This is a genomic window from Halomonas flagellata, from assembly GCF_022487945.1.
Classification (GTDB): Bacteria; Pseudomonadota; Gammaproteobacteria; order Pseudomonadales; family Halomonadaceae; genus Halomonas; species Halomonas flagellata.
Map to the genome: position 1 here is coordinate 1 of NZ_JAKVPY010000021.1, position 55259 is coordinate 55259.

The 55259-nt window shown below is 66.7% G+C and carries 55 protein-coding genes and 1 pseudogene (1 of these 56 running past the window's edge); 26 read left to right on the plus strand and 30 right to left on the minus strand.

The window, feature by feature from the left end:
* From MKP05_RS15960 to MKP05_RS15975, 4 genes are all read left to right on the plus strand, one after another.
* Positions 1-599 (plus strand): bacteriophage T4 gp5 trimerization domain-containing protein (locus tag MKP05_RS15960; RefSeq protein ID WP_439109001.1); only part of this gene is annotated, 599 nt, incomplete at its 5' end.
* 5 nt (positions 600-604) lie between these two features.
* Positions 605-1516, plus strand: coding sequence for a DUF4123 domain-containing protein (locus tag MKP05_RS15965; protein WP_240569232.1), 912 nt, complete (start codon positions 605-607; stop codon positions 1514-1516).
* Between the two features lie 12 nt (positions 1517-1528).
* Positions 1529-5008 carry a toxin VasX gene (locus MKP05_RS15970; RefSeq protein WP_240569233.1) on the plus strand — a complete coding sequence of 1160 codons (3480 nt, stop codon included), beginning with the start codon at positions 1529-1531 and terminating at the stop codon, positions 5006-5008.
* Between the two features lie 34 nt (positions 5009-5042).
* Complete coding sequence (locus tag MKP05_RS15975) at positions 5043-6155, plus strand: hypothetical protein (RefSeq protein WP_240569234.1); 1113 nt, start codon at positions 5043-5045, stop codon at positions 6153-6155.
* Positions 6156-6266: 111 nt separating this feature from the next.
* On the opposite strand, the gene MKP05_RS15980 is transcribed toward MKP05_RS15975, so the two are convergent.
* On the minus strand, positions 6267-7646 hold the full coding sequence (locus MKP05_RS15980) for an acyltransferase family protein (RefSeq protein WP_240569235.1): 1380 nt from the start codon (positions 7644-7646) through the stop codon (positions 6267-6269).
* Between the two features lie 131 nt (positions 7647-7777).
* Here MKP05_RS15980 and MKP05_RS15985 point away from each other — a divergent pair, with 131 nt between their 5' ends.
* From MKP05_RS15985 to MKP05_RS16005, 5 genes are all read left to right on the plus strand, one after another.
* A complete protein-coding gene (locus tag MKP05_RS15985) occupies positions 7778-8347 on the plus strand; it encodes a diguanylate cyclase (protein WP_240569236.1) in 570 nt (189 codons plus the stop codon).
* Positions 8344-9450: a 3-oxoacyl-[acyl-carrier-protein] synthase III C-terminal domain-containing protein gene (locus MKP05_RS15990; RefSeq protein WP_240569237.1), complete on the plus strand. Its 1107-nt coding sequence runs from the start codon at positions 8344-8346 to the stop codon at positions 9448-9450. Before MKP05_RS15985 ends, MKP05_RS15990 begins: the two co-directional genes overlap by 4 nt.
* 2 nt (positions 9451-9452) lie before the next feature.
* A complete protein-coding gene (locus MKP05_RS15995; RefSeq protein WP_240569238.1) occupies positions 9453-10136 on the plus strand; it encodes an iron-containing redox enzyme family protein in 684 nt (227 codons plus the stop codon).
* Positions 10129-10980, plus strand: a complete 852-nt coding sequence (locus tag MKP05_RS16000; protein WP_240569239.1) for a DUF6999 family protein — start codon at positions 10129-10131, stop codon at positions 10978-10980. The genes MKP05_RS15995 and MKP05_RS16000 overlap by 8 nt, the downstream gene beginning before the upstream one ends.
* A 107-nt stretch (positions 10981-11087) precedes the next feature.
* Entirely contained in the window at positions 11088-11717 is a 630-nt protein-coding gene (locus MKP05_RS16005; protein ID WP_240569240.1) for a glutathione S-transferase family protein, read from the plus strand.
* Positions 11718-11723: 6 nt separating this feature from the next.
* Here the strand turns inward: MKP05_RS16005 and trhA are convergent, their stop codons facing one another.
* Entirely contained in the window at positions 11724-12395 is a 672-nt protein-coding gene (gene trhA, locus MKP05_RS16010; RefSeq protein ID WP_240569241.1) for a PAQR family membrane homeostasis protein TrhA, read from the minus strand.
* A 47-nt stretch (positions 12396-12442) separates the two neighbouring features.
* Positions 12443-13078: a GTP cyclohydrolase II gene (ribA, locus tag MKP05_RS16015; RefSeq protein ID WP_110284508.1), complete on the minus strand. Its 636-nt coding sequence runs from the start codon at positions 13076-13078 to the stop codon at positions 12443-12445.
* A 156-nt stretch (positions 13079-13234) separates the two neighbouring features.
* Here ribA and hemE point away from each other — a divergent pair, with 156 nt between their 5' ends.
* Both hemE and MKP05_RS16025 read left to right on the plus strand, forming a co-directional pair.
* Positions 13235-14311, plus strand: coding sequence for a uroporphyrinogen decarboxylase (gene hemE, locus MKP05_RS16020; RefSeq protein WP_240569242.1), 1077 nt, complete (start codon positions 13235-13237; stop codon positions 14309-14311).
* Positions 14304-14684, plus strand: a complete 381-nt coding sequence (locus MKP05_RS16025) for a VanZ family protein (protein WP_240569243.1) — start codon at positions 14304-14306, stop codon at positions 14682-14684. Before hemE ends, MKP05_RS16025 begins: the two co-directional genes overlap by 8 nt.
* A gap of 63 nt (positions 14685-14747) precedes the next feature.
* Here the strand turns inward: MKP05_RS16025 and MKP05_RS16030 are convergent, their stop codons facing one another.
* On the minus strand, positions 14748-15248 hold the full coding sequence (locus MKP05_RS16030) for a hypothetical protein (RefSeq protein ID WP_240569244.1): 501 nt from the start codon (positions 15246-15248) through the stop codon (positions 14748-14750).
* Between the two features lie 222 nt (positions 15249-15470).
* On the opposite strand from MKP05_RS16030, the gene MKP05_RS16035 reads away from it, so the two are divergent.
* Both MKP05_RS16035 and MKP05_RS16040 read left to right on the plus strand, forming a co-directional pair.
* A complete protein-coding gene (locus MKP05_RS16035; RefSeq protein ID WP_240569245.1) occupies positions 15471-15899 on the plus strand; it encodes a host attachment protein in 429 nt (142 codons plus the stop codon).
* Between the two features lie 244 nt (positions 15900-16143).
* The gene (locus MKP05_RS16040) at positions 16144-18261 is read left to right on the plus strand and encodes a methyl-accepting chemotaxis protein (protein ID WP_240569246.1); all 2118 of its coding nucleotides are present in this window, start codon (positions 16144-16146) and stop codon (positions 18259-18261) included.
* A gap of 9 nt (positions 18262-18270) precedes the next feature.
* Here the strand turns inward: MKP05_RS16040 and MKP05_RS16045 are convergent, their stop codons facing one another.
* The gene (locus tag MKP05_RS16045) at positions 18271-19197 is read right to left on the minus strand and encodes a LysR family transcriptional regulator (RefSeq protein ID WP_110284514.1); all 927 of its coding nucleotides are present in this window, start codon (positions 19195-19197) and stop codon (positions 18271-18273) included.
* Between the two features lie 145 nt (positions 19198-19342).
* Here MKP05_RS16045 and MKP05_RS16050 point away from each other — a divergent pair, with 145 nt between their 5' ends.
* Entirely contained in the window at positions 19343-20119 is a 777-nt protein-coding gene (locus tag MKP05_RS16050; RefSeq protein WP_240569247.1) for a ferredoxin--NADP reductase, read from the plus strand.
* Positions 20120-20362: 243 nt separating this feature from the next.
* On the opposite strand, the gene glnK is transcribed toward MKP05_RS16050, so the two are convergent.
* The 3 genes from glnK to MKP05_RS16065 all read right to left on the minus strand — a co-directional run bounded on the left by glnK (position 20363) and on the right by MKP05_RS16065 (position 22546).
* Entirely contained in the window at positions 20363-20701 is a 339-nt protein-coding gene (gene glnK, locus MKP05_RS16055; RefSeq protein ID WP_102628999.1) for a P-II family nitrogen regulator, read from the minus strand.
* Positions 20702-20846: 145 nt separating this feature from the next.
* Entirely contained in the window at positions 20847-22166 is a 1320-nt protein-coding gene (locus tag MKP05_RS16060) for an ammonium transporter (RefSeq protein WP_240569286.1), read from the minus strand.
* Positions 22167-22207: 41 nt separating this feature from the next.
* The gene (locus tag MKP05_RS16065; RefSeq protein WP_110284516.1) at positions 22208-22546 is read right to left on the minus strand and encodes a P-II family nitrogen regulator; all 339 of its coding nucleotides are present in this window, start codon (positions 22544-22546) and stop codon (positions 22208-22210) included.
* Positions 22547-22835: 289 nt separating this feature from the next.
* On the opposite strand from MKP05_RS16065, the gene MKP05_RS16070 reads away from it, so the two are divergent.
* Positions 22836-23177 (plus strand): accessory factor UbiK family protein, encoded by a 342-nt coding sequence (locus MKP05_RS16070; RefSeq protein ID WP_240569248.1) that lies wholly within the window; start codon positions 22836-22838, stop codon positions 23175-23177.
* Positions 23178-23237: 60 nt separating this feature from the next.
* Positions 23238-24743 carry a YifB family Mg chelatase-like AAA ATPase gene (locus tag MKP05_RS16075; protein WP_240569249.1) on the plus strand — a complete coding sequence of 502 codons (1506 nt, stop codon included), beginning with the start codon at positions 23238-23240 and terminating at the stop codon, positions 24741-24743.
* A gap of 41 nt (positions 24744-24784) precedes the next feature.
* On the opposite strand, the gene MKP05_RS16080 is transcribed toward MKP05_RS16075, so the two are convergent.
* Together MKP05_RS16080 and MKP05_RS16085 are read right to left on the minus strand one after the other, a co-directional pair.
* Complete coding sequence (locus MKP05_RS16080; protein ID WP_240569250.1) at positions 24785-25273, minus strand: hypothetical protein; 489 nt, start codon at positions 25271-25273, stop codon at positions 24785-24787.
* Positions 25270-26253: an alpha/beta hydrolase gene (locus MKP05_RS16085; protein ID WP_240569251.1), complete on the minus strand. Its 984-nt coding sequence runs from the start codon at positions 26251-26253 to the stop codon at positions 25270-25272. The genes MKP05_RS16080 and MKP05_RS16085 overlap by 4 nt, the downstream gene beginning before the upstream one ends.
* A 408-nt stretch (positions 26254-26661) precedes the next feature.
* Here MKP05_RS16085 and MKP05_RS16090 point away from each other — a divergent pair, with 408 nt between their 5' ends.
* Positions 26662-28836, plus strand: a complete 2175-nt coding sequence (locus MKP05_RS16090) for a malate synthase G (protein ID WP_240569252.1) — start codon at positions 26662-26664, stop codon at positions 28834-28836.
* Positions 28837-28926: 90 nt separating this feature from the next.
* Here MKP05_RS16090 and MKP05_RS16095 read toward each other — a convergent pair whose 3' ends face one another.
* The 6 genes from MKP05_RS16095 to MKP05_RS16120 form a co-directional block, all read right to left on the minus strand.
* Positions 28927-29904 carry a substrate-binding domain-containing protein gene (locus tag MKP05_RS16095; protein ID WP_240569253.1) on the minus strand — a complete coding sequence of 326 codons (978 nt, stop codon included), beginning with the start codon at positions 29902-29904 and terminating at the stop codon, positions 28927-28929.
* Between the two features lie 15 nt (positions 29905-29919).
* Positions 29920-30699, minus strand: coding sequence for an ATP-binding cassette domain-containing protein (locus MKP05_RS16100; RefSeq protein WP_240569254.1), 780 nt, complete (start codon positions 30697-30699; stop codon positions 29920-29922).
* Complete coding sequence (locus MKP05_RS16105; RefSeq protein ID WP_240569255.1) at positions 30696-31781, minus strand: ABC transporter permease; 1086 nt, start codon at positions 31779-31781, stop codon at positions 30696-30698. Before MKP05_RS16105 ends, MKP05_RS16100 begins: the two co-directional genes overlap by 4 nt.
* A gap of 58 nt (positions 31782-31839) precedes the next feature.
* A complete protein-coding gene (locus MKP05_RS16110) occupies positions 31840-32859 on the minus strand; it encodes a sugar ABC transporter substrate-binding protein (RefSeq protein ID WP_240569256.1) in 1020 nt (339 codons plus the stop codon).
* Positions 32860-32982: 123 nt separating this feature from the next.
* Complete coding sequence (locus tag MKP05_RS16115; protein WP_240569257.1) at positions 32983-35508, minus strand: PAS-domain containing protein; 2526 nt, start codon at positions 35506-35508, stop codon at positions 32983-32985.
* A gap of 1 nt (position 35509) precedes the next feature.
* Positions 35510-36262, minus strand: a complete 753-nt coding sequence (locus MKP05_RS16120; protein ID WP_240569258.1) for a response regulator — start codon at positions 36260-36262, stop codon at positions 35510-35512.
* A gap of 189 nt (positions 36263-36451) precedes the next feature.
* Here MKP05_RS16120 and MKP05_RS16125 point away from each other — a divergent pair, with 189 nt between their 5' ends.
* Positions 36452-36865, plus strand: a complete 414-nt coding sequence (locus MKP05_RS16125; RefSeq protein ID WP_110284528.1) for a PaaI family thioesterase — start codon at positions 36452-36454, stop codon at positions 36863-36865.
* On the opposite strand, the gene MKP05_RS16130 is transcribed toward MKP05_RS16125, so the two are convergent.
* A complete protein-coding gene (locus MKP05_RS16130; protein WP_110284529.1) occupies positions 36862-37245 on the minus strand; it encodes a DUF423 domain-containing protein in 384 nt (127 codons plus the stop codon). The genes MKP05_RS16125 and MKP05_RS16130 overlap by 4 nt on opposite strands.
* 118 nt (positions 37246-37363) lie before the next feature.
* Between MKP05_RS16130 and thiS the strand changes: the two genes are divergently transcribed.
* The 3 genes from thiS to trmB are packed head-to-tail and all read left to right on the plus strand — an operon-like array spanning position 37364 to position 39200.
* A complete protein-coding gene (thiS, locus tag MKP05_RS16135) occupies positions 37364-37564 on the plus strand; it encodes a sulfur carrier protein ThiS (RefSeq protein ID WP_110284530.1) in 201 nt (66 codons plus the stop codon).
* A 50-nt stretch (positions 37565-37614) separates the two neighbouring features.
* Complete coding sequence (locus tag MKP05_RS16140; protein WP_110284531.1) at positions 37615-38412, plus strand: thiazole synthase; 798 nt, start codon at positions 37615-37617, stop codon at positions 38410-38412.
* 41 nt (positions 38413-38453) lie between these two features.
* Positions 38454-39200 carry a tRNA (guanosine(46)-N7)-methyltransferase TrmB gene (gene trmB, locus MKP05_RS16145; protein ID WP_240569259.1) on the plus strand — a complete coding sequence of 249 codons (747 nt, stop codon included), beginning with the start codon at positions 38454-38456 and terminating at the stop codon, positions 39198-39200.
* Positions 39201-39255: 55 nt separating this feature from the next.
* On the opposite strand, the pseudogene MKP05_RS16150 reads toward trmB, so the two are convergent.
* Positions 39256-40065 (minus strand): annotated as a pseudogene (locus tag MKP05_RS16150) (DMT family transporter); the annotation flags it as partial.
* Positions 40066-40157: 92 nt separating this feature from the next.
* Here MKP05_RS16150 and MKP05_RS16155 point away from each other — a divergent pair.
* Entirely contained in the window at positions 40158-41069 is a 912-nt protein-coding gene (locus MKP05_RS16155; RefSeq protein WP_240569260.1) for a LysR family transcriptional regulator, read from the plus strand.
* Between the two features lie 185 nt (positions 41070-41254).
* On the opposite strand, the gene MKP05_RS16160 is transcribed toward MKP05_RS16155, so the two are convergent.
* On the minus strand, positions 41255-42172 hold the full coding sequence (locus MKP05_RS16160; RefSeq protein ID WP_240569261.1) for an AEC family transporter: 918 nt from the start codon (positions 42170-42172) through the stop codon (positions 41255-41257).
* Positions 42173-42302: 130 nt separating this feature from the next.
* Between MKP05_RS16160 and MKP05_RS16165 the strand changes: the two genes are divergently transcribed.
* Both MKP05_RS16165 and MKP05_RS16170 read left to right on the plus strand, forming a co-directional pair.
* Entirely contained in the window at positions 42303-42797 is a 495-nt protein-coding gene (locus MKP05_RS16165; RefSeq protein WP_240569262.1) for a hypothetical protein, read from the plus strand.
* A complete protein-coding gene (locus tag MKP05_RS16170; protein WP_110284536.1) occupies positions 42794-43390 on the plus strand; it encodes an SCO family protein in 597 nt (198 codons plus the stop codon). Before MKP05_RS16165 ends, MKP05_RS16170 begins: the two co-directional genes overlap by 4 nt.
* Before the next feature lie 9 nt (positions 43391-43399).
* On the opposite strand, the gene MKP05_RS16175 is transcribed toward MKP05_RS16170, so the two are convergent.
* The 7 genes from MKP05_RS16175 to MKP05_RS16205 all read right to left on the minus strand — a co-directional run bounded on the left by MKP05_RS16175 (position 43400) and on the right by MKP05_RS16205 (position 49470).
* Entirely contained in the window at positions 43400-44446 is a 1047-nt protein-coding gene (locus MKP05_RS16175) for an alpha/beta hydrolase family protein (RefSeq protein WP_240569263.1), read from the minus strand.
* A gap of 9 nt (positions 44447-44455) precedes the next feature.
* Positions 44456-45145: a BamJ family beta-barrel-assembly machinery protein gene (gene bamJ / locus MKP05_RS16180; protein ID WP_240569264.1), complete on the minus strand. Its 690-nt coding sequence runs from the start codon at positions 45143-45145 to the stop codon at positions 44456-44458.
* Between the two features lie 130 nt (positions 45146-45275).
* Entirely contained in the window at positions 45276-45719 is a 444-nt protein-coding gene (locus tag MKP05_RS16185) for a universal stress protein (protein ID WP_240569265.1), read from the minus strand.
* A gap of 32 nt (positions 45720-45751) precedes the next feature.
* Positions 45752-47035 carry a TRAP transporter large permease gene (locus tag MKP05_RS16190; protein WP_240569266.1) on the minus strand — a complete coding sequence of 428 codons (1284 nt, stop codon included), beginning with the start codon at positions 47033-47035 and terminating at the stop codon, positions 45752-45754.
* 30 nt (positions 47036-47065) lie between these two features.
* Complete coding sequence (locus tag MKP05_RS16195) at positions 47066-47644, minus strand: TRAP transporter small permease (protein ID WP_240569267.1); 579 nt, start codon at positions 47642-47644, stop codon at positions 47066-47068.
* Positions 47645-47828: 184 nt separating this feature from the next.
* Positions 47829-48845 carry a TRAP transporter substrate-binding protein gene (locus MKP05_RS16200; RefSeq protein WP_240569268.1) on the minus strand — a complete coding sequence of 339 codons (1017 nt, stop codon included), beginning with the start codon at positions 48843-48845 and terminating at the stop codon, positions 47829-47831.
* A 91-nt stretch (positions 48846-48936) separates the two neighbouring features.
* Entirely contained in the window at positions 48937-49470 is a 534-nt protein-coding gene (locus MKP05_RS16205) for a TIGR02444 family protein (protein WP_240569269.1), read from the minus strand.
* Between the two features lie 56 nt (positions 49471-49526).
* Between MKP05_RS16205 and MKP05_RS16210 the strand changes: the two genes are divergently transcribed.
* Positions 49527-51479: an ATP-binding cassette domain-containing protein gene (locus tag MKP05_RS16210; RefSeq protein ID WP_240569270.1), complete on the plus strand. Its 1953-nt coding sequence runs from the start codon at positions 49527-49529 to the stop codon at positions 51477-51479.
* A gap of 265 nt (positions 51480-51744) precedes the next feature.
* Here the strand turns inward: MKP05_RS16210 and dtd are convergent, their stop codons facing one another.
* The 3 genes from dtd to thiD all read right to left on the minus strand — a co-directional run bounded on the left by dtd (position 51745) and on the right by thiD (position 54011).
* Positions 51745-52182: a D-aminoacyl-tRNA deacylase gene (gene dtd, locus MKP05_RS16215; protein ID WP_110284544.1), complete on the minus strand. Its 438-nt coding sequence runs from the start codon at positions 52180-52182 to the stop codon at positions 51745-51747.
* A gap of 62 nt (positions 52183-52244) precedes the next feature.
* Positions 52245-53090 (minus strand): universal stress protein, encoded by an 846-nt coding sequence (locus MKP05_RS16220; protein WP_110284545.1) that lies wholly within the window; start codon positions 53088-53090, stop codon positions 52245-52247.
* A gap of 108 nt (positions 53091-53198) precedes the next feature.
* Positions 53199-54011, minus strand: a complete 813-nt coding sequence (thiD, locus tag MKP05_RS16225; RefSeq protein ID WP_240569271.1) for a bifunctional hydroxymethylpyrimidine kinase/phosphomethylpyrimidine kinase — start codon at positions 54009-54011, stop codon at positions 53199-53201.
* Positions 54012-54056: 45 nt separating this feature from the next.
* On the opposite strand from thiD, the gene MKP05_RS16230 reads away from it, so the two are divergent.
* Entirely contained in the window at positions 54057-54488 is a 432-nt protein-coding gene (locus MKP05_RS16230; protein ID WP_110284547.1) for a YqaA family protein, read from the plus strand.
* 24 nt (positions 54489-54512) lie between these two features.
* On the opposite strand, the gene MKP05_RS16235 is transcribed toward MKP05_RS16230, so the two are convergent.
* Positions 54513-55259, minus strand: the 3' portion of a protein-coding gene (locus tag MKP05_RS16235; RefSeq protein ID WP_240569272.1) for a TRAP transporter large permease. The gene runs 669 nt beyond the window's last position; the window shows 747 of its 1416 coding nt (coding positions 670-1416); its start codon lies beyond the right edge, outside the window — the gene reads right to left on this strand; the stop codon is at positions 54513-54515.

Sequence of the window (55259 nt, forward strand, 5' to 3'; positions counted from 1 at the left end):
AGAGCCACCAGGGCGACGGCTTCAACGAATTGCGCTTCGAGGACCAGGCCGAGCGCGAGCAGATCTGGCTGCACGCCCAGAAGGACCTGGAGCTGTTGACCAACCACGACCGCACCGAGGAGATCGGTAACGACAGCCACCTCACCGTACACCACGACCGAGTGAGCGAGATCCACGGCGACGACCACCTGGCCGTGCACGGGCAGCGCCACACCCGGATCGACGGCGACGACCACCTGATCGTCGGCGCTAGCCGTCACGAGAAGACCGGCCGCGCCCAACTGGTGGAGGCCGGCCAGGAGATTCACCACCAGGCGGGCATGAAGGTCGTGATCGAAGCCGGTGCCGAGATCACCCTCCAGGCCGGCGGCAGCTTCGTCAAGCTCGACCCCTCTGGGGTGACCATCGTCGGCGCCAGCGTCAAGATCAACTCCGGCGGCAGCCCCGGCTCCGGCTCCGGCCAGGCGGCCCAGGCGCCGGTGTTGCCGAGGGAGGTGGAGGCGGCGCCCCAGTTCACTCCGGTGCAGGCGCCACAGCACGCGGCACTGTTGCAGCAGCAGGCCTTGTGTCCAGTGTGTGAATCGGGCAATAGCGGTTGAAGACCATGATGGAACTCTGGCCGTTGACGTCGGGACTATCGGGGGGTGGATGGGCCTGGCCCGTCGAGAAGCAGGTTTATCTGCTCCTCGATGGCGTACGAGTGCAGGAACTGCCACGCCGGCTCTATGAATGGTCCGAAGGCAGGCTGGAGGCAGACCTGCTCTACGCCGGCACCCCTTGGGCCGAGGTGAAAGACGTATCCCCCTGGTTGGTGCAGCTGAATGGATTGGATGATCCGGTGCTCCAGGCTTTCCTCGCCGACGGCCTGGAGCCGGAGTGGGGCTATCTGGTCGAGAGCGGAGCCAGCCTCACCGAGGTCGCAGACCATTTGCGAAGCCTGATCCTGGTGCGCCATCCGCTCGACGTGCCCATGCTGCTTCGGCTTGCCGACCCGGCGGTCATCGCTGCTCTGTTGCAGGAGGGTAGTACGCCGGCCTTGGTGCCGTGGGGCCCCATCGAGCGCCTGGTGCTGCCGGATGCCGTGGCCGAGGCGTGGCAGAGCTGGGCACCGGCAGCAGACGAAGCGCCCCCACTGGTGCCTGCCCCGGCAGGCTATTGTCTATCCGAGGCTCAGCTTCAACGGCTGCAGGCCTGCGACCTGCGCCGGCATGCCCGGCAGTTAATGGGTTTTGTCGACCAGCACTGCGCTGGCTGGCTGATGGAGACGAGCCGGCCGCAGCGCCATGTCCAGCTCCTCGAGATCGTGCGTGAAGCCCGAGACATGGGCTTCACCTCGCCGCGAGAATGGGCGCTGCTATGCACCCTGATGGCCCGTCTCGGCATCACCACCTGGAGCGATCGCGCCACCGATATCCCCGCCTACCGCTGGCTCACGGCGAAGCATCTCAGCAGCCTCGAGCGTCTCGAGGCCGCCCTGAAAGCGGCCAACACTCATCAATCCCCCGTCATGACATAGGGAGCATGTCATATGTCCGCATTCGAGCGACCCAATAATGACCGCGGTGATGGCGCACTGGCGGCGTATGAACTGCCGTGCCGCGACAGCGACGAGGGCGCCACCTGCCCGTTGATCAACGGCAAGGTTCAACTGCTGCCTCTACGCTATGGCCTGGTCGAGGAGCTGGTGCCCGGGTGCTCGACTCCCTGCACCTTGAGTGCGCGGCCTCTTGGCATTCGCCTGCTGCGTAACGGCTTCCTCTATGTGCTCGATGGTGACACCAACGACCTCGCCGAATACGAGTTTCGTGATCAAGGCGATAAGATCACCGGCGGCAAGCTCGAGTACGAGACGGATCGGACCCTCTACGTCTGCTTCTCCGAAGTGCAGTGGACCGACGCCAAGCGTGCCCAGGTGCAGCAGAGCGAAGCGGATCGCGACGCCTTCATGCAGGCCGTCGATCTCTCGGGAGCCAATCCCGTTTCCGGTGGCGGGGAACACCTGATCACCACTGTCCAGGCAGAAGAGTGGGTCGCCGAATTCGCCGAAGATGCCGAGCTGGAACAACCCGAAGGCGGCCACGAGCAGGAAGGCGAGGCCTACCACTGGGAAAACGATCACTACTACCACAAGTCCCGTCTTGGGAAACTGCTCAAGCAGCACAAGGTCAAGGATCGCGACGAATGCCTCTGCCTGGTCGTACGCGACGATATTGGCGTAATGCGCGACCTGGCCATGTACCAGGACAACGTGGTGGGGTGGATCGAGGAGTGGACGGAGGAGAAGGAAAAACGCACGCAGCGCAACTATGTGATGGGCTGTTATATCGAATCCATCACGCAGTTGACGGCAGAAACCATGGATTCCTTGGCTCCTGGCGAGGAAGGCTCTCCAGAGAGTGCTCTTTGGAGTGATTTGGACAGGCTGGATGAGCCGCATAGGGAGCGTACTCGGCAAGCCGTGCTGAATTATCTAAACGAAGAGGAGCAGCTTCCTCGCTCCTACGATCCTGACTTGCCGGGTGATCTTAGAGAGAGGTTGCTCGAGGTAAGCCCAAAACCCAGTAGAACCAATGCCTCTGCGATCGGGCAAATCCAACAGCAGGAGATACGCCGCTACTATGCCAACAATGCCTTGGCAGAAGCCGAAAGTGAGTTTGTCGATCGGCATCTAGACACCTTGCTCGACCTCAAGAAAACCAATAACCGGCGCGTCCGCGATATTTTGGAAGGGGCCTCCTTTGGTCAACGCGGGGTTAATGACCATATTCGCCTCGGCGACATGGCTCAATTTCTGGAGCAGCAGCGTCCAAAGCTAGCGCGCTGGAATGCCCTCCTGAACCATATCAGCCAAGACCGGGCTGATATACTGTGCTCCAACTATTTTCATTTGGCAGCCTGGTATTTTGACGCCGATAACGAAGCGCAGGTAGAGAAAGCCTTCTCGGCGGAATACGCCTGTACGCGGGATATCTGTCGAGACGATGAGGTCATCGAAAGGATAAAACAGTGGTTGACGGAGCATCCTGAGTACGATCGCCCCCTATTTCATACCCGCAGCTTGCAGGAGCAAGCTGCGCTGATCAAGGACTATACATCTCTCATCGCCGCGGGATACGGCATTCTGAATCATCTGGACAGCTGGGTAGATAGGCTGAAAGGGGCCGAAAATGGAAAGCTGCCCGACCTGACGGAACTGCCTGAAAATATCCAATCCTTGGCGAATGGTGCCAGAACCAACCTGACGCCCGCCGTGGGCGCGGGGTTGGCCAGGATCATGGAACAGCTGCAACAGACGACGGGGCAGGGCAATTTCGTCATGCCCGATCTCGAGGACCTGTTTCGCCAGCTTGATCCGCCCGCTCTCTGGGCGCGCATAGTCGATGCCGCCAAGGAGAACGGCGCCCGCTTCGTTTTCTCGACGCAGAGTCTAGAAGAGCTGATGGATCTGGTGGAAGAGACCCTGGCCCTACGCCAGCGCCTCACCAGCTTGAACAACAGAAAGCGTCAGGCGACCGGAGCAGAGCGAGACCGGTTGAGTGCCGAGCGCCGTGGGGTACAGGCACAACTGGACGCCAACGAGCATCGCTTGGCGGCGGGCTTGAGTCCGGTTGGCGACGTGGGTGCCGACGACCTTACCTTGTCGGAAGGCGACAGTGGCCGAGCCGGCCTGGTGCTGGAGTTCGATGATGCCGGCAAGGCCGTGGCAGTCGGGCGGCTGACCAGCAACCTCCGTCAGGGAATCTACCGAGCTCCGCCGGCAGGGCTATTGGGCGATGGTGTCGGGTTGCTGGTATTTATCGGCCAAGCAGTGGGGCTGTGGGCAGCTGTAAAGGTCTTTCAAGAAGCACGGAATAGTGAAGATAACAGTGAAAAAATGCAGGCCTATATCAGGCTGTCAGGTTCAGTTTTAGCAACTGCGACAGCAGGTTTCCTTGCAGCACAAAGTATTGGTGATACCGCACTTCAGGCACAGGCACGTGCATTAGCAAACGCTGCCAACGCCAGTCGTTCAAGTGGTGTAAGTGCTCAGCTGGGACGAATGCACTTTGGTCTAGGGGTTGCTGGGTATTTTACTGGATTCGGGGCTTCTATATTTGGATTATATAATAATAGGAGTAACTGGCAGGATGCTGTGCGTAGTGGCAACGGCAATGCTCAGGGGGCCGCTGCGCTGGCCATGGTGGGCGATGCTGGGTTAATGGGGGCACACGGTTATGGGCTAATTTCCAATGCGAGGGCTGGTATTGCTGTTGCGCGAGGTGCCACGACATGGGCAATGGCAGGCCCTCAACTCGCATCGGTGTTTTGGCGTTTCAATGCCATAGGCCTGGCGTTTTCGGTTCTACAGCTCGGGGGTACCTGGCTCTATAACCGTCACAATATCAGTCAGCACGATCAGTGGTTGTTGCACTCTCCCTGGGGAACAGAGCAGGGCGATGAAACCTTAGAGCATTACCTGAGCGAGCTACAGCGCATCAGTCAAGCTGCTCATATAACACTGGAAGAGGTCTACACAGAGAGTTGGCGGCCCAACTGGACGCGTCGTCCTGATCACTCTCTTATTCAACTGAATCTGCCCGGGCTAACCCCCCAGGCTTTGCAGCCCCCACTCGTGGGCAAAGCGCCGGTGCGACTGGCTCTCAAGGCATGGCAGATACAGCCTATACAGATATGGCAGCGTGAAGGCACGATACGGGCACCCGAACACTGGCTGGAAGCGACATCAGAGCTGGCGGAAGCGCTGGTGATAGGTGCCGATGCCGATGATAGCCATGTGGTGTTATCGGGGCGCGCACCAGCACACCGGCCCACCCCCCATGGGTATGAGACCGAACATTGGGTGGTCGGGGTGCGACTGGAGCACCTCGATGACGAAGGCAACTATCAGGCAAGTGACGTCTATATCTATATCGACCCGCGCGGTGGGGTTGGTCGCGGCAAGCGCTATACCCCCTCGGCGTTTCCCCGTCGAGGCGACCCCGGGAGCTGGTATGCTGTCGATCTTTGATCGCAGGTGATAAGAGGCGAAAAGGAATTTGACCATGCAGAAGAAGATACCGGACCTGCCGCAGCCTGAGCTATCTCAGCCTCATCGTGCGGGCGATACCCAGGCGATTCCCGGCGGGAGCATTACCTATCTGGCGCCCCTTCCCTTATCAACGGGCCAGCCGCCGCTGGATATGAGCAAGGCCGTAAGTGAGATTAGCGACACTTGGCTGGACTTAGGAGGGGGCTGGCCGAATGTATTTGGTTGGCAGATGATTACCGCCGGATGGTGTGGTTTTGTATTATTATGCCTCATTGTTTTCCCCTTTGTCATTTGGCTAATTATACCAGATGTAACTGCAGGCGAATTTTTTCTATTTTATAAGATATTTTTCTGGTCAGGCGTAGTGGGCGGAACGGCTGGCTTGTTACTCATGTATATAGGCCACTATATGGGTATTCAGGACTTGAAGCGAAGCATCCCCGTTCGCTTTAATCGGCAGCGCCGCGAAGTGTGCTTTACCCTGACCGATACGCAGGAAGTCGTTTTCGTTCCCTGGGAGTCCTTGATGGCCTGGGTGGTGGAAGCTCGCGGGGCCACCCAGTACGGCGTTCAACAGCAGTACGGCATGGGCGTCGGGTATGCCCACCCGGAGACGGGCAAGTGGCTGAAGCTCGAATACGTGTCGGCGGGCTTGCCCCTGGCGATCAGCAACTGGGAAGCATTGCGCGCCTATATGGAGTATGAAGTCCACTCCCTGCATGAGATTCAGGACCCTCACCTGCCGCGCGGCAAGGACGATCCGCCCTGGGAAGGGGTGCATACGCTGCGCAATGCGCGTCGCCGAATGCGCGAGCGCCGGGCCAAGGGTGAAGTCGGGCCGGTCTTCGCTTTCTTCTGGTATGCCTATCACGTCATCGAGTTATGGAACCTGCCCGGCTACCTGACCGAGTGGGAAGCCAAGCGCCTGATGAAGACGCGCCCCAAGCTGCGCCCGGCGGAGGTAGAAGAGTGGTCCAAACCACTGCCCAAGGAACAGTGGGCCAAGCCCAGCGAGGAGCTGGTGCGACTGTCCGCCGAGGTGAACCGACTCCGGCAGCGCGACCCGCATCGCCCTATCGAAGAGATCTTCGCCGACGCCTATCGTCGCCAGGGAGTCGAGGCATAGCGCTCCCGGGTGTGGATAACCCAAGTGTCACGTTATCCACACCCATTAGCCTCGTCCCGTTTCGGTGGAGCCAACCCTTGGAGGGGAGTCGACCATGCCCGAGGTCCCCTGTCAGGGCTCCTGCCGGCTCGGTGGGGGCCATGACCCCCGCGCCGGTTGCGGATGGGCCCGCAGCAGCCAGGAGGCGGCGGCCACGCCGGCCAGGCCGACGATGGCGCCGGGCAGGGCGCCGAGCGCCAGGCTGACGATGATGCCGCCCAGTAGCGCCGCGCCCCCGGCCAGAATCGCCGGGGTGCCGGTGGCCGAGACCACGTCGCGCTTGCGGCTCATCTCGAAGGTCACCACCGCGACCATCACCGGGGCGACGGCCACGATGCACAGCAGGATCCACCACAGGCGGCCGAGCCAGAAGCCCACTTCGCCCGGTATGCCGGCGTCGATGGGCAGGCCGAGGCGCTCGCCCAGCCAGGCCGCCGGCAGCTCGGCGAGCTTGTGCCAGAGGTAGAGCGGCATGCCCAGGGCGCCGAGGATCGTCACCACCCTGTCGACCCGGCGGCGCTCCAGCAGGCGCCGTACCGGACCTTCGCAGGCGAGCACCGCGCCCACCTGCACCCACATCACGCCCACCAGGGCCAGGGTCGGCGGCAGCAGGTTGCTGGGGGCGCCGAACGCGCCATCGACCATGGCGACGGGGTAGCCGGAGGCCACCGCGGCGGCCAGCCACAGCAGCCCCAGCAGCAGCAGGGCGAGGCCGGTGCCCAGGCCGGAGAAGCGGCCGCGTTTCCAGGCGATGCCGAGCTGCTGCGGCAGCAGCCAGACGACGGCGGTGTTGAGCCAGCCGATGCCGCCGCCGTTGCCGGTGACCCGCGTGCCCAGATCCAGCAGGTCGCCGGGCGCTGCGAGGCCGGCGCGCAGGACGTCGACCGTGGCGGCGATCAGCAGCAGGCCCGCCACGGCCTTGAGCCCCCAGCGGCGATCGGCCCAGACGCTGAGCGGCAGCAGTGCCTGTACCCCCAGCAGCATCATCAGGAACCAGAGATGAACGGTCAGCGAGTGGTTGAGCGGGCCGAGCAGGCGCCCTCCGGTATAGGCGGCGAGGATGACGAAGGCGACCAGCACCGCCAGGTAGGTGACGGTGGGGCGAGCGAGCCCCAGCGCCCTGCCCGCCCACCAGTGCAGCTGCCGATCGCCCTGCTCCAGCCGGCGCTGGGCGCCGTCCGCGCTCACCGCGGCCGAGACGAACACGAACAGCGGAACCACCTGCAGTACCCAGGTGAGCACGCCGGCGCCCGTCCAGACCAGCAGCAGGTGGTCGGTCGAGGTCATCAGCCCGTTTTCGAGCCGGGGCAGGGTGGCGATCCAGTGGCCGAACACCACGACCAGCAGCGCCCCGGCGCGCAGCGCATCGGGGTAGCGGTCCCTGGCGCGCGTGTCGCTGCCGGCCCTGTCCTGGCGTGTCTGGCCGCTGGCGTTCCGGGGTGCACTGTTCATCTTCGATCGGCCCTTGCAAAAGCCCGGTGCTTGGCTAAGATGGTTTTCGAACACCGTTTCCTAACATCTTCCATGAAACCCCGCCGCCATGCAAGACCACCCTCCATCGTGCCGAACCCGAGGGACGTCCCATGGATACCCAGGTACTGCTGATCCATGTGCTGTTGTACGTCTTCCTGCCCCTGTGGGGGCTCGCCGGCTTTGCCGACTGGTGCTGCCACCGGGCCACCCGCATCGAGGAGACGTCGGGCCTGAAGGAGTCGCTGATGCATTCGTTGATGGGCCTTCAGGTCGGTATCCCCATCATTGTCTGCCTGCTCTTCCGCATCAATGTCCTGGTCCTGCTGATCTGCCTGCTGGCCTGGGTGCTGCATGAGGCGGTGGCCCACTGGGACGTTCACTATGCGGCGCCGCGCCGGCGTATCAGCATCTGGGAAATGCACGCCCACAGCTACCTGGCCAGCCTGCCGCTCTACATGCTGGCGATGATCATGGTCATCAACTGGCCGGTGGTGGTGGACCTGGTGACCTTCGCCTGGCAGGGCCAGATGCAGCTGGTGCCCCTGGACGTACCCCATGGCGGGGAGCGCTACCTGCCCTACTACCTGACGTTCATGGCGCTGCTGTGCGTCTTTCCCTACCTGGAAGAGAACCTGCGCTGTCTTCGCCACGCCCTGAAGCACGGGAGCCAACCCTCGTGACCGTCTATATCACCAGCACCGGGCACTACCTGCCGGGCGACCCCGTGGACAACGAACGGATCGAGGCGGTGCTCGGCCTGGTCAACGGCAAGCCGAGCCGCCTGAAGCGCCGGATCCTGCAGTCCAACGGCATCCGGCAGCGCCACTACGCCATCGATGCCGACCACAACACCACCATCAGCAATAGCGAGATGGCGGCGCGGGCGGGGCAGGCGTGTCTCGACCAGGGTTACCTGGGCAAGTCGCGGCTCGGCATGCTGAGCGTGGCCACCAGCCAGGGCGACCTGGTGCTGCCCGGTTTCGGCAGCATGGTGCAGGCGGAGCTGGGCGTGTCCGGCGTAGAGCTGCACAGCAGCCACGGCATCTGCTCGAGCAGCATGATGGCGCTGAAGGCCGCCTACACCGGCCTCAAGGCCGGCGAGCATGCCAGCGCCCTGGTGGTCGCCAGCGAGCTGGCGTCGCGCCTGTTCAAGGCCAGCCGCTACGAGGCGGTGGCGGAGGAGGTCGATTTCAATGCCGAGTTCCTGCGCTGGATGCTGTCGGACGGCGCGGGTGCCCTGCTGCTGGAAAACGTCCCGCGGCAGCGCTGCTTTCGCATCGACTGGATTCGCGGCATCTCCCACGCCGATGCCTATCCGGTGTGCATGAGCGTCGGCCAGGCGGCCTCCGCCGGCGAGGCCAGGAGCTGGCAGGACTTCCCCACCTACGCCGAGGCGGAGGCCGCCGGGGCCCTGCTGATCCGCCAGGATGTCCGCCTGCTCGACAACATCGTCAAGCTCGGCGTCGACGGGCTGCTGCGGCTGATCGACGAGGGGCGGGTCGAGGTGGACAAGGTCGACCATGTGCTCTGCCATTATTCGTCGCACTACTTTCGCGGCAGGATCTTCGACATGTTGACCCAGGCCGGGGCGGCCATTCCCGAAGCGAAGTGGTACACCAACCTCTATACCCGGGGAAATACCGGCTGCGCCTCGCTGTTCATCATGCTCGACGAGTTCCGCCGCACCCAGCACTACCGGGCCGGCGACACCCTCCTGTGCATGGTGCCGGAGAGCGGCCGGTTCAATAACGTCTACATGCAACTGACGGTCGTGGAGGAGTAGCCATGGAAAGCAAGGTCACCACCCGGGTGGGTCAGGAGTGTCTTCAGGGCCTGATGCGCGTCTGGTTCGATTTCGAGCGCCAGCTGGGCCGGGTGCCGGTGATCCAGCGTCTGGAGCGCGGCAGGTTCACCCGGGCGGACTACCGTACGCTGTTGCTGCATCTGCGCCAGCAGGTGATCGAAGGGGCACGCTGGATCACCCGCGGGGCCTCGAGTTTCGACCGCGACTTCGCCGATGTGCGCTCGGAGGTGATCGGCCACGCCCGGGAGGAGCACCGCGACTACGAGATGCTGGAAGCCGACTTCGTCGCCGCGGGCGGTGAGCCGGACGAGATCCGGGAAGCGCAGCGCAATGCCGGCAGCGAGGCGCTGCACGCCTTCATGATGTACCGTGCCAGCCAGCCCAACCCCGTCGACCTGATCGGCGCCATGTGGATCATCGAGGGGCTGGGCCAGAAGATGGCCGGTGACTGGGCCCGGCGGATCGACGAGGCCACCGACGGCGACGGCCGTTACACCCGCTTCATGCGCTACCACGGCGAGAACGACGACGCCCACCTGGACAAGCTCTACGCGTTGATCGACCGGGTGTGCCGCACGCAGCGCGACCTGCGGTCGATCCTGCGCACCGCACGGGTGGTGGCGCGGCTCTATGCCCTGCAGCTGGAGGAGATCGACCATGGCTGATACCGGGAACAGGCCTCGCAGCCCCTTCCTGCGGGCCCTGGCAGTCGACGACTCCCTGCCCATCGAGCCCGAGGCGGTGCGGCTGTGGCTGAACGATATCGAGACCCCGACGCGCTGGTCGCTGCGCCCGCTGCTGCAGTTCCTGCTGGCGATGCTGCTGCACCTGATCTGGTTCGTAAAGCGCCTGCCGCTGCCCCAGTTCCGCGCCCATGGGCTGCTGCAGCGACTGATCTGCGCCTTCTGCACCCACTTTGTCAGCCCGCACGCCAACCGGCTGATCCTTCGTCACTTCGCTACCGAATCCAATGTCCTCAACTTCCTCATCGACAACAGCGAGGAACTCGGGGTCGAGCCCTTGACGCTCTACCCCACCGATATCGACGACATGCTCGACGCCAGCTTCGTCAAGCACGACCACGAGCTGTTCCGGGTCATCGAGGAACTGGGCCACTGGCGGCCTCCCGCGGCGGCGTTGTCGCCGCACGCCATCAGCTGGCGGCACTGGCGCCCGCTGGAGGGGGTGGCTGGCGAGGCGCCGCGCAAGCGCACCCAGGTGCTGGACTTCGAGAGCGCCCACGCGCTGTTCATGTGCCTGTTCTGCCTGCTGCTGACCCGCGAGGAGTACCGTGACGCCATCAACGGCTTCAACCTCGACCAGTCGATCGCGATCCGCATCGGCCAGTTGATCGGCGACCCGAGCCTGGCCGAGATGGCCTACAACAAGTACCCGCACTATCTGGTCGGCCCCTGGAACCTGAGCCAGCGCTTCCTGATGCACGGTTTCTTCACCGAGTACCTCTACGCGCGGCTGGAGCGGTTGCGGTGTCGAGGGGCGTTGGTCTGATTGTCGCTCTACAGTCTGATAGCGCATGGTTCCCGAGCGTCCGGTACGCTGCTAGCGTAACGACACCGGCTTGTTGCCTCGTTTGTCACGTCGAAGGAGTGACCAGGATGATCACGCTGTACGGCTTTCCCTCGTCCCGCTCGCTGCGGGTGGCCTGGACCCTCGAGGAGCTGGGGCTCGAGTATGACTACCATCATGTCGACATGATGGCCGGCGAGGGGCAGGGCGAGGCCCACCTGGCTCGCCATCCCGACGGCAAGGTGCCGGTGCTTCAGGATGGCGAGCTGACGCTGTTCGAGTCCTCGGCGATCTGTCGCTACCTGGCCGAACGCCATGGCGAGCCGGGCGGCTTGCTGCCGGCCTCGGTCGAGGACCGGGCCCGGGTCGATCAGTGGCTGAGCTTCGTGATCGGCGAGCTCGAACAACCGCTCTGGACCCAGGCCAAGCACACGTTCGCCCTGCCGAGCGAGCAGCGGGTGCCGGCGGTGCTGCCCACCGCGGCCTGGGAGTTCCAGCGGGCCCTGGCGGCGCTGGAGCGGCGCTTCGACGGCGAGGGCTGGCTGGTGGGGGAGCGCTTTACCGTGGCGGACCTGCTGATGGGCCATACCCTGAGCTGGGGCGTGAAGTTCAAGCACCGCCTGCCGGAGTCGCTGGTGGCCTATCGCCAACGCTGCGTGTCGCGGCCTGCGCTGGCCAGGGCCGTCGAGCGTGAGCAGCAGGCGGCCGGGGTGGCGTGAGGCGCCTCAGGCCTCGAAGGGCAGCACGGCGGCATAGACCGCGAAGTAGTGGCAGGTGCTGCCGCCGAGGACGAACAGGTGCCAGATGGCGTGGTTGAAGGGGATCGCCTGGATCGCATAGAAGATCACGCCGAGGGAGTAGGTGATGCCGCCGGCGACCAGCAGGGCGATGCCGGTCGACGGGAGGCTCGCCACCAGCTCGTCGCCGGCGAAGACGACCAGCCAGCCCATCACCAGATAGATCGTCACGCGCAGCACGGCGAAGCGGTGGGGCCAGAGCAGCTTGCAGGCGATGCCGCCCAGCGCCAGGGACCAGACGATGGCGAACAGGGTCCAGCCGGTGGTGCCGCGCATGTTGACCAGCAGGAAGGGGGTGTAGGTGCCGGCGATCAACAGGTAGATGGCACAGTGGTCGAGCAGCTGGAACAGGCGCTTCAGCCGCGGGTGGCGGACGCCGTGGTAGAGGGTCGAGGCGGTATAGAGCAGCACCAGGGTGGCGCCATAGAGGCTGATGCCGACGATCTTCCAGGGGTCGGTCTGGGCGCCCAGGCTGGCCAGGACGATCAGCACCGTGCCCCCGCCCAGGCTGAGGACGGCGCCGATGCCGTGGCTGATGCTGTGCAGCAACTCCTCGAGGACGCTGTAGTGGTGCTCGCCTCGCGACGTTGGGGGAGTCATGGGGGTCTCCTCCATGATCCGGAGTGGCCCCGACACCGGTCATCGGTTCAGGGCTTGCGTTCGATATCCACGTCACTGGCCTGGGTGAAGTCGCCCAACGCCATCATGTGGCCGAGCTTGCCGGCCTTGGTGGACAGATACTGTTCGTTATGAGGGTTGAGACCCGTGGTCAGCGGTACTCGTTCCGCCACGGTGACCCCGGCCTTGGTCAGGGCATCGACCTTGCGCGGGTTGTTGGTCATCAGCCGGAGGCCGCTGACGCCCAGGTGGTCGAGCATCGGGACGCAGAGGTCGTAGCGGCGCAGGTCGGCGCCGAAGCCCAGCTGCTCGTTGGCCTCGACGGTATCGGCGCCCTGGTCCTGCAGGTGGTAGGCGCGGATCTTGTTGAGCAGGCCGATGCCGCGACCCTCCTGACGCAGGTAGAGCAGCACGCCGCGCCCTTCGTCGGCGATGCGCTTGAGCGCCTCCTGCAACTGGTAGCCGCAGTCGCAGCGCATCGAGAACAGGGCGTCTCCCGTCAGGCACTCGGAGTGCACCCGTCCCAGTACCGGCTCGCCATCGGCCACGTCACCCAGCGTCAGGGCGATATGATCCTTGCCGGTGGCCTCGTCTTCGAAGCCATGCATGGTGAAGGTGGCCCAGGGGGTGGGCAGCCGGGAGGCGGCGATGAATCGGATCGTCACGGGTAACCTCGGTGTCAGACCACGGCAGTGCCGGCAGGTGGAGCGCCATTCTAGCAGGAAGGTGCGACGGGCTCACGGTTGTCGCCCGGGTCGCGATGTCCGGGGGCCGATGTTCGGGTACAATGAGGCCCACATTTTCCGTGGATGACCGCCCGCATGGAACTCAAGAACGATCGCTTTCTGCGCGCCCTGGCGCGTCAGCCGGTGGACCGCACGCCGGTGTGGATGATGCGCCAGGCCGGCCGCTACCTGCCGGAGTACCGCGCCACCCGCGCCGCGGCCGGCGACTTCATGGACCTCTGCCGCAACCACGAGCTCGCCTGCGAGGTCACCCTGCAGCCGCTGGAGCGCTACCCGCTGGATGCGGCCATCCTGTTCTCGGACATCCTGACCATCCCCGATGCCATGGGGCTGGGGCTCTACTTCGAGACCGGCGAGGGCCCGAAATTTCGCAAGCCGGTGCGCACCACCGCGGACGTCGAGGCGCTGGCCGTTCCCGATGCCGAGCGTGACCTGGACTACGTGATGCGGGCGGTCGCCACCATCCGCCGCGAGCTGAACGGCCGGGTGCCGCTGATCGGCTTCTCCGGCAGCCCCTGGACGCTGGCCACATACATGGTCGAGGGCAGCTCCAGCAAGGACTTCCGCCACGTCAAGGCGATGCTCTACGACACGCCGGACACCATGCACCGGCTGCTCGATACGCTGGCCCATGCGGTCACCGACTACCTGAATGCCCAGATCCGTGCCGGCGCCCAGGCCGTGCAGATCTTCGACACCTGGGGTGGGGCGCTCTCCACGCCGGCCTACCTGGAGTTCTCGCTGCGCTACATGGAGCAGATCGTCGCCGGCCTGATCCGCGAGCACGAGGGCAGGCGCGTGCCGGTGATCCTGTTCACCAAGAACGGCGGCCAGTGGCTCGAGGACATGGCCACGGCCGGTGCCGACGCCCTGGGGCTGGACTGGACCACGGAGCTCTCCGAGGCGCGGGCCCGGGTCGGGCACCGCGTCGCCCTGCAGGGCAACCTGGACCCCAACGTGCTGTTCGCCCGCCCCACGGCCATCCGTGCCGAGGTGGCGCGCACCCTCGACAGCTTCGGGGCGGGGCCGGGGCACGTCTTCAACCTGGGCCATGGCATCAGCCAGTTCACCGACCCGGACCGTGTCACGGCCTTCATGGAGGCCCTGCACGAGCTGAGCCCGGCCTACCATCGCCAGATCCAGCATGGCTGAGTGTTGGCGACGGCTGGCCTGGGGTGAGGATAGAAAGTGGCGCCGCCTGTGGGCGGCGCTGGCCGTTCTGGGGGCGGTCGCCATCGCGCTGGGCAGCCTGACCCCGGGCAGCGAGATGCCCGAGCGTCTGCCCTGGGACAAGGCCAATCACTTCGTCGGCTACGCCGGCCTGGCGGGGCTCATGGGGCTGGCCGGGGTGCGCCTGCCAGTCGCTCTGGGTGTTGCCGTGCTCTACGGCATCGCCATCGAGTACGCCCAGATCCCGGTGCCCGGCCGCAGCGGCGGCGACTGGCACGACATCCTCGCCAACAGCCTGGGGGCGGCCTTCGCGGTGCTGATGCTGTGGGCCGGTCGTCGCTTGCGGAAGCCCTGACTCCCCCGCTGTCATCGTCGCCCAACGCCCCGCCGCCAAGGTTCCGGTATGGGGCGCATCGGTCTAGAGTCGAGGCTCCCTGGACGAGGGGGCTTCGGCGACGCCGCCGGCGGCCAGGTCGAGGGTCGGCTCGTTGCTGGCGCCGCGGGGGCGCAGACGCTCGGCGGGGCGCGTCACCCGGGCGTTGCCGAGGATGCTGTCCCCGGTCTCGAGCGGGCGCGCCTCGCTGGTCCAGGCGGCCTCCTCGGCGTGAACCGCCGGGCGGCGCTCGAAGGAACGGGTGACCACGGCCCCCGGGGCGAAGCCGGGACGCGGGCCGGCCAGGTGGTGGGGCAGCAACCACAGCTCGGCGAGCAGGCGCAGGCCCACGGCGGCCAGCAGCCAGGCACCGCCGCCCAGCGCGAGCGCCGGCCAGGCACTGGCCCAGTCGACCGGGGCGAGCCAGGGGGTGCGGGGTGCCAGCCACAGGGCGGCGCCGGCGAGCACGCCGAGCTGCAGCAGCAGGTGGCAGCTCAGCAGGGTGGAGCGGGCCAGGGGGCGGCGGGGAAACAGCAACTGTCGCATCGGGGGTCCTCCCGGAGGATGCACATCGTCGTGATGAGTCGGGTCGGTATCCTTACCGACAAGGCGGAATCCTACCCCAGTTCCGGGCAGGCTGCAGTCACCTCTTGTGACGGCCGCTGCCGGGTTGACCAGCGGGGGTGGGCTTGCCAATGTTGAATGAGAGGCGAAAGCGTGGTGTCCGGGGTTTGGCTTCGCCCATTCAACCAGCATCAAGGAGTTGCTATGACAACCTATATCGTGGTGGCCGATGCAGCGCGGGCGCGGATCTTCACCCGCGATGCGCTCAAGCTGGTAGAGCATGACAGCCTGTTGCATGCCGCAGGGCGGTTGCACGAGGGCGACCTGGTGACCGATAGCGGTGCCGATGTCCACGAGTCGATGTCGACGATGTCGCGCTCCTCCGGTGAGGAGAACTCAGCCTCGCAGCATGAAGAGACCATCTTCGCCAAGGAAGTCGCCGATCGCCTCTACCGGGCCCGGGTCGACAATAGCATGAAGAAGTTGATCATGGTGGCCCCGCCGCGTTTCCTGGGGTTGTTGCGTGACAAGCTCGATGGCCCGACCACCAAGCTGGTCATTCACACCCTGTCCAAGGACCTCTCCAAGGCCAGCCTCGGCGATATCCAGGAGGCGGTGAGCGACCTGCGCTGATCGCCCGACGACACCGGGGACGGTAGCCGGGGGTCAAGTCATCAAGGCATTGTGCCGATAGGGGCATGACGCGGCTTCGCCGCGTCACCAAAACGAGAACTCTGCCCCGATTCGTGAGAGCCTTCCATGACGATCTTTCCCCTGACCCTTGCGGTGGCTTGCCCGCCCCGTCTCGACGTCCTTCTCCTTCCCTGGGCGGGCCTTGCCCGAGTCGGCTTCCTCATCCTGAACGAGGAGGCCGGCCATGCGCTTTAAGTCGTTGCGTACCCATGTCGCCCTGCTGGTGGGGCTGTGCATCCTGGCCGTGGTGGCGGTGCTGGTCGGCTATGCCACCCTGGCCGCTTCCCGCTCCCAGGCGCTGGTGGCGGAGCGCACCGGCGAGCTGCTCGAAGCCAACGCCGAGCAGCGGCTCAGGGCCCTGGCCGATGCCCGCACCCAGGAGATCCGTCGCCAGCTCGAGCAGGCGCTGGCGGTGGCCCAGGGCCTGGCTGACACCAACGCCCTGATGGAGAAAAGCGACGACCGGGGCCGCCCCCGGCTGACCCTGGGCCGCCGCGAACTCTCCAGCCTGGTGCGCGACAAGGTGGTCGAGACCCCCGCGCTGCTGGACGCCTTCATCGGCTGGGAGCCCGACGCCTTCGGGCCCGATGCCCTCCATGCCGGCAAGACCGACGGCGGCTACGACGGCAGTGGCCGCTTCATGCCCTGGTGGTACCGCACCGGCGAGGGCGACCTCGAGGTCCTGCCGCTGGGCGACAGCATGGAGAACGAGGCACGAAATGCCCAAGGCATCCGCAAGGGCGAATACTACCTCTGCCCGCGGGAGACCCGCCGCACCTGCATCATCGATCCCCACTACTATGACTACGGCGGCGAGCGGCTGCTGGTCACCTCCTTCAACGTTCCCATCCTGGTCGACGGCGAGTTCCGCGGCATCGCCGGGGTGGACCTGGACGTGGACTTCCTCCAGGGCATGCTCGACGAGGCCAACCAGGGCCTGTACGGCGGCGTCGGCGAGATGGACCTGATCGCCTCGAGGGGCGTGGTGGCGGCATCCACCGCCCGCCTGTCCGCGCTGGGCGAGTTGGCCACCGAGACCCTCGACGAATCGACGCAGGCGCCGCTGGCGGCGGCCCGGGATGGCGAGACGGTGTACCGTTTCAATGAAACGGCCGACCGCTTCGAGCTCTACCGGCCTTTCACCCTGGGCGACACCGACACCTCCTGGGTGCTGAGTGTCCGTCTGCCCGAGGCCGCGGTGCTGGCCGGCCTCCACGACCTCGAGGCCCAGCTCGCCGACCAGCGCCGCGCCGACCTCTGGGGCATGACCCTGGTGGGGCTGCTTGTGGCCGGTTTGGGCCTGCTGGCGAGCTGGCTGGTGGGCGGCAGCATCGCTCGGCCGCTGCGCCGCCTGGCCGAGCGGATGCGCGACATCGCTTCCGGCGACGGTGACCTCACCCGCCGCCTGCCGGTGCGCGGCCGCGACGAGACGGCGCAGCTGGCCACCCAGTTCAACGCCTTCGCCGACAAGGTCAACGGCGTCCTGCTCGACGTCCGCAACAGCAGCGAGTCGGTGCGCGTGGCCGCTACCGAGATCACCCGGGGCGGCCAGGACCTGTCGCGGCGCACCGAGACCGCCGCCTCCAGCCTGCAGCAGACCTCCGCCTCCATGGAGGAGATCACCAGCACCGTGGAGCACACCGCCGAGTCCTCCCGCCAGGCCAACGGCCTGGCCGAGTCCGCCACCCAGGTGGCGCGCCGCGGTGGCGAGGCGGTCGGCCAGGTGGTGGCGACCATGCAGGGCATCACCGACTCCTCCCGACAGATCGGCGAGATCGTCACCGTGATGGACGGCATCGCCTTCCAGACCAACCTGCTGGCGCTCAACGCCTCGGTGGAGGCGGCCCGGGCCGGCGAGCAGGGTCGCGGCTTCGCGGTGGTGGCCGGCGAGGTCCGCCAGCTGGCCAGCCGCTCGGCCGAGGCGGCCAAGCAGATCAAGGGGTTGATCGACACCTCGGTGGAACGCACCGAGGCGGGCGCGGCTCAGGTGAAGGAGGCCGGCCAGACCATGGACGAGATGGTGGAGAGCGTGACCCGGGTGGCCGATGTCCTGGCAGAGATCACTGCCGCCACCGGCGAGCAGAGCGATGGCATCGGCCAGGTCAACGTGGCGGTCTCCGAGCTGGACCGCATGACCCAGCAGAACGCCGCCCTGGTGGAGGAGTCCACCACCGCCGCCGAGCAACTCCAGGACCAGGCCGACCGCCTTGCAGAACTGGTGGGCGGCTTCACCCTGAAGGCTCGCGAGACGTCGGCGCCGGCCCTGCCCTCCGGCCGTCCCCGGGTCGCTGAGCCCGCCTGAGGCGGGGCGTCAGGAGTAGTGAGGCAGGTCGATCTGGTCGCTGCGCCGGATGCCTTCGGTCATCTGTCGGCACAGCCGCAGGAACTCGCGCATGCCGGTGGCCAGGTACTTGTGGCGGTGCCAGATGAAGCTGAACTGACGGCTCAGGTCGAGCTCCGGGGTGGGGATCGCCACCAGGCTGCCACGCCCAAAGGCATCGCGCAGCGCCAGTTTCGACACGCAGCCAATGCCGAGCCCCGACTCCACCGCCCGCTTGATGCCCTCGGTATGTTCCAGTTCGAGCAGGATATTGAAGCGCCCGCGTCGGTGGCGGGCGGCCTGCTCCAGGGTCAGGCGAGTACCGGAACCCTGCTCGCGCATGATCCAGGCCTCGCGCAGCAGCCGGTCCAGCTCCACCCTGCCGGCCCCGGCCAGGGGATGGCGGGGCGAACAGAACACCGCCAGTTCGTCCTCCACCCAGGGCTGGGTGATCACGTCATCGTCCTCGCACTGCCCCTCGATCAGCCCCAGGTCGAGCTCATGGTGGCGCACGCTGTCGATGATGGCGCGGGTGTTGCGTACCGAGAGACGCACCCGGCTCCCCGGGTGACGCTGCATGAAGTCGCTGATCAGCAGGGTCGCCAGGTAGTTGCCGATGGTCAGGGTGGCGCCCACATCCAGCGAGCCCACCCCCTGCTGGCCGCGCAGGAGCTCCTCGACCTCCTCGGCGCGATCGAGCAGGGCCACCGCCTTGGGCAGTAGCTGGAAGCCCAGGGCATTGAGCTTCAGCCGCCTGCCGATGCGATCCAGCAGCTGGCAGTCGAACTGCCGCTCCAGCTCGGCCAGGGCAGTGCTCGCCGCCGACTGGGAGAGGGCCAGGGCACGGGCGGCGTGGGAGACGCTCTCGTGCTGGGCGACGGCGACGAAGACTTCCAGCTGACGCAGGGTGTAGCGCATGGCGGGGCTCCCGGTGCTTTGTATCTGTAGTATAGATATGGGTTATCCACATAATCCATTTAACAGATATCAAGCGACCTCTTAGAATTGCTTACACAGATTACGCGGCGCATTTATTCGCCAATGGAATATCAAAGGAGCCGGCATGAGCAAATTCGCCCTTGAAGAGGTACTCAGTGTTCACCACTGGAACGACACCCTGTTCAGCTTCCGTACCACCCGCGAGCGTAGCCTGCGCTTCAAGAACGGCCAGTTCGTGATGATCGGCCTCGAGGTGGACGGCAAGCCGCTGATGCGCGCCTACTCCATCGCCAGCCCCAACTACGAGGACCATCTGGAGTTCTTCAGCATCAAGGTGCCGGACGGCCCCCTGACCTCGCGGCTCCAGCACCTCAAGGTGGGTGACCATGTCATGGTCAGCCGCAAGCCCACCGGCACCCTGGTCACCGATGACCTGCTGCCGGGGCGCAATCTCTACCTGCTCTCTACCGGTACCGGCCTGGCGCCCTTCATGAGCCTGATCCAGGATCCGGAAGCATACGAGCGCTTCGAGAAGATCGTGCTGATCCACGGCGTGCGCACCGTCAGCGAGCTCGCCTATGCCGACTTCATCTCCAGGGAGCTGCCGGCACACGAGTACCTGGGCGAGGAGATCGCCGAGAAGCTGGTCTACTACCCGACGGTGACTCGCGAGGAGTTCCATACCACAGGGCGCCTCACCGACCATATCCGCAGCGGCAAGCTCGCCGAGGATACCGGCCTGCCGCCGCTCGATCCCAAGCAGGACCGGGCGATGATCTGCGGCAGCCCGGCGATGCTCGACGAGACCAGCGGCCTGCTCGACGAACTAGGCTTCAACATCTCGCCGCGCATGGGCGAGCCCGGCGACTACGTGATCGAGCGCGCCTTCGTCGAAAAGTAAGCGCCACCCGGCTTCGCCGGGAGCTTGAAGAGCGGCGCTTCGCGCCTGGAAGCTTGAAGCTATAAGAAAACCGCCTCCGTGGCCTTGCCACGGAGGCGGTTCTATTTAGGCTGCCTTCCAGCTTCCAGCTTCCAGCTTCCAGCTTCCAGCTTCCAGCTTCCAGCTTCCAGCTTCCAGCTTCCAGCTTCCAGCTTCCAGCTTCCAGCTTCCAGCTTCCAGCTTCCAGCTTCCAGCTTCCAGCTGTCAGACCGCATCCTTGCCGGTTTCGCCGGTACGGATACGGATCACCTGCTCCAGCGGGGTGACGAAGATCTTGCCGTCGCCGATCTTGCCGGTATTGGCCACCTGGGTGATGGCATCGATCACCTTCTCGGCCATCTCCTCGTCCACGGCGACCTCGAGCTTGACCTTGGGCAGGAAGTCGACCACATACTCGGCACCGCGATAGAGCTCGGTGTGCCCCTTCTGGCGACCGAAGCCCTTGACCTCGGTGACGGTGATGCCCTGGACGCCGATCTCGGAAAGGGATTCCCGCACGTCGTCGAGCTTGAAGGGTTTGATGATGGCGGTCACCAGTTTCATGGTTGCTGTCCTCGTCCTGTCCGGGTGTCGATGGCCGGGGCCATCATGCTAGTAGCGCTCATGGTGTCCAAGCATACACCGCGGAGGGGGGGAATAAAAAAGGCCCCCATAGGGGGCCTTGGCAAGTGCGTGAAGACACGTGAGGTTATTCGGCATGCGGCTGGGGTCTGGGGTGCGCCACATGACCGCTGGCGCCGCGGCCGAACCCCCCGCCGTTGACGTTGGCCACGCGGAACTCGGGGTAGGCTTCCAGGCCGCACTCGGCCAGATCGACCCCTTCGTACTCTTCCTCTTCGCTGACCCGCACGCCCATCACGGCCTTGAGGATCAGCCACACGATCAGGCTGGCCACGAACACCCAGACGAAGATGCCGAGGATGCCGATGATCTGGGCGCCGAAGCTCGTGTCTCCGTTGGAGAGCGGCACCGCCAGCACGCCCCAGATGCCCACCACGCCGTGCACCGAGATGGCGCCGACCGGATCGTCGAGCTTCAGCTTGTCGAGGCTGACGATGGAGGCCACCACGAGGGCGCCACCCACGGCACCGATCAGCATGGCGCCGAACGCCGAGGGCGCCAGCGGCTCGGCGGTGATGGCCACCAGGCCGGCCAGGGCGCCGTTCAGGGCCATGGTCAGGTCGGCCTTGCGGAACCACAGCTTGGCCAGTATCAGGGCGGCGATGACGCCACCGGCGGCTGCGGCATTGGTGTTGACGAACACCTGGGCCACGTTGTTGGCGGAGAGGGCGTCGGACATCTTCAGCTCGGAGCCGCCATTGAAGCCGAACCAGCCCATCCACAGGATGAAGGTGCCCAGGGTGGCCAGGGGCAGGTTGGCGCCGGGAATGGCGTAGATGGTGCCATCCTTGCCGTACTTGCCCTTGCGCGGGCCGAGGATCAGCACGCCGGCCAGGGCCGCGGTGGCACCCGCCAGGTGCACGATGCCGGAACCGGCATAGTCGGAGTAGCCGACCGCGTCGAGCCAGCCACCGCCCCAGGTCCAGTAGCCGGAGATCGGGTAGATGACCGCGGTCATCACCACGGCGAAGGCGAGGAAGGCCCACAGCTTCATCCGTTCGGCCACGGCACCGGAGACGATGGACATGGCGGTGGCCACGAACACCACCTGGAAGAAGAAGTCGGAGCGCATGGAATAGTAGGGGGCGTCCGCGTCACCGGAGAGCACCGCATCGACGCTGTTCTCGGCGCCGATCAGGAAGCCCAGGCTCGGCAGGAAGCCGCCCGCGCTGCTGGAGTACATCAGGTAGTAGCCCACCAGCAGGTACATGGTGCAGGCGATGGCGAACAGGGCGATGTTCTTGGTGAGGATCTCGGCGGTGTTCTTGGAGCGCACCAGGCCGGCCTCGAGCATCGAGAAGCCGGCGGCCATCCACATCACCAGCACGCCGCAGATCAGGAAGTAGAAGGTATCGACCGCATACATCAGCTCGGTCAGCTCGGTCAGCTCTGTCATGGGATTACTCCGTGCAGGGGATCATGGCGTCATCAGACGGCGTCGGCACCGCGCTCACCGGTGCGGATGCGGATGACGTCCTCGAGCGGGGTCACGAACACCTTGCCGTCGCCGATCTTGCCGCTATTGGCGGCATTGCAGATGGCCTCGAGCACTCCTTCGAGGCGTGCGGCGTCGACGGCGACCTCGACCTTGACCTTGGGCAGGAAGTCGACGACGTACTCGGCACCGCGATAGAGCTCGGTGTGGCCCTTCTGCCGGCCGAAGCCCTTGACCTCGGTGACGGTGATGCCCTGGACGCCGTTGTCGGCCAGTGCCTCGCGGACATCGTCGAGTTTGAATGGCTTGATGATGGCGGTGATGAGCTTCATCCCGTGTCTCCACTACTGGGTTGGCAGCGGCTAGTCAGCCGCCGATGCATGACTGCCCTGTCTTTGCGCAAACCGTGCCAGTAACAGGAAATCTTTTTGTTATCAGACTGATGGCTTGAGGATGGGGGGGCGAAAGGAAGCCGTATCGCCTGTCCCGGGGCAGCAAATGCACCGTTGTGGTGCTGAGTGCTGGTGCGCTTGCGCCATAACGGGGCGAGATGGGCGAATGCGCGGGAGGGGCGGCTTGCGTATCCTGTAGGCAGCCACCCCAAGACGCAGGAGAAACTCCATGGTGAGTCATGACCGCATCAGTCGCCTGGCCCAGCAGATCGGCGACCGGTTGCAGGGGGCCTCGCAGGCTCCGGAAGAGGTGCAGAAGGGGATCCAGCAGGTGGTGCGCGGCGCCTTCGACCGCCTCGAGCTGGTGTCACGGGAGGACTTCGACATCCTGATGGATGTGCTGCAGCGCACCCGGGCCCGGGTGGAGGCACTGGAGAAGCAGGTCGCCGCCCTGGAGGAGGCCCTGGAGGCCCGTCAGGCCAACGAGCCTGTCGCTGGGGCCGAACCCGGTGCCGGGGATGAGGCCCTGGCACCCGAGGAGGATGCCGGTGGTGGCGAGACCAACCGCTGAGGTCGCCCGGGCGAGGGGGGGCTGCTAGCCTGAAGTCAGACGACACGCGAGGGACCGCGCATGACGCTGGCGATCATTCACACCCGGGCCGGCCTCGGCCTCGAGGCCCCCGAGGTGCAGGTCGAGGTGCATCTGGCCAATGGACTGCCCGGCATGACCCTGGTGGGATTGCCCGAGGCCGCGGTGAAGGAGAGCCGCGAGCGGGTGCGTAGCGCCCTGGTCAACGCCGGCTTCGACTTCCCCAACACCCGCCGTATCACCCTCAACCTGGCGCCCGCCGACCTGCCCAAGGAGGGCGGGCGCTTCGACCTGCCCATTGCCCTGGGGCTGCTGGTGGCGTCGGAGCAGGTGCCGCCGGAGGCGCTGGCGCATGTCGAGAGTGCCGGTGAGCTGGCCCTCGATGGCCGCTTGCGCCCGGTGACCGGCGTGCTGCCGCTGGCACTGGCCGCCCGTGCCGCCGGCCGGAGGCTGATCGTGCCGCGGGCCAACGCCGACGAGGCGGCCCTGGCCGGTGACCTCGAGGTGCTGCCCGCCGACCACCTGCTCGAGGTGGTGGCCCACCTGCTCGGCCAGGCGCCCATCGCCCCCCACCGTCTCTCGCGGCCGGCCGCTCGCGCGGACCACGGCGCCGACCTGATCGACGTGCGCGGCCAGCATCAGGCGCGCCGTGCCCTGGAGGTGGCCGCGGCCGGCGGCCACAACCTGCTGTTGGCCGGCCCGCCCGGCACCGGCAAGACCATGCTGGCGAGCCGCCTGCCCGGTATCCTGCCGCCGCTCTCCGAGGACGAGGCGCTGGAGGTGGCGGCGATCCGCTCGGTCAGTGGCCTGCCGCTGCGCGAGCAGTGGGGGCGGCGCCCCTTTCGTGCACCGCACCACACGGCCAGTGCCGTGGCGCTGGTCGGGGGCGGCGCGAAGCCGCGTCCCGGGGAGATCTCCCTGGCCCACCACGGCGTACTCTTTCTCGACGAGTTTCCCGAATTTTCACGCCACGTGCTGGAAGTGATGCGCGAGCCCATGGAATCGGGGCAGATCCATATCGCCCGGGCCAGCCATGAGCGCCGCTACCCGGCCCGTTTCCAACTGGTGGCGGCCATGAACCCTTGCCCCTGCGGCCATCTGGGGGACCCGCGCAACCGCTGCCAGTGCACCGCCGCCCAGATCCAGCGCTACCAGGCGCGGCTCTCGGGGCCCTTGCTCGACCGTATCGACCTGCAGGTGGAAGTGCCGGCGCTGCCGCCGGAGCAGCTCACCTCACGGGCGGTGGGGGAGCCGTCGGCCGTGGTGCGCGAGCGGGTGATAGCCGCCCGGCAGCGTCAGTGGACAAGGGGGGCGCTGAATGCCCATCTGGCCGGGCGCGAGCTGGAGGCGGCCTGTGGTCTCGAGGCCGGTGATCGGGCCTGGCTGGCCGGGGTGCTGGAGCGGCTGCGCCTCTCGGCCCGGGCCTACCATCGGGTACTGCGGGTGGCCCTGACCCTGGCCGACCTGGCCGGTGCGCAGCGCCCGCGGCGAGAGCAGCTGATCGAGGCCATCGGCTACCGCCAGCTCGACCGCATGCTGAAGGGGTAGGGGGCTGCACCGCCAGCGCGCCAGGTGGTAAGGCGACCAGGCTACAGCGCCGTGGCGTCGAAGGCGCCATGGATCGTGCCTTCCCACAGCATGTCGTCGCTACCCGGGTGGCGTAGCGACAGGCTCAACCGATAGGGCAGCAATTCCCGGTCGGAGAGCTGCAGCCGCGGGCCGTCGGCCTCCAGCCGGCTGTCCAGCCGCCACTGGTTGTCACCGCCTCCCTCGGCCATGGCGTCGTTCCAGTTGAGCACCTGCGGGCCATCGGAGGCACCGAGCAGCGCCCGGGTAAGGCTCTCGAGGAAGCGCTCACGGCCGATGCTGAGGCTGTCATCCACCTCGGGAGGGGCCAGCAGCAGGACCAGGTCGCCCGGCGGACGCGGCAGGGACGGCGCCTCGATGACCCGTTTGGCGGCCCGTTCGCCGAGGCCGAACAGCGCCTGACGCAGGGTCTCGGGGCGGTCGGGCTGTGCGGCGCAACTGGCCAGTAGCAGCAGGAGGGGGAGCAGCAGGGCTGGCAGGCGCGTGTTCATCGCTTCTCGGTCTCTCGCGGGGGGATGGGCTCCAGGGCAGCGACGAAGCGGTCGAGGGCGCCGAACAGCGTCTGTCGGATCGGCTCGGCCTCGTTGACCAGATGGTGGCGTGCCTCCGGGTGGCGATGGATCTCGGCATTGGGAAACTTGCGCTCCAGTACCGCCAGGTTCCACTCCCAGTCCACGGTCAGGTCCTGTTCACCCTGCAGGATCAGGGTCGGTACCGGACTGGGCGGGAGGGCCAGCAAGCGTGGCATCCAGCGGCGCATGGCGCTGACCCACTCCATGGTCAGGCGGTCGGGCTGAAGCGGGTCCTGGTCGCGCAGGAAGGCGGCGAAGTCGGCGTCGGTGGAGTTGGCGCGGAACTTGCGCGGGATCGAGTTCACGAAGGGGCCGACAAGGAGGTGCAGCCAGCTCGACTGGTTCCAGCCCCAGGGGCGCACCAGGGGGGCCAGCAGCGCCAGCCCCGCCCAGTGGCCATCGTCGCCGCGGGCGAGGGCATCGGTGGCCAGTATCGCCGCGCCGGTGCTCTGGCCGACTCCCAGCCAGGGGCGTGGGGCCAGATTCTCCTCCTCGAGGTGCAGCTGCAGGCTCTGCAGGCAGCGGCCATAGTCATCGAAGTCATTGATGGAGGCGCGCGGGCCGCTGGAGAGGCCGTGGCCCGGCAGGTCCCAGAGCACGACCCGCCAGCCGCGATCCAGCAGGCGTTCCAGCAGATGGCGGTAGAGGCCGAGATGATCGAAGTAGCCATGCACCACGAAGGCGGTGCCGATTGGCTCCGCCGGGCTCCAGACCTGGGTCCAGAGGCGGAAGTCACGGGCATCCACGTAGCCCACGTAGAGGCCCACCTGCTCGACGAGCAGCGGTGCCAGGCCATAGTGGCCGAGGTAGCGCTCCAGGTCGTCGCTACCGGGTACCAGGCTGGTCAGGTCGACCAGACTGACGGGGCCCAGGGCCTGCAGTGGGGTAAAGTCGCTCATCGAATCCTCCGCAACGCCTGGACATGCTAGCGTCAAGGCGGTGAGCGGGCCACTGATTCCACTCGGGCGGGTCGCCCGGCAGCCCATGATGTCTTATCTTTTGGTCTAGCAGCCTGTCGGACTTGACGCTGATCTACTGCGAAACCCGGTCTTTCGGCCAATTTCATTCGATCTGATTCGTTAAATAGCTCGCTATTCGCCTCATCAGATCGATAAACTTGACTCGAAATCCGACTTTCTCGCGACGATCGGTCAAGTTCGACAGGCTGCTGGCTCGGCATGGCTTCCGAGGCTTTAGGGTTTACATATGGAATTATTTTCCACAAAATCCCGCACGCAGTCACCCAACCCGACCCAGGCCGACCGGTGCGACCCAAGACCGGCTGCCAAAGCACGAGGAGATCCACCATGACCGAACGCGTCACTCGCCACCGCCTGCAGGTGGCCACCGAGCTGGACCGTTTCATCAACGAGCAGGCGCTCCCGGGTACCGGCATCGACGCCGAGGCCTTCTGGTCCGGCGTCGACGCGCTGTTTCATGATTTGACACCGAAGAACCGTGAACTGCTCGCCGAGCGCGACCGCCTGCAGGAGAAACTGGACGCCTGGCATCGCGAGCACCCCGGCCCGGTGCGCGACCTGGCGGCCTATCGCGCCTTCCTGAAGGAGATCGGCTATCTGGTCGAGGCACCGGCCAAGGTCGGCGTCACCACCACCAACGTCGATCGCGAGATCGCCGTCCAGGCCGGCCCCCAGCTGGTCGTGCCGGTGAGCAATGCCCGCTACGCGCTGAATGCCGCCAATGCCCGCTGGGGCAGCCTGTATGACGCCCTCTATGGCACCGACGCCATCTCCGAGGAGAACGGCGCCGAGAAGGGCGAGAGCTTCAACCCCAAGCGCGGCGAGAAGGTCATCGCCTACGCCCGTGGTGTGCTCGACCGTGCCGCGCCGCTGGCCACCGGCTCCCACCGCGATGCCGTCAAGTACGCCCTGCGTGATGGCCATCTGGTGGTAACCCTCGACGGTGGCCGCGAGACCGGCCTCAAGGATCCGGGCAAGCTGGTCGGCATCAACGGTGATGCGGCCAAGCCCGACGCCATCCTGCTGGTCAACCATGGCCTGCACCTGGAGATCCAGATCGACCCCAGTCACCCGATCGGCAAGACCGACCCGGCCGGCGTCAAGGACGTGGTCGTCGAGGCCGCGCTGACCACCATCATGGACTGCGAGGACTCCGTGGCCGCGGTGGACGCTGAGGACAAGGTCGGCGTCTACGCCAACTGGCTGGGGCTGATGAAGGGCGACCTGGAAGAGCAGGTCGAGAAGGGTGGCAAGACCATCACCCGCCGCCTGCATGGCGACCGTAGCTGGACCAACAGCGATGGCGAGACCGTCACCCTGCCGGGCCGCTCGCTGATGTTCGTGCGCAACGTCGGCCATCTTATGACCACTCCGGCGGTGCTCGACGCCGAGGGTAACGAACTGCCGGAAGGCATCCTCGATGGCGTGGTCACCGGCCTGATCGCCCTGCACGACCTGAAGAAGGGCGAGGGCGAGCCGCGCAACTCGCGCACCGGCTCCATGTACATCGTCAAGCCGAAGATGCACGGCCCCAAGGAAGTCGCCTTCGCCAACGCGCTGTTCGGTCGCGTCGAGGACATCCTGGGCATGGCCCGCGACACCCTCAAGATGGGCATCATGGACGAGGAGCGGCGTACCTCGGTCAACCTCAAGGCGTGCATCGCCGAGGCCGCCTCGCGCGTGGTGTTCATCAACACCGGCTTCCTCGACCGTACCGGCGACGAGATGCACACCGCCATGGAAGCCGGCCCGATGATCCGCAAGGGCGACATGAAGAACGCCGCCTGGATCGGCGCCTACGAGCGCAACAATGTCCAGGTCGGCCTGGCTTGCGGCCTGCGCGGCCGCGCCCAGATCGGCAAGGGCATGTGGGCCATGCCGGACCTGATGGCGGCCATGCTGGAGCAGAAGATCGGGCATCCCAAGGCCGGTGCCAACACCGCCTGGGTGCCGTCGCCCACCGCCGCCACCCTGCACGCCCTGCACTACCACCAGGTGAACGTCACCGCCATCCAGCGCGAGCTCGAGGGCCAGGGGGAACCCGATCTCCTCGATGATCTGCTCAGCGTGCCGGTGGAGGAGGCGCCCGATTGGTCCGACGAGGAGATCCAGCAGGAGCTCGACAACAACTGCCAGGGCATCCTCGGTTACGTGGTGCGCTGGGTCGAGCACGGCGTGGGCTGCTCCAAGGTGCCGGATATCCACAACGTCGGCCTGATGGAGGACCGTGCCACCCTGCGCATCTCCAGCCAGCACATCGCCAACTGGCTGCACCACGGCGTGGTCGACGCCGAGCGCGTCCAGGCGACGCTGGAGCGCATGGCCAAGGTGGTCGACGCGCAGAACGCCGGTGACCCGGCCTACACGCCGATGAGTGCCGACTTCGCTGCCTCCACCGCCTTCCAGGCCGCCAGCGACCTGATCTTCAAGGGGCGTGTGCAGCCCGCCGGCTATACCGAGCCGCTGCTGCACCACTGGCGTGCCGTGCACAAGGCCAGGTAAGCCCCGCTGCGGGCTGCGGGCTGCGGCCATGAAAAACGCCCCTGCCGGGAAGACCGGTGGGGGTGTTCTTGTTGGTGGTGAGGCGGTGTTTCACTGCTCTGGCAAGGCGTCATTCCAGCCACTGAAGTGCTCGGCGTTTTCCCGGGTGACCAGGCGGGTAGGGAGGCGGATCACCTGGCTTTCCTGCCGTCCGGCCTTGGTCAAGCGCTGCAGGCTCTCGCGAATGGCCGTCCGGGCCATGCTGCGAGGGAACTGCGCAGCGGTGGCCGCCAGTAGGGGCGGGGTTTCCTGCAAGGCCGCCACGCCTTCGGGGGAACCGTCGACCGAGACGATGAACAGGTTCGTCCGCCCGGCCAGGTGCGCGGCATTGACCGCGCCCATGGCCGACGGGTCATTGATGGCAAAGACGGCGTCGAGATCCGGATAGGCATTGACGAGATAGGTCATGGCTTCCAATCCACCGCTGTAGGTGCCGCCACCGTTGTAATCGTCGCTGAGTAGCTGGATCCGGTCATGGTTGTCCAGGACCCCACGACAGCCGGCCACCCGGTCGGTCACCGATGACACCGGTGCCCCGTTGATGATCGCCACGCGCCCGGCGTACCCCAGTCGCTCGGCCATGTAGTCGCAAGCGATTTCCCCCGCCTGGACGTTATCGGTGGTCACGGTCACATCCGCCCCGCGGGCATTGATATCGACCGCCGCCACGATGATACCGGCCTGCTGTGCACGGCGGACGGCCGGGGCGATGGCCTCGCTATCCGCGGCGGCCAGGATGATGATGTCCATTCGCGCGTCCACGAAGTCGTCGATCTGGCTCACCTGACGGTCGAGGTCATAGGCACTGGAGCGCACCAGCAGCGTTACCTCCCCGGGATGGGCCGACCGGGCCGAAGTGCCGACGGCATCCGCCAGGATGGCAAAGAACGGGTTGCCGAGGTCCGCCACGCTGACACCGATTTTCAGCGGCTCGGCGTGGAGCTGGGCGGTGTACACCGACAACAGGACGAGAAGAAGCTTGCGCATGCTGGTTTCCTGACCGGGAAGCCGAGCCACAGCGGTGTTCACTGTAGCACCAGGCGGTCACGCGACGGTAGGATTTGCCTCCATGGCGCCGGTCATGATGGCGACGGCATCGGACATGGTATGCGTGTCCGGCCGGATCACCGCGATGCGACGCCCCAGGCGGTGCACGTGAATGCGGTCGGCGACCTCGAAGACATGCGGCATATTATGGCTGATCAGGACGATAGGCATGCCCTTGTCGCGCAATTGCCGGATCAGGCTCAGCACCCGCCGCGACTCCTTGACGCCCAGTGCCGCCGTTGGCTCGTCCAGAATTACCACCTGGCTGCCGAAGGCCGCCGAACGGGCTACCGACACCCCTTGGCGCTGCCCTCCGGAGAGCGTCTCCACGGCCTGGTTGATGTTCTGAATGGTCAGCAGGCCCAGATCCGACAGCTTCTCCCGTGCCTGGCGCTGCATGGCCGCCTTGTCGAGCATGCGAAAGACGGACCCCAGGATGCCTGGCTTGCGCAGTTCCCGGCCCAGGAAGAGGTTGTCGGCGATGCCCAGCGCCGGCGCCACGGCCAACGTCTGGTAGACCGTCTCGATTCCCGCTGCCCGGGCTTCCATCGGGTTGTGGAACCGCACGGGCTTGCCGTGCATGCGGATCTCCCCGGCATCGGGCACCACCGCACCGGACAGGGCCTTGATCAGCGACGACTTGCCCGCGCCATTGTCGCCGATCACCGCCAGTACCTCGCCGGGATAGAGGTCGAAGTCCGCCCGGTCGAGTGCGGTCACCCGGCCATAACGCTTGACCAGCCCGGTTGCCTGCAGAACAGGGGATGGTGCACTCATGCCGATACCCTCCGAATCCACTGGTCGGTGGTCACTGCCACGATGATGAGCATGCCGACGGTGAACTCCTGCCACAGCACGTCGACCCCGGCCAGTGCCAGTCCATTGCGGAATACCCCGACGATCAGGGCGCCGATCAGCGTACCGAAGATCGACCCTCGCCCGCCGAACAGGGACGTGCCTCCGATCACCACGGCGGTGATGCTGTCCAGGTTGGCGGTATAGCCTGCCTGTGGACTCACCGATCCGGTGCGCCCGATCAGCAGCCAGGCGCCGATCGCGCAGATGATGCCGGCAACGATGTAGACCGACAGCAAGACCCGGCGCGTGCGGATGCCGGCCAGTTCGGCGGCGTCCTTGTCATCGCCGGTGGCATAGACATGACGGCCCCAGGCGGTCCAGTTCAGCGCATACCAGACGGCGCAGAACAGTACGATCATGAGGATCGAGCCGTAGGTGAAGCGAGCTCCGAACAGCTCGAAGGCGGTGCCTCCCCATTGCAGTAACGGTGCCGTTGCCTCGATGTCCTGGGAGCGAATGGCTTCACTCTTCGAATACCACAGGTTCAACGCAAAGAAGATATTCCAGGTACCCAGGGTGGCGATGAAGGGTGGCAGCTTCAGCCGCGTCACCAAGGTACCGTTGAGCAGCCCACAAACGGCGCCCGTCAGCAGGCCGATGGCCAGTGCCAGAGACGGCGGCAGGCCGAAGTCGATGGCCATGCGCCCCATGACCACCGATGAGAGCACCATGATAGCGCCGACAGAGAGGTCGATGCCCATGGTCAGAATGATCAGCGTCTGCGCGATGCCCAGGGTGCCGATGATGGTGACCTGTTGCAGCACCAGTGAAAGGTTGAACGGAGCCAGGAAGCGTTCGCCCACCAGCAACATGAAGGCCAGCACGGATACGACCAGCACCAGCGCCGGTGCCGCCGTCGGGTTGGCATGGAAGAAGCGATGTATGCGCCGGCCCAGGGAGAGTGTCTCTTCCTCGAACCGGGCCACCTGACCGGCCGAGGTTTCCGCGATCTGTTCATGCGCGTCAGCGGTACGAGGGCCTGCTTGCTTGGGGTGTGTCATAACTCACCTGTTTGTGGGTCGGGCGCCCCTGCCCGGGGCGCCGACAGACAGTGGCTGCTTAGCCCCAACACTGTTCCAGGCCTTCGCTGGAGGAGAGCGAGGGTAGCGACTCCACCGGCGCATCGGTGATCAGCTCCACGCCGGTGTCCACGAAATCGAGCCCCTGCGACATGCGTGGCATTTCCCCGCTATTGGCATACTCGACGATCGCCTCGACCCCCATGGACGCCATCCGCAAGGGAAACTGCATGGAGGTGGCGCCGATGACGCCGTCCTCGACGTTGCGCACGCCAGGGCACCCTCCGTCGACCGAGATGATGGTGACCGCGTCTTCGCGGCCCGCCGCTTTCAGGGCCTCGTAGGCACCGGCGGCGGCCGGCTCATTGATGGTGTACACCAGGTTCACGCCGGGATCCTTCTGCAACAGGTTCTCCATGGCCCGTCGACCGCCTTCCTCGGAGCCCTGGGTCACGTCGTTGCCGACGATACGCGGGTCGTCTTCGTCGCCGATATCGTTGGGATCGCCCAGTTCGATGCCGAAGCCCTGCAGGAAGCCCTGGTTCCGGGCGACGTCGACGGTGATCTCGCTGGCGCTCAGGTCCAGCAGGGCGATCCTGGCGCTGTCGGCGTCCTCGCCCATCCGCGCCCGCGCCCACTGGCCGATCAGTTCGCCGGCCTTGAAGTTGTCGGTGGCCAGGGTGGCATCGGCGGCACTGGCCGGACTCAAGGGGGTATCCAGGGCGATGACCAGGACACCGGCCTCGCGGGCTCGCTCGATGGTGGGAACGATCGCCACCGGATCGTTGGGGGTAATCAGGATGCCCCTGGCCCCGGAGGACACCAGGTTTTCGATGGCCTGTACCTGGGAGTCGTTATCGCCGTCGAAGCGGCCGGCAAAGGTGCGCAGTTCAGCACCCAACTTCTCGGCTTGCACCTGAGCGCCTTCCCGCATTTTCACGAAGAAGGGATTGGTGTTGGTCTTGGTGATGAGACCCACCAACACATCGTCGGCTACCGCCGACGGGGTGATAAGCGTTGCCGTCAAGCCGAGTGCCAGAGCGGAGAGGGATTTCTTCATGGTGTGCTCCTGAATGTTGTTGTTGTACCAGTGACACGAGACACCCTGGCACCGCCGTGCTAATGAACGATTTCATCATCGCGGGTCGGCTTGAAACATTTGTAATATTTGCTGCGGGCGACCTTAGCGGTCGGTGGAAGGGCCGGCAAAGAACGCTTGCCACTGCTCGGGGCGGATCGGCTTCTGCAGGAAGGTGTCCCCCATCGACAGGCCATACTCACGCTCCAGCGCCTCGCGCGGCATGCCCGATGCCAGCACCACCGGGATCGCGGGCCAGCGGTGACGCACCTGCTCGCGCAGGTCGACGCCGCTGAGGGGGCCGTTGAGATTGACATCGGTGATGACCAGGCCGGTTGCCTGGGCGTTGTGCTGCAACCAGTCAAGCGCCTGCTGCGCATGGCGGAAGGCCTCGACGGGCCGCTGGTAGGTGGCGATGAGTTCAACCGTCACCCGCCTGACCTCGGTGTCGTCCTCCACCACCACCACGGTCTTGCCGTTCGGTACCGCCAAGGGCAGGACGGGCGGGGTGGCACGTTCGGGGCGCTCCGTGGCGGTACTGGTCGGCCAGCGCAGGCGTACCGTCGTGCCCTGGCCGGGTTCGGATTCCATGCTGAACTCGCCCCCGCTCTGGGTGACGAAACCGTAGACGGAGCTCAACCCCAGCCCGCTGCCCTGGCCCATGGGCTTGGTGGTGAAGAAGGGTTCCAGGACCCGGGCTTTCAGTTCGGCCGGTATCCCCTGGCCGGTATCGCTTACGGTGATCGTCACTGCGGGTGCCGTCCCCGCGCTTTGGCCGGTGGTGATGGTCAACTGGCCACCCTCCGGCATGGCCGCGCTGCTGTTCAATGCCAGGTTCAGCACGGCGTTTTCCAGTTGCGACGGGTCGATGTATAGCCTCGCGCCCGGCGCTTGCCGCCGGATCAGCAACCGGGTGTGCGCCGATACGCTGTATTCCAGCAGTTCCTCGAGCCCGCCGATCAGGGCATCGATCTCGATCAATTCCGGCTGCAAGTGCTGCTTGCGGCTGAACGCCAGCAAGCGCTGTACCAGTTGCGTGCCGCGCTCGCTGACATCCCGGGCACGCTCGGTGTACTTGCGCGCCTTGTCGGACAGGCTCGCCTGCTGTTCGAGCAGTTGTAGGTTGCCGAGAATGGCGGCCAGCAGGTTGTTGAAATCGTGCGCCACACCGCCGGTCAGTTGGCCCAGTACCTCCATCTTCTGGGCCTGTTGCAGTTGCTGCTCGACCGTGCGGCGGTCGGTGAGATCGCTGTAGAGCGTCACGAAACCGCCGCCAGGCATGGGTTGGCTGCGAAACTCGATCACGCGGCCATCGTCGTAATGGCGCTCGAAGCTCTGGTAGACCTGGTGGCGACGCACGTTGATCGCGCTCATGTCGACCGAGTGATTGGCCAGCGTCAGGTTACGGTGAGGATGGCGGGCCATCTGGCGCTGCACCTCGGCCAGGGGCATGCCGGGCTCGATCGTCCCCGGAGCCAGGCCGAACATGTCCAGGTAGCGGCGATTCCAGGCGATCAGCCGGTCGTCGGCGGAGAATACGCTGAGACCGTCCTGGATTTCGTTGAAGACCGTTTCCAGCAGGTGTTTCTGAGCTCTCAGGTCATGCCCGGCCTGTTCGATGCGCCCGGCGTGATCGCGGAACACCTCGTAGGCCCTGGCCAGCGTCCCGATCTCATCGTGACGGGTCACGGCGATGTGCTTGGGTGCCTCGCCGCCCTGCGCCAGTTGCATCATGTCCTGGGTGACGATCCCCAGGTCACGTACCGTCTTCAGGTTGCTCATGTAGTGCAGGATCACCCCCACGATCAGCAGGCCGGTCATCAGCATCATGCCGAACAGCACGCGATTCACCTGTGCATGGACGGTCTGCTGCTGGGCCACCACCTGGCGTTGCAAGTCGCCGGCAAAGCCGTTGACCTCCCGGGTCAGGCGCTCGGATTTGGCGCGCAGGCTGGCCAGCAGGAAGGCCTTTTGCTGACCGACTTGCGTCAGTTGGGCGGCGCTGCTCCCTGCCAGTTGTCGTAGCTGCCGGTAGGCCAGCGCGTGCGGCATCGACGGGGGTGGGGGCGCCGTCAGTGTGGTCCATTGCTCGACCCACTGGTCGGGGTCGCTGAGGCCCTGGTATAGCGCCTGCAGTATCTGCCAGTCAGTAACGGTGCGAGCGTCTTCCGACTCTGCGATCCGACGGACGATCTGGTTGACTTCGAACTGGGCGGTCAGCAGGTCCTCGCGAATGAAGAGCTCGGTTTCCACCAGGTCTGTCAGGCGGTCGATGTCGGTTCGCAACGCCTGAAGCAGGGATTGCAGCGTCAAGCGAAAGGGGCGGTCGCGGATGGAGGCGGCCACCACTACCAGCGACTGGAATCGCTGCGACAGCCGGTCGCGCTCGGTTTGCAAGAGAAAGGGCTTGGCGGCCGAGGCAACGTAAGGGGCCAGGGCGGCCACTTGCGCCACTTCTTCGGACAGGGTCAGGGCGGTCCGAATCTCCGGCAGCGTGCGAGCCTCGAACTCGCTGACGGCATTGCGGGTCTGGGTCAGGCCAAACCAGGCAACCAGTACCAGGCCGATCGCCAACAGCGTGGCCAGGACCAGCGCCACCAGGGCACGTCGCTGCAGGGTCCAGCGTCCCATCTCAGCGCTTGCGCACCTGGGCATGAAACACGTAGCCCTGGCCGCGTTCGGTCAGAATGTAACGGGGGTGCTTGGGGTTGGCTTCGAGCTTGCGGCGCAGCCGCAGGATCAGCACATCGATGCTGCGGTCGAAGGAGTCGCTGTCGGTACCGCGGGTCCGCTCCAGCAGGCTGTCGCGGCTCAGTACATGGTTGGCCGACGAGACCAGGCTTTCCAACAGGTTGAACTCGCCGAAGGTGAGGTTGACCGGCTGGTTGGCCGGGTTGTAGAGCATGCGCCGGGTCAAATCGAGTCGCCAGTCGTCGAACCAGAGGCAGGCATGGTCCTGATCTTCGACGCTCTGCAGGGGCACGCTGAGTTGCTTGGAGCGGCGCAGCAGGGCATGCACCCGCGCCATCAGCTCACGCAGATTGAAAGGTTTCATCAGGAAGTCGTCTGCCGCGACCTCCAGGCCCAGGATGCGGTCGGTTTCATCGCCCTTGCCGGTCAGCATCATGATCGGTACCGGGCTGGTGGCCCGTATATCGCGAGCCACCTGCAAGCCATTCTCTCCGGCCAGTTTCAGGTCGAGCACAATCAGGTCCACCGGGTCCCGGGCGATCAGTTCGTGTAGCGCCTGGCCACTTCGCAGGGCACTGACCCGGTAGCCTTCGTCCTGCAGCGCATCCTGCAGGACATCCAGCATGTCGACTTCATCGTCCACTACGGCAATGTGGTATCTGGTCTGGTGGGTCACGGGGATTGGATTTGTCATTGTCTCTCCCGCCATGGCAGAGGCGTACCCGCCCCATTTCGAAGAAAGCCCTCACATCGACATATTAATGTAAAGCTTCAATCATTTCGGAGTGCTCGACTATAGAAGGAGCCGAGTGACTGTGTGCACGCCATGCCTTGCGCTATCTTGGGGTGCAGTGTCCATCGTCTCGTGCCGCAGGAGAACCCCATGACCGTGATGACCGCCGCCGCCATCGAGGACTTCCTCGACGAGGTCTTTCCCCAGCGGACGGGGACCATCGAGGGCGTCGATCACATGCGGGCCACCATGAGCCTGGCGATCGAGGACGAGCACCTGCGGCCCGGGGCCAGCGTCTCCGGCCCCACCCTGATGGGGTTGGCCGATGTCTGCCTGTACGTGGCGATACTGGCCCAGGTCGGCCCGGAGCCCATGGCCGTGACCAGCGACCTGCATTGCCGCTTCCTGCGCCGGCCCCGGGGCGATCGCGATGTCATCGCCAATGCCCGTCTCGTCAAGCTGGGGAATCGCCTGGCGGTGGGCGAGGTGCAGCTCTATTCCGCCGGTGACGAGCGGCCGGTGGCCCTGGTCACCGCCACCTATGTGTTGCCCGACCGTGACTAGCTCGCGGCTCTGGCTCGCAGCACGCACCCGGCCAGCGCCAGCCAGCCGGCGAGCATCAGCACGCCGCCGAGCGGCGTGATCATGCCCAGGCCGCGCACGCCGGTCAGGGCCAGGGCATAGAGCGAGCCCGAGAACAGCAGCACCCCCGCCACCCAGAGCCCCAGGACGAGCCGCTGGCCCGCCAGGCGGTGCGAGGCGCGCCAGGCCAGCACGGCGAGCAGCGCCAGGGTATGCCAGGCCTGGTAGCGCACGCCGGTCTCGAAGGCGGCCGCCAGGCGCGGGGCCAGCTGCCCTTCCAGGGCATGGGCGCCGAAGGCGCCGGCCATCACCACCAGGGCGCCCGAGAGCGCGCCTGCGAACCACCACCCCCTGTCCTGCATGGGCCGGCCTCCCTCGTCACTCGAGAATGGTTGCGAATCGAAGCCTACCGTACCCCGGCCGGCTCGACTCCGCTACAATGGTGGCCCCGCGAATCCCCGAGCACGAAGAGAGGACGCCATGCAGATTCAGCTCAATGGCGAAGCGCGCACCCTGACGCCCGACCTCACGGTCGCCGAGCTGGTCGAGTCCCTGGGGCTCGCCGGCCGGCGCATCGCCGTGGAGGTCAACGAGGAGATCGTGCCGAAGAGCGCGCACGGCGAGATCCGGCTGGCCGAGGGCGACCGGGTCGAGGTCGTTCACGCCATCGGCGGCGGCTAGTCGCCGGGCCCCCGGCTGTCGGGCATTCCACGGGTATACAGGAGCAGAGCATGAGTGAGTTTTTCCAGGACCAGCCGCTGAACATCGCCGGGCGCGAGTTTGCCTCCCGCCTGCTGGTCGGTACCGGCAAGTACAAGGACTTCGACGAGACGGCCGAGGCGATCGCCGCCAGCGGTGCCGAGGTGGTGACCTTCGCGGTGCGTCGCACCAATCTGGGGCAGGAAGCCGGTGAGCCGAACCTGCTCGACGCCGTTCCTCCGGAGCGTTTCACCCTGCTGCCCAATACCGCCGGCTGCTATACGGCCAAGGACGCGGTGCGCACCTGCAGGCTGGCTCGGGAGCTGCTCGACGGTCATCACCTGGTCAAGCTCGAGGTGCTGGGCGACGACTCGACCCTCTACCCCAATGTGGTCGAGACCCTGTCGGCCGCCGAGACGCTGATCGCCGATGGCTTCGACGTCATGGTCTACACCAGCGACGATCCCATCGTGGCCCGGGAGCTCGAGCGCCTCGGCTGCTGTGCCATCATGCCGCTGGGCTCGCTGATCGGCTCCGGTCACGGCATCCAGAACCCGCACAACATCCGCCTGATCATCGAGCAGGCCGGCGTCCCGGTGCTGGTGGATGCCGGCATCGGCACCGCCTCCGACGCGGCCATGGCCATGGAGCTCGGCTGCGACGGCGTGCTGATGAATTCCGCCATCGCCCACGCCCGCCAGCCGGTGTTGATGGCCAGCGCCATGAGGAAAGCGGTGGAGGCCGGCCGCGAGGCCTTCCTGGCGGGGCGCATGCCGCGCCGTCAGAGCGCCGACCCCTCCTCGCCCTTCGCTGGCCGCATCAACGGCTGAGCCACCCGCAACCCGAGCCCCAGAGAGCCCCATTCGATTCCATGAACGATCCGCAACACGACGCGCCTGCCTCGACCACCGGCCCGGAAGGCCCCGACGCCCCGCTGCACCGCCGTGGCATCAAGAGCTATGTGCTGCGCGCCGGCCGGATGACCCAGGCCCAGACCCGTGGCCTGGAAGAGGTCTGGCCGCGGCTGGGCCTGACGCTGGCGGACGGCCGGCAGGACCTCGATGCCCTGTTCGGCCGCCGGGCGGCACGGGTGCTGGAGATCGGCTTCGGCATGGGCGCCTCGCTGGTCGAGCAGGCCGAGACCCATCCGGATACCGACTTCATCGGCATCGAGGTGCATGCCCCCGGGGTCGGCAAGCTGCTCGACGAGGCCGACAAGCGCGGCCTGACCAACCTCCGGGTCTACCGCGAGGATGCGTTGGCGGTGCTCGAGCAGTGCCTGCCGGAGGCGAGCCTCGACACCCTGCAGCTGTTCTTCCCCGACCCCTGGCCGAAGAAGAAGCACCACAAGCGACGCATCGTCCAGCCCGCCTTCGTCGAGCTGGTGCGCACCCGGCTCAAGCCCGGCGGCATCTTCCACCTGGCCACCGACTGGGAGGCCTACGCCGAGTGGATGGCCGAGGTCATGGCCGCGGCGCCGGGCTATCGCAATGTGGCGGCTCCGGACACGGCGCCCTATGTGCCGCGACCGGCGTTTCGCCCGCTGACCAAGTTCGAGGCCCGGGGCGAGCGCCTCGGTCATGGCGTCTGGGACCTGATGTATCGACGCTGCGAATAGTCAGGCCGACACCGGCGATGGCAATGCCCATGCCGATGATGCCCTGCCCCCCCGGGCGCTCGCCGAACATGGCCGCCGCCCAGAGCAGGGTCACGGCGGGGGTCAGGTAGACCAGCGTCGAGGTCAGGGTCACCCCGAGCCGGCGCAGGCTCGCGACGAAGAACCCGTACCCTCCCAGGCTCGATAGCACGATCAGCCAGCCGATTGCGGTGACGCTGGGCAGGTCGGCGGCGGGAAACGCGAGGACTCCACCGCCGGCGATCAAGGCGGCCAGCGTGAAGATTGCCGTGGCGGCAAGGAGCTGGAACAGCAAGGTTGCCGATATCGGCATCGCCGTCGTCCAGCGCACGGCCAGCAGGCTACCCAGCGTCACCGCCACCACCGAGCCGAGCGGCAGCAGGTAGGCCCACAGCGGGGCGCCGCTGCCGCGCTCGATGTCGTCGGCCACGTACAGCAGCATCCCCAGCGTGGCGATCGCCATGCCCGCCCAGCCCCGGGGGGCCAGGCGCTCGCCGAGCCAGGGGCCGGCCAGCGCCGCCGCCAGCAACGGCTGCAGGGCGGTGATCAGCGCGGTCACCCCGGCGCTGACGCCGAGCTGGATCGCCAGTATCACCCCCAGCAGGTACCCCCCCATGGTCAGGCTGCCGATGGCCATTTCGCGCAGGACATCCCGGCATGCCAGCCGGCCGGGCCGGCACAGCCGCCAATACAGGCCAACCAGCAGGCCGGCCAGCAGGAAGCGCCAGGCAAACAGCGCCAGCACCGGGGTGTCGGCCTCGATCGCCAGCCGTCCGCCGACGAACCCCGAGCTCCAGCACACCACGAAGCCCATGGCGATCAGCGGCGTCAGCAGGATAGGTGGCATGGCGATCTCTCTCCGTCAGGCGATGTTCGTCCTTGAGCCTGGGGCAGGAATCGATTTCAATAAATCGAAATTATCTGCAAGGAGGGTTCAGCATGTCTGAAGTCATGGCGTCGGCCCTGGATCTCGAGTCGCTGCGCAGCTTCCAGGTGGCGGCGCAACTGGGATCCCTCGGTGCCGCAGCGCAGCAGCGGCATCGCACCACCAGTGCCATCAGCATGCAGATCAAGCGGCTGGAGGAGGTGCTGGGCACGCGGCTGCTGGAGCGCGGCCCGCGCGGAGTGACGCCAACCGCCGCCGGGGAAGCCCTGTTGCAGGAGTCACGGGAGCTCCTGCGGTTGCACGACGGCATGCTGTCGCGCTTCACCGGTCGCGGGCTGGGCGGCAAGGTGCGCCTCGGTCTCCCGGAAGACTATGCCCGTGAGCTGCTCGTCGACGTGTTGCCGGATTTCATCGCGCGCCACCCCGATGTGTTGCTGGAGGCGGTGACCGCCACCAGTGGCGAGCTGGCGCGCCAGTTGACCCGTTCTCAACTGGCGCTGGCGGTGGTGCTGGATCGCCCGCACCCCCTCCCCGGCGGCGTGTCGCTGTGGCGGACCACGCCGGTATGGGCCGGCCCCCGCGTGGGACGGCTGACCGAACGCGCCAGCATCCCCCTGGCCCTTCACGAGGTCGACTGTCCGTATCGGGAGCTGGCGGTCGAGGCGTTGGAAGCCTCGGGCACGCCCTGGCATGCGGTCTTTACCAGTACCAGCATCCATGCCGTGGAGAAGGCGGTCGAGGCGGGCCTGGCGATCAGCGTGATCGACCGCGAGCGACTGACGTCGGCGATGCGCGAGCTGGGGCGTGACGAGGGCCTGCCGCTGCTGCCCCCCTGTGAGGCACGGCTGCACGTCGGGAAGCGTATCGAGGAGGCATCACGCCCGGCGGTGGAAGCCCTGGCCGCGTTGCTGCGCGAGCGCCTGCATGAACGTGGCCCCTGGCGTGCGGCGCCGCGCTCGACCTGATCGAGCAAAAAAAACGCCACCGGGAGGGTGGCGGCAAGACCGTGACTAGCAATGAGAGGGAGAAACCATGGCAGGAGCCTGGCGGCCCTGCCCTGGCCGTGGCGCCTCATCAACGCCACGCATGCAAAGATAATCGTTCTCATTTATCCCGTCAACACAAATGCGAATGTTTTTTATTGAGCCTCTCACTGCCCGGCCAGGCGCAGCCACAGGGGCAGGGTCACCATGGCCAGCAGCGTCTGACCGGTGATCAGCGCCGCCATCAGTTCGGCGTCACCCCCCAGCTGGCGGGCCAGGATATAGGCCGAGGTGGCGGTGGGCAGGGCGGCGAACAGCAGGGCCACGTCGCGGCTCACCGGGTCGAGTCCCAGCATCAGGGCAAGCCCCAGTACCAGGGCCGGCATCAGCACCAGCTTGACCAGATTGGTGGCCCAGACGCCGCGGTCCAGGCGGATCAGCGCGGCGGGGCGCAGTGCCACGCCCACTGCCACCAGGCCCAGCGGCAAGGCGGCTTGCCCCAGCAGCTCCACGGCGGCGCCGCTCCAGCCGGGCAGGCCGATGCCACCGACATTGAGGGCGATGCCGATCAGGCAGCCGAGGATCAGCGGGTTGCGGATCAGGGCCGCCAGGCTCCGGCCCAGGCCGGAAGGGCCCAGGGTGCCGGCGGCGATGAAGCTGGTCACGCAGAACACATTGACCACCGGCACCATCAGCGCCACCGCCACCGCGGCCACGGTGGCACCGGCACCGCCATGAAGCGCGGCGGCGCCGGCCACGCCGACATAGGTGTTGAAGCGCAGGGCCCCCTGGAAGGCCGAGGTGAAGGCGGGGGCCGCGAGCCGCAATCGCTCACGCAGGAGCCACATCAGGGCGCCGAGCAGGCCCATGGCCCCGAGCAGGGCCAGGGCCAGCCGGGTGACCGGCACCTGGCTCACGTCGGCGGTGGCCAGGGTCGAGATCAGCATGGCGGGAAACAGCAGGAAGTAGATCAGCCTTTCCATCCGGGGCCAGAAGTCACCCCCGGGCTGGCGGGTCCAGCCCAGCAGGGCCCCCAGCAGGATCAGCAGGAACAGCGGCCCCAGTGCGCTTGCCACTCCCTCCATGAATGCCTCCCTTGTCGTGCCGCCCTGCGACATCCTTGCGCAGGCTGCCAAGATAAATGCTGGTAAGCTTACTCTCCATCCTGCCCCCCTTGGGAGTGCTTCTTTCGCCGCCATGCCCGACCGCCCCCCGATGGAAACCGGTATTTCGCGTTCCCCGCTGCTGCGCCTGCTGATGCTGGTGACCCTGGGGGGCATCGCCGTGGCGCTCTGGTACCTGACCAGCTACAGCCTGCGCGGTGGCGGCGAGGTGCGCTGGCTCGCCCCCGGGGCGCCTTGCGACTTGCATGCCGGCGCCTGCACGGCGACCCTGGAGCAAGGTGCCAGCTTCACTCTCGAGGTCGAAGCCGCGGGGCGGATCCGGGCGCTGGAGGTGCTGCCCCTGGCGGTGACCCTCGAGGGCCTGGAGGCCGAGTCGGTGCGGGTCGAGTTCGTCGGCCGCGGCATGGAGATGGGACTGCATCGCTTCCCGCTCGCGGCGGGTGCCGACGGCGTCTACCGTGGTGACGGGCAGGTGACGATCTGTACCGAGTCGGTCATGCCATGGCGGGCCAGGGTGATAGTGGAGACTTCCCGGGGGAGCCTGGGGAGCTGGTTCGATTTCGATGTGGAGCGAAGCACACCATGAAGCGACTGGGGATCTGGATGGGACTGGGCGTGATCGTGCTGATCATCGCCCTCGGCGGCTATGCCTGGTATCAGCAGCAGGTCGCCAGTGACGCGGGCAGCGGACCGCAGGGCGGCCCGGTGGAACTCCCCTCGACCCATGGCGATTTCTCGCTCTCCCAGCTCGGCGACGATCAGCTGGCGGTGCTCTTCTTCGGTTACACCTCCTGCCCCGACGTCTGCCCCATGAGCATGGCGGTGGTGCGCCAGGCGCTGGCCGAGCTCGACGAGGCGAGCCGCGAACGGGTGGTGCCGGTGATGATCTCGGTGGACCCCGAGCGCGACACCCTGGAGCGGCTGACCGAGTACACCGGCTACTTCGGCGACGCCTTCATCGGTGCCACCGGCAGCCAGGCGCAGCTCGAGGAGGTCGCCGAGCGCTACGGGGTGGTCTGGCGGCGGGTGGAGACGCCGGAATCGGCGATGGAGTACACCATCGACCACAGCTCGTCGCTCTATCTGGTCGATCGGGACGGCAGGATCCGGAAGCGGGTGCTCTATTCGCCCGCGCCCCATGCCCTGCTCTCGGCGTTGCAGAGCGAACTCGATGGCTGACGCTCCCGCTCAATCGTCCGGCGACTCCGCCAGCCGGTCGATCATGCCCATCAGGGCCCCTATCTGGGTCCCCTGCCGGGTGTCGTGAAGGGGGTTCAGCTGCCAGGCGCTCTCGGCGAAGCCCCACCAGTCCCAGCAGCCCTGGGGGTTGGCCAGGCTGGTGTCCGCCTGGGGGTAGAGGATCACGCGACGATTGCTGGCCGCCCATTCGTTCAGTCCGCTATGGCGCACGAAGGCGTCGTCGATCTGTCCGGCGCCCATACCACAGCCGTGCAGTGCCATGGTCAGCCCGCAGCCGCCGTCCTCGCAGCCTTCCGGCACGAACAGGTAGCCGGCATCGGCGAGTCCCTTGGCGTCGCGTACCTCGGCCTGGTCGAAACGCATCAGGTTGCCGCCGACCGCCTCGGCGGGGGGCGCCAGTTCCCCATGTAGCCAGCCCAGCGCCTCACCGGCGATGTCCAGCCCGCAGGCCAGCAGCTGGGTGCCGCCCCCGTTGCGGCAGTCGGCGAGGATACCGACGGGGGTTGCCACCCGGGCCATCACCGGCCAGCCGTGGCCGATGTCCTCGCTCTCGAGCTGCTGGAGCTGCTCTTCGGGAGTCGCCAGCCAGCCCTGGAACTGTTCGGCCAGGGCGCGGCCCAGGTCCGGCGACACCGTATCGTCCTCGGCGCCATGCCAGACGAATACCCGTAGCTGCGCCAGTGCCTGGCGATCGCCCACCAGGTCGCGCTCCAGGTAGTCGCGGTGACGGTTGGCCAGTTCGTCGAGTTCCGGGGCGCCGAGCCGCGATGTCATGCATTGCCCGAGCGCGAGGCGCAGGGCCCCCCGGGCACAGGACCAGGGGCCGGCCGCCAGTACGCCCAGCCCGGAGAACCGCTCGGGCCAGGCGACGGCGAGCTGGGTGGCCATGTAGCCGCCGGAGGAGACACCGACGACGCTGACGTCATCGGCGGCGATGCCCAACGGGGGCAGCTCGGGGAGCCGCTCGGCGGCGGCCAGGGGGGCCGCCAGCCCCGTCAGGACGAGGCCCGCGGCAACGGAAGCAAGAAGAGGCATGGTCGGGGGTCAGTCGGCGTCGTCCACGTCGAGCAGCTCGACCTTGAAGATCAGCGTCTCGTGAGGGCCGATGGGGCCCTGGCCCTGGGCGCCGTAGGCGAGCTCGGAGGGAATGACGATCTCCCAGGTGTCACCGACGCTCATCAGCTGCAGCGCCTCCTGCCAGCCCTCGATGACCTGACCGACCCGGAAGTTGACCGGCTCGCCACGCGCGTAGGAGCTGTCGAAGACGGTGCCGTCGATCAGGGTGCCTTCGTAGTGCACCTCGACGTTGGACTCGGGACCCGGCGAGGCGCCATCACCGGCTTCCAGCACCTTGTACTGCAGGCCGGAGTCGGTGACCTCGACGCCGTCCTCCTCGGCGTTGGCGGCTAGGAAGGCCTCGCCGTCGGCGCGGTTGGCCTCGGCCTGCTGCTCGGTCTCTGCCTCGCGGGCGGCCATGGCCTCCTGCTGGAAACGCATCAGGGCCGCGGCCATCTCCTCGTCGCTCATGGCCAGCTCGCCGCCCTCGAAGACGTCGCGGATGGCCTGGGTGAAGGCGTCGACGTTCAGGTCCTCGACGTCCTGCTGGATGCTCTGGCCCAGGGTCACGCCCAGGCTGTAGCCGAGGCGCTCGTCGTCGGTTTGCGGTGTCGCCAGCGCCAGGGGAGCGGCGCCCAGGAGGGCGGTCAGGGATGCGGTGGTCAGCAGTCTCTTCATGAACAAGCCTTGTGGTCCGGGCGCCGCGGCGCCAGTGCATGGAAACCATGGGACTGTAGCAGGGCCGGGCCGGTTCCGCACCAGCGTCAGGCGCGCGGAGCCGGCCCGGCAGGCGGCAGCCAAGGTGGGCTCAGACGACCAGGGTCGGGCAGTGGGCCGAGCCCGCCACTCGCTGGGCCACGCTGCCCAGCAGCATGCTCTTCTCGCCGTTGGTGCCCTGGGAGCCGATCACGATCAGGTCGCACTCGCGCTTGCGCGCGAAGCGCACGATGGTGCGTGAGGGGCGGCCGCCCTTGACGAAGGCGCGCAGCTTGGTCGGCTCGGCCCCCAGCGCCAGCGCTTCGCCCTTGGCATGCACGGCGATCTCGGTGGCGTACTCCTTGAGGGCGTCGTCGGGGATGTCCAGCTTGTCGGGCCGGACCATGGAGAGCGAGGCCTCCAGCAGGCTGTGGTGCTTGAACACACACAGGATGTAGAGCTCGGCGCCGGTCAGCATCTGCAGCCCCACGGCCTTCTCCAGCGCCTTCAGCGCCCCCTTCGAGCCGTCCACCGGTATCAGTATCCGATCGAACATCGTTGCCATCTCCTGGGGTCAGTGGGGCTGGATCAGCGGAAGGCCAGGTCGCGCAGGAACAGCGCGATCTGCGGGAACATGATCAGCAGGGCCGCGGCCAGGATCAGCAGGAAGACGAAGGGGGGCGTGCCGCGGATCACCTCCCAGTAGGGTCGCTTGAAGATGGCGATGGCGGTGAAGATGTCGCAGCCGAAGGGGGGCGTCGCCGAGCCGATGGCCACCTGCAGGGTGATCAGGATGCCCACCAGCACCGGGTCGAGGCCGGTGGCCGCGACGGCCGGGGCGAAGATGGGCGTCAGCACCAGGATCACCACGATGGGGTCTACGAACATGCAGGCCACGAAGAAGGCCACGCAGATCGCGATCAGCACGCCGGTGGGACCGGCCTCGTTGATCCCCACCGCCGCGAGGATCGTCTGGGGGATCTGGGCGAAGGAGATGATCCAGGAGAAGCCGTTGCCCACCGCCACCAGGATGAACACTACCGCGGTGATCAGGCCGGTGGACTTGGCGATGGCGTAAATTTCGGCGACCTTCAGCGAGCGAAAGACCACGAACTCCAGCACGATGGCATACAGCACGCAGGCCGCCGCGGCCTCGGTGGGGCTGAAGATGCCGCCATAGATGCCGCCGACGATGATCACCGGGAAGCCCAGCGGCCAGAGGGCGTCGCGCACCGCTAGGCCCCGGGTTCGCCAGCTCGCCCTGGCCTCGGTGGGCACGTCCTTGACGATGGCGTAGACGACGCAGTAGACGGCGAACATCAGCAGGATCAACAGGCCCGGGCCAATGCCGGCGATGAACAGCTCGCCGATGGAGGTGCCCGAGATGACCCCGTAGATGATCATGCCGATGCTCGGCGGGATCAGGAAGGCGATGTCGCTGGAGTTGATGATCAGCGCCAGGGTGAAGGAGTCCGAATAGCCGGCCTTGAGCATCTTGGGGCGCAGGGGGGAGCCGATGGCCACCACCGTGGCCTGGGTGGAGCCCGAGACGGCCCCGAACAGGGTGCAGGAGGCCGCGGTGCTCACCGCCAGCCCACCCTTCACGTGGCCGATGAAGGCCATCACCATGTTGATCAGCCGCTCGGCCGACTGGCCGCGGGTCATGATATCGGCGGAGAGGATGAACATCGGCACCGCGATCAGCGAGGCAGGCCGGATGCCCGCCATCATCTGCTGGATCAGGGTGTCCATCTGCCCCAGGCCGTTGAACATCATGTAGAAGCCGATCACCGCCGCGGTGATCAGCGGGATCATCATGGGAAAGCCCAGCAGCAGCAGGACTATCATCGTGGTGACCATTATGGTTGTCATGGTGTGCTCTCCTGGGCACCGGACCCTGCGTCAGACTTCCGTTTCCGTATCCTTGTAGCCGTCGAGCACGCTCGTCGACAGATAGACGTCACGCGAGGTCATGTTCTTGATGGCCGTGAGGAAGTACTGGATGCCCGTGATCAGGAAGCCCAGGGGGACCCAGACATAGATGATCCAGATGGGTAGCGCCAGGGCCGGCAGAACGCGTCCCTTGGCGTAGAGACTGGCGATATAGATGATCGAGTAGTAGAGCAGGAAGAACATCACCAGGGAGGTGAATAGCGAGATCAGGATCATCAAGGCACGCCGGCCACCCGTCGGCAGGGCATCATAGATCGCCGACATGCGGATGTGGCGGCCGTGGCGGGCCGCGTAGCCGATACCGGCAAAGGTGATCATGATGATCAGGATGCGGTTGATTTCACCGGAGAAGAAGATGCTGGAGCCGAAGACGAAGCGGCCTATCACATTGGCGACGGTATTGACTGCCATCAGCAGTACGCCGAGCGCCAGGATCACCGCCTCTACCTTGCTGATGAAGGTATCGATCGGTCCCAAGGGGCCGGGCAGCGTCGACCGGTAGTGCTTTTCGGATTCTTCTTCAGTCATGTGACCAGACTCCTGAGGGTTTTCCCCGAGAGAGATGAGTTGCCGTCTTGCTCATTCTCAAGGGTACGCAACGGGTGGCCGGACCCCGTGCCGGCTCTTCAACGCTGAATGGCCGGGCCCAACGCCAAGGGGGCAGCCGGACGGCTGCCCCCTTGGCGTGCTTGCGGCGGAGCGGCCCTGAGGCTTACTCGCCGTTCACGGCTTCCAGGTCGGCCTTGAACTGCTCGAGCAGCTGTGCGCCGGTCTCGTCGGTCATCTCGAGGAAGCGCTCCTCGACCTGGGGCGCCCGCTCGCGGAAGGCCTGGATCTGCTCCTCGGTCAGGCGCGTCACGGTGACCTCGTCGGAGGCCTCCTGGATCTTGGCCAGCGACTCCTCGGCCAGGCCCTGGATGTGCTCGATGGTGTGGTCGTAGGCCGCATCGGCGGCATCGCGGATCAGCTGCTGGTCTTCCTCGGGAAGGCCCTCGTAGAAGTCCTGGTTGGCCATCATGGCGGTGGTGAACCAGCCGTGACTGGTGAAGGTCAGGTGGGGCGAGACCTCATAGAGGCCACCGGATTCGATCCAGAAGATCGGGTTCTCCTGGCCGTCGATGATGCCGGTCTGCAGCCCGCCGTAGACCTCGCCCCAGGGCAGCGGCGTGGCCGTGGCACCGAAGGCGTTGTAGGTCTCCGCCAGCAGCGGGTTGGTCATCACCCGGATCTTCTTGTTGTCGAAATCCGCCGGAGTGGTGATCGGCTCGTCGGCGGTGACCACCATTTCCCCTTCCGGATACATCTTGAGCAGTTCCAGTCCATGCTCGGCATAGATCTTGGGGAACATCTCGTTGATGGCCTTGCTCTCGTCGAAGAACTCGAGCACCGACTCCATGTCGGTAGGCATCAGATAGGGGATGAAAAAGATCTGCGCCGAGGGGATCAGGGCGCCGGTGAAGCCGGGGGACTGGTTGACGAACTGCAGGATACCGTTCTGCGTCTGCTCCATGATGTCGTCGGACTCGCCCAACTCACCGAAGCGATAGACCTGAACGCTATGATCGGAGTTTTCCTCGATGTAGTCCTTGAAGGCGTAGGCGAAGACGTCTTGCACATCGCCCTCGAACTCCTCGTGGGCATAACGCCACTCGGCGGAATGGGCCGCGGCGGACAGGCCGAACAGCAGTGCGCCGACAGTGGCCGTGGTCAACAGCTTGGTTGCCTTCATTCTTGTGTTCCCCTCGCAGGTTGGACTGGTCAAGATCGGATGATATTGCCAGGTAACGAGCAGGTAAAAATCCTGCACGGCTAGTTTCAGGCTAGCGTGGGCCTCGGGAGGGGTCAAGCGAGCCTTCTAGCCTTTGCAGGGCAGAAAGATGCGATTTTTTCTGTAGTTGCAGATAGTCCGCGAGATGTTCTTTCAACCCCGGATCGGCTGACGGAAGTGATATCGGGCGGCAGTCGGCGGTGAGTGCCTCCAGGCGGGTGAGGGTCTCCCGCTCGGCCGCGAGCTCGGCTCGCTGGAGCGTGCGGCGCAGGGCGGCGACAGCGGGGCGAGTCGCCGCCTCGGCCTTCAGGGTGCGGCGCAGCCGGCGCAGCGGCGTAGTGACCTCCTGCTGCCAGCGCCGGATCTCGTCCAGGCCGGCGGGCTCGTCGGCCGGCTGGAGTCCGTGGTGGAACAGCCAGCAGCGCCACAGCAGTTCGCAGACGTCCAGCCCGGCGTCGTCCTGCAGGTGCAGGCAGGCGGCCTCGACGCCTTCCCGGGCGTAGAGCGCCAGGGCGAAGTCCCAGAGTGGCCTGGCGGTGAGTCGGGCCCGCAGAGCGGGCGGCAATTCGGTAGAATCGGGAGTCATCATCGGCTGTCGTCGTGTCGCGGCGGCAGTCTCACGCACCGTCGAGTGGAGCCAGCATGATCGCACTGCGCCAAGTTTCCCTGCAACGCGGCACCCAGCGACTGTTCGAGGGGGCCGACCTGACCCTGCATGCGGGGCACAAGGCGGGAATCGTCGGCCCCAATGGCGCCGGCAAATCGAGCCTGTTCGGCCTGCTGCTGGGCCAGCTGGCGCCGGACGCCGGCCAGGTGGAGATGAGCGGCGGTCAGCGCATCGCCCATATGGCCCAGGAGGTGGAGGCGCTGGATCGCCCCATCGTCGACTATGTGCTCGATGGCGATCACGAGCTGCGGCGTGCCGAGGCCGCCCTGGAGGCGGCCCGCGAGCGCGACGACGCGCATCGCGAGGCCGAGCTTCACGGCATCATCGAGGCCCTGGATGGCTACAGCGCTCCGGCCCGGGCGGCCCAGCTGCTGGTGGGGCTGGGCTTCGCCCAGGCCGATCTCGAGCGGCCGCTGGCGGACTTCTCCGGTGGCTGGCGCATGCGCGCCAACCTAGCCCGTACCCTGTTCATGCCCTCCGACCTGCTGCTGCTCGACGAGCCCACCAACCACCTGGACCTCGATGCCCTGCTGTGGCTCGAGCAGTGGCTGGTGCGCTACCCGGGCACCCTGCTGCTGATCTCCCACGACCGCGACTTCCTGGATGCGGTCTGTGACCATATCGTGCACTTCGACCGCCAGCGGCTCGCGCTCTACCGCGGCAACTACACCACCTTCGAGCGCACCCGGGCCGAGAAGCTGGCGCTGCAGCAGGCGGAGGCCGCCAAGCAGCAGGCCCGCAAAGCGGAGATCGAGCAGTTCGTGGCGCGTTTCCGCTACAAGGCGACCAAGGCGCGCCAGGCCCAGAGCCGCCTGAAGATGCTCGAGCGCATGGGCGACATCGCCATGGCCCATGCCGACTCGCCCTTCCATTTCACCCTGCCCTCTGCCGACAAGACCTCCCACCCGCTGCTGGTGCTGGACGAGGCGCGGCTCGGCTACCGTGACGAGGCGGGGCGCGAGACGGTCCAGCTCGGCGGGGTGAAGCTCACCCTGCTGCCGGGCCAGCGGATCGGCCTGCTGGGCCCCAATGGCGCCGGCAAGTCGACCCTGATCAAGTCGCTCACCGGCGAGCTGCCACTGCTGGCCGGCAAGCGTGTGCCCGGCGAACACCTGGCCATCGGCTATTTCGCCCAGCACCAGCTCGAGGGGCTCGATCTCGATGCCTCGCCCTTCATGCACGTGCAGCGTCTCTCGCCCACCGCCAGCGACCAGGAGATCCGCAACTTCCTCGGCGGCTTCGGCTTCAAGGGCGACGATGCCTTCGCCCAGGTGGGTAGCTTCTCCGGCGGCGAGAAGGCGCGCCTGGCGCTGGCCCTGGTAGCCTGGCACAGGCCCAACCTGCTGCTGCTCGACGAGCCGACCAACCACTTGGACCTGGAGATGCGCGAGGCGCTCACCGAGGCGCTGGCGAGCTTCGAGGGCACGGTGATCCTGGTCTCCCACGACCGTCACCTGCTGCGCGCCACGGTGGATGAGTTCTGGCGGGTGGCCGATCAACGGGTCGAGCCCTTCGATGGCGACCTCGAGGATTACCGCGCCTGGCTCAAGGCCCGCCTCGAGGGCGAGCGGCGCGAGGCCCGGGCCGACAAGGCCGAACGCCAGACCGGGAACACGGCGCCGAAGGAGGATCGCAAGGCGACCCGGCGGGCCGCCGCCGAGCTGCGCGAGCAGCTGCGCCCGCTCAAGCGCGAGCGCGACCGGGCCGAGAAGGCGATGGAGAAGGTCCAGGCCGAGCTCACCGCCGTGGAGGAGGCGCTGGGCGAGGCCGAGCTCTACACCGACGCCTCGCGCAAGGCCGAACTCACCAAGCAGCTGGCGCGTCAGGGGGAGCTCAAGTCGCGCCTTGAGGAACTCGAGCTGGCGTGGCTCGCCGCCGAGGAGGCGCTGGATGAGATGGAAGCGGAGCTGCTGGCGGCGGGAGATTGAGCGGGAACTTTCTAGTGTGGTGGTCGTGCCGACCTACTGAGCAGAGCCGGTGAGGTTCGAAAGCGACATTTACCCAAGGGCGCTGACGCAAGCGTAGCGGCGCGCGGTGACCGACAGGGATGTCGGGCGAGCCGCACTCGTGAGGGATTATGTTGTGCGGCGACGCGCAGGCCGCGAGCGAAGCGTCAGGGTTTCGCCCTTGGGGTCGCTTCGGGCCTCACCGGCGGTGCCTTGAGTTCGGTGGCCTGGCTGATGTCTCTCGGCGCTAGCTTTCCAGCAGAAACGTCACCGGCCCGTCGTTGACCAGCTCGACCTGCATGTTCGCCGCGAACTCGCCGCTCTCGACCTTCGGCCAGGCCTCGCGGGCACGGTCGAGCAGGTAGTGGAAGAGGCGCTCGCCCTCGGTGGGCGGGGCGGCGCTGGAGAAACCGGGCCTGAGCCCCTTGCGGGTATCGGCGGCCAGGGTGAACTGGGAGACCAGCAGCAGGCCCCCCTCGACCTGCTGGAGATCGAGGTTCATCCTGCCGGCGTCATCGCCGAACACCCGGTAGTGCAGCAGCTTGTACAGCAGCCGGTCGGCGGCGGCCTCGTCGTCTCCCCTCTCGACGCCCACCAGGGCCAGCAGGCCCTGGCCGATGGCGCCGACTTCCCGGCCTTCCACCTCCACGCTGGCGCGCCGTACGCGCTGAATCAGGGCTCGCATGCCGTCTCCCTCGTCGTTCGACCGAAACGCGGCAAAGGGTATCACGGCCCGCGGGCCCGGGCTCACCAGGCGCGGCAGAGCATGATGTCGCAGTGGGGCTCGGCCAGCAGCTGCTCGGTGATCTGGCTCTGGCGGCCCAGCTGCCCGCGGCTGCCCAGCGCCAGCAGGTCCGGCGGCAGGCGGCGCAGGCGGGTCATCAGCACCTCGAGGGGGTCGCCCTGTTCCAGTACCAGCTCCAGCTCCGGGACGTCGTCGAGCTCGCTCATCAACTGCTCGGTCTCGCGCTCGAGCTGGGTGCGCAGCCGCGCCACTTCCCGGTCGCGCCAGCGGGCGTAGTCGCTGTCGGAGCCGAGCTCCCGCTCGCCGGGGATGTCCCAGGCATGCAGCAGGGTGAGGCGGGCGTCGGGGAAGCGCTTCAAGGTCTCGCGCAGGGTGTGGCGCGAGGTCAGCGAGAAGTCCACCGGGACCAGGATATCCTGCCACTCCTGGGTGGCCAGGTGGCTCACCGAGAGCACCGGGCAGGGGGCGCTGCGCAGCACTCGCGCCAGGGTGGTACCGGCGACGAGATCCGGCTGGCCGCGCTTGCGATGGGCACCGAGGATGATCATGTCCACTTCGCGCTCGTGGGCCTCGCGGATGATCTCGGCATAGGCCGACCCGGCCACCGTCTGGATCAGCGTCTTCGGCTCGGGCAGGGCATAGTCCTCGCGGATGTCGGTGAGGATGGCCTTCATGTCGGCGACCACCGCCTCCTCCAGATCGTGCAGCACCCGGTGCGGTAGATAGGGGTCGAGCACATGGATCACGTCGAGGCGCGCACCGTGCTCCACCGCCAGGCGGACGGCGCGGGCATAGGCGGCACGGTTCTCGGCGGAAAGATCGCAGGCGAACAGCAGGGTCTGGGTCATGACGCATCCCTCCGGTGCATGAAGGCGCCGGGCGGCGATCCCGGCGGGTCGGACCTTCAGGATGGGTGGGGCTCGGCCGGGCTGCAAGCCGAATCGGCGACCGCGCGCTTACCACCAGGCATGAAAGTGGTGTACCGGGCCGTGGCCCCGCCCCACCGCGAGGCGGCGGCTCTCGGCCAGCGCGGTGGCGAGCCAGGCCTTGGCGGTGGTGACCGCGCCGGCGAGGTCGTCACCCTGGGCCAGGCGGGCGGTGATCGCCGAGGAGAGGGTGCAGCCGGTGCCGTGGAGGTTGTCGGTGGCGATCCGCGCCCCCTCCAGCCAGTGCCGGGACTCGGGCGTGATCAACAGGTCCGGGCAGGCATCGCCGGCCAGGTGGCCACCCTTGAGCAGTACCGCGCCGGCGCCCAGCGCGCGCAGCCCGGGAGTCAGGGCCGCCATGGCCTCACGGTCGCGGGGTTCCGCGCACCCGAGCAGGACGGCGGCCTCCGGCAGGTTGGGCGTGATCAGGTCGGCCAGCGGCACCAGTACCTCGCGCACCGCGCGGATGCCGGCGTCGTCGACCAGGGTATCGCCGCTCTTGGCCACCATCACCGGGTCGAGCACGATCCAGCGCGGGCGTCGGCGTTCGAGGAGGGTGCGCAGGGTCTCGGCCACCTCGCGGCTCGCCACCATGCCGATCTTCACGGCAGCGATGTCGATGTCGGCCAGTAGCGTCTCGAGTTGTGCGGCGATAAAGTCCGCCGGCACTGGGTGCACGCCGGTGACGCCGCGGGTGTTCTGGGCGGTGAGGGCGGTGATCACGCTGGTACCATAGGCGCCCAGCGCCGAGAAGGTCTTGAGGTCGGCCTGGATGCCGGCGCCGCCGCTGGGGTCGGAGCCGGCGATGGTCAGCACATTGGGGATGGGTCGAGGGAGCGTCATGGCGTCATCGTATCGCAAGGGAGTGTCGGTTGCTCGGCGGGCGGCATGCTGAGCCTGTTCGTGGTCGCCCTGCTCAGCGCCACCCTGCTGCCCGGTGGCTCCGAGGTGTGGCTGGCCCGGCTCTGGTGCCTGGGCGAGCCGGGGCCGATGCTATGGGCGGTGGCCACCGCCGGCAATACCCTGGGCAGCCTGATCAATGTCTGGCTGGGCCGCTACGCCCGGCGCTTCCAGGATCGCCGCTGGTTCCCCGCCTCGCGGGAGGGGCTGGCCCGGGCCGAGCGCTGGTACTTCCGCTTCGGCGAGTGGAGCCTGCTGGTGTCCTGGGCGCCGGTGGTCGGCGACCCGCTCACCGTGCTGGCCGGCATCTTCCGGCTGCCCTGGTGGCGGGCCATCCTGCTCATCTCCCTGGCCAAGGGGGCCCGCTACGCCCTCGTCCTCTACCTGGCCCAGAGCTGGCTGGCGCCCCTCTGCCAGTAAAGGGCAAGGGCCAGGCCCTCGCCTTCACAGCACCGAAGGCAGCCAGGTAGCGATGCCCGGGAACAGCGCCAGCACCAGCAGCATGGTCAACTGCAGCCCGATGAACGGGATCACCCCGCGGTAGATCGCCGAGGTCGGCACCGACTCCGGCGTCACGCCGCGCAGGTAGAAGAGCGCGAAGCCGAACGGCGGCGTGAGGAAGGAGGTCTGCAGGTTCACCGCGATCATGATGCCCAGCCAGATCGGGTCGAGCCCCATGGTCAGCAGCACCGGGCCGACGATCGGCACCACCACGAAGGTGATCTCGATGAAGTCGAGGATGAAGCCGAGCAGGAAGATCACCAGCATCACCACCAGGGTGGCGCCGACCACGCCGCCGGGCAGCGACTCGAACAGCTCGATGACCAGCTCCTCGCCGCCGAAGGCGCGGAACACCAGCGAGAAGAGGGTGGCGCCGATCAGGATCAGGAACACCATGCTGGTGACCTGGGTGGTGGAGTCCACCACTTCGCGCAGCATCGGCCGGCTCAACCGGCGGTTGGCCAGGGCCAGCAGGAAGGCGCCGGAGGCCCCCACCGCCGAGGCCTCGGTGGGCGTGGCGAAGCCGCCGAGGATCGAGCCCAGCACGGCGACGATCAGCAGCACCGGCGGGATCAGCCCCTTGACCAGCAGCGGCCAGAGGCTGCCGCTGTGCCCCAGCTCCTGCATCAGCGCCTGACGGTCGGCCGGCGGTGCCGTCTCCGGCTTCAGCCAGGCGATGATCATCAGATA

Bases quoted from the DNA above. Each gene is read 5' to 3' on its own strand.
- MKP05_RS16045 (WP_110284514.1), bottom strand. From the start codon at position 19,197: ATGCGCTACACCCTGCGTCAGCTGGAAGTCTTCGTCGCCGTCGCCCAG.
- trmB (WP_240569259.1), top strand. From the start codon at position 38,454: ATGAACGATCCGCAACACGACGCGCCTGCCTCGACCACCGGCCCGGAA.
- MKP05_RS16210 (WP_240569270.1), top strand. From the start codon at position 49,527: ATGATCGCACTGCGCCAAGTTTCCCTGCAACGCGGCACCCAGCGACTG.
- MKP05_RS16035 (WP_240569245.1), top strand. From the start codon at position 15,471: ATGACAACCTATATCGTGGTGGCCGATGCAGCGCGGGCGCGGATCTTC.
- MKP05_RS16185 (WP_240569265.1), bottom strand. From the start codon at position 45,719: ATGTTCGATCGGATACTGATACCGGTGGACGGCTCGAAGGGGGCGCTG.
- MKP05_RS16115 (WP_240569257.1), bottom strand. From the start codon at position 35,508: ATGGGACGCTGGACCCTGCAGCGACGTGCCCTGGTGGCGCTGGTCCTG.
- MKP05_RS16140 (WP_110284531.1), top strand. From the start codon at position 37,615: ATGAGTGAGTTTTTCCAGGACCAGCCGCTGAACATCGCCGGGCGCGAG.
- MKP05_RS15965 (WP_240569232.1), top strand. From the start codon at position 605: ATGATGGAACTCTGGCCGTTGACGTCGGGACTATCGGGGGGTGGATGG.
- MKP05_RS16200 (WP_240569268.1), bottom strand. From the start codon at position 48,845: ATGAAGGCAACCAAGCTGTTGACCACGGCCACTGTCGGCGCACTGCTG.
- MKP05_RS16190 (WP_240569266.1), bottom strand. From the start codon at position 47,035: ATGACAACCATAATGGTCACCACGATGATAGTCCTGCTGCTGCTGGGC.
- glnK (WP_102628999.1), bottom strand. From the start codon at position 20,701: ATGAAACTGGTGACCGCCATCATCAAACCCTTCAAGCTCGACGACGTG.
- MKP05_RS16105 (WP_240569255.1), bottom strand. From the start codon at position 31,781: ATGACACACCCCAAGCAAGCAGGCCCTCGTACCGCTGACGCGCATGAA.
- MKP05_RS16040 (WP_240569246.1), top strand. From the start codon at position 16,144: ATGCGCTTTAAGTCGTTGCGTACCCATGTCGCCCTGCTGGTGGGGCTG.
- MKP05_RS15970 (WP_240569233.1), top strand. From the start codon at position 1,529: ATGTCCGCATTCGAGCGACCCAATAATGACCGCGGTGATGGCGCACTG.
- MKP05_RS16230 (WP_110284547.1), top strand. From the start codon at position 54,057: ATGCTGAGCCTGTTCGTGGTCGCCCTGCTCAGCGCCACCCTGCTGCCC.
- MKP05_RS16000 (WP_240569239.1), top strand. From the start codon at position 10,129: ATGGCTGATACCGGGAACAGGCCTCGCAGCCCCTTCCTGCGGGCCCTG.
- MKP05_RS16005 (WP_240569240.1), top strand. From the start codon at position 11,088: ATGATCACGCTGTACGGCTTTCCCTCGTCCCGCTCGCTGCGGGTGGCC.
- MKP05_RS16110 (WP_240569256.1), bottom strand. From the start codon at position 32,859: ATGAAGAAATCCCTCTCCGCTCTGGCACTCGGCTTGACGGCAACGCTT.
- trhA (WP_240569241.1), bottom strand. From the start codon at position 12,395: ATGACTCCCCCAACGTCGCGAGGCGAGCACCACTACAGCGTCCTCGAG.
- MKP05_RS16030 (WP_240569244.1), bottom strand. From the start codon at position 15,248: ATGCGACAGTTGCTGTTTCCCCGCCGCCCCCTGGCCCGCTCCACCCTG.
- hemE (WP_240569242.1), top strand. From the start codon at position 13,235: ATGGAACTCAAGAACGATCGCTTTCTGCGCGCCCTGGCGCGTCAGCCG.
- MKP05_RS16100 (WP_240569254.1), bottom strand. From the start codon at position 30,699: ATGAGTGCACCATCCCCTGTTCTGCAGGCAACCGGGCTGGTCAAGCGT.
- MKP05_RS16160 (WP_240569261.1), bottom strand. From the start codon at position 42,172: ATGGAGGGAGTGGCAAGCGCACTGGGGCCGCTGTTCCTGCTGATCCTG.
- MKP05_RS16195 (WP_240569267.1), bottom strand. From the start codon at position 47,644: ATGACTGAAGAAGAATCCGAAAAGCACTACCGGTCGACGCTGCCCGGC.
- MKP05_RS16130 (WP_110284529.1), bottom strand. From the start codon at position 37,245: ATGCAGGACAGGGGGTGGTGGTTCGCAGGCGCGCTCTCGGGCGCCCTG.
- MKP05_RS16075 (WP_240569249.1), top strand. From the start codon at position 23,238: ATGACGCTGGCGATCATTCACACCCGGGCCGGCCTCGGCCTCGAGGCC.
- dtd (WP_110284544.1), bottom strand. From the start codon at position 52,182: ATGCGAGCCCTGATTCAGCGCGTACGGCGCGCCAGCGTGGAGGTGGAA.
- MKP05_RS16065 (WP_110284516.1), bottom strand. From the start codon at position 22,546: ATGAAGCTCATCACCGCCATCATCAAGCCATTCAAACTCGACGATGTC.
- MKP05_RS16155 (WP_240569260.1), top strand. From the start codon at position 40,158: ATGTCTGAAGTCATGGCGTCGGCCCTGGATCTCGAGTCGCTGCGCAGC.
- MKP05_RS15980 (WP_240569235.1), bottom strand. From the start codon at position 7,646: ATGAACAGTGCACCCCGGAACGCCAGCGGCCAGACACGCCAGGACAGG.
- MKP05_RS16165 (WP_240569262.1), top strand. From the start codon at position 42,303: ATGGAAACCGGTATTTCGCGTTCCCCGCTGCTGCGCCTGCTGATGCTG.
- MKP05_RS16090 (WP_240569252.1), top strand. From the start codon at position 26,662: ATGACCGAACGCGTCACTCGCCACCGCCTGCAGGTGGCCACCGAGCTG.
- MKP05_RS16205 (WP_240569269.1), bottom strand. From the start codon at position 49,470: ATGACTCCCGATTCTACCGAATTGCCGCCCGCTCTGCGGGCCCGACTC.
- MKP05_RS16085 (WP_240569251.1), bottom strand. From the start codon at position 26,253: ATGAGCGACTTTACCCCACTGCAGGCCCTGGGCCCCGTCAGTCTGGTC.
- MKP05_RS16050 (WP_240569247.1), top strand. From the start codon at position 19,343: ATGAGCAAATTCGCCCTTGAAGAGGTACTCAGTGTTCACCACTGGAAC.
- MKP05_RS16175 (WP_240569263.1), bottom strand. From the start codon at position 44,446: ATGCCTCTTCTTGCTTCCGTTGCCGCGGGCCTCGTCCTGACGGGGCTG.
- thiS (WP_110284530.1), top strand. From the start codon at position 37,364: ATGCAGATTCAGCTCAATGGCGAAGCGCGCACCCTGACGCCCGACCTC.
- MKP05_RS15985 (WP_240569236.1), top strand. From the start codon at position 7,778: ATGGATACCCAGGTACTGCTGATCCATGTGCTGTTGTACGTCTTCCTG.
- MKP05_RS16080 (WP_240569250.1), bottom strand. From the start codon at position 25,273: ATGAACACGCGCCTGCCAGCCCTGCTGCTCCCCCTCCTGCTGCTACTG.
- MKP05_RS16125 (WP_110284528.1), top strand. From the start codon at position 36,452: ATGACCGTGATGACCGCCGCCGCCATCGAGGACTTCCTCGACGAGGTC.
- MKP05_RS16025 (WP_240569243.1), top strand. From the start codon at position 14,304: ATGGCTGAGTGTTGGCGACGGCTGGCCTGGGGTGAGGATAGAAAGTGG.
- MKP05_RS16070 (WP_240569248.1), top strand. From the start codon at position 22,836: ATGGTGAGTCATGACCGCATCAGTCGCCTGGCCCAGCAGATCGGCGAC.
- thiD (WP_240569271.1), bottom strand. From the start codon at position 54,011: ATGACGCTCCCTCGACCCATCCCCAATGTGCTGACCATCGCCGGCTCC.
- bamJ (WP_240569264.1), bottom strand. From the start codon at position 45,145: ATGAAGAGACTGCTGACCACCGCATCCCTGACCGCCCTCCTGGGCGCC.
- MKP05_RS16170 (WP_110284536.1), top strand. From the start codon at position 42,794: ATGAAGCGACTGGGGATCTGGATGGGACTGGGCGTGATCGTGCTGATC.
- MKP05_RS16220 (WP_110284545.1), bottom strand. From the start codon at position 53,090: ATGACCCAGACCCTGCTGTTCGCCTGCGATCTTTCCGCCGAGAACCGT.
- MKP05_RS16120 (WP_240569258.1), bottom strand. From the start codon at position 36,262: ATGACAAATCCAATCCCCGTGACCCACCAGACCAGATACCACATTGCC.
- MKP05_RS15975 (WP_240569234.1), top strand. From the start codon at position 5,043: ATGCAGAAGAAGATACCGGACCTGCCGCAGCCTGAGCTATCTCAGCCT.
- MKP05_RS15995 (WP_240569238.1), top strand. From the start codon at position 9,453: ATGGAAAGCAAGGTCACCACCCGGGTGGGTCAGGAGTGTCTTCAGGGC.